Consider the following 57671-nt stretch of genomic DNA (forward strand, 5'->3'; position numbering starts at 1 on the left):
GGAGGCCGCCTACCAAGCCGTCGTCCGGACAGAGGATGAGCTCGCACAACTCCATGAAGCACATGTTGTGGATGCAGGGGGTGTGGGGATGCTGCTGGTGCTGGATTGCCTCCGGGCCGCCGTCCTGGGTGAGGAACTCCAGGAGGAGCTGCTTGATGGCCTCCACGGTTACAAATTGCAGGATCCCCACATCCATGAGCACATGCCGGCAGATGACGGCGTGGAAGTCATGTGCACCATCAACTTGTCGCCCCTGAACGCGGCCATCCTTCGGCAACGCCTGGACGAGATGGGCGATTCCGTCATCATGAGCCAAGTTGGCGGTGCCCAAGGCGCAGATGATGACGACGAATCCAGTGTGGAAGTCAGCTACCGTTGGCGCGTCCATGTCCACGTCGCCGACCCGGAGCCGGCCGTTGCCTTCATTCGTTCGCTGGGAGAACCGACTGATATAGCAGTAAGCCAGTTGGCAATTCCCCGTGATGACGTGCAGGACCCGGCTGCCACACAAGAACCCGCCGGCAGCGAATCCGCCAGCATCAGTGAAGCTCTCAATGTCTCAGGCCAGTCACGGCATGAATACTGAGCTGGACCTGCTCCTCGAACGCAGGATCGGCAAGCGGTCCGCGGCCGTCATAGACAAGCACTTAGGCTTAAAAACGGCCGGAGCCTTGCTGAACTACTTTCCTCGCAGGTACTTGAACCGCGGTGAGTTGACGCCCATCAGTAAGCTTCCGCTGGATGAAGAGGTCACGCTGATTGCCCGGGTGCTGTCCAACAGCACCCGCCAGATGAGGGCCCGCCGTGGTTCGATCACCGATGTGGTGGTGACGGACGAGGCTGGAGGTAGCGGTGTCCCAGGTACGTTGAAGGTCAGCTTCTTCAACGGGTTCCGGGCAAAGGCAGAACTCCTGGCCGGTCGTCGGGCCATGTTTTCAGGCAAGGTGACCCGCTACGGCGGAGCCCTCGGCTTGACCAACCCGGACTTTCTGCTGCTGGACGAGGACCCTGAGGCTGAGGGTTCCGTGGATCCCGAAAAGCTCGCAGCCATGCCCATCCCCGTCTACCCGGCGACGGCCAAGCTGACCAGTTGGTCTATCCACAAAGTGATCACTTCCTTGATCCAAACCATGGACCTTGATTCTTTGGAAGACCCGCTTCCGGCAAGCATCGTCCGAAGGGACGGCCTGCTCAGTGTCGCTGAGGCCTACCGCTTGATCCACTCACCCGGGGTTGCCAAGGATTGGCAACGAGCTCAGGAACGTTTCCGGTATCAGGAAGCCCTGGTGCTGCAAACGGCCCTGGCACGCCGGCGCGCGCAGCTTGCTGCAGAAGAAGCCACCGCGCGCCGCCCGCGCGTGGGAGGTTTGCTCACTAAGTTTGATCAAAACCTGCCCTTTACCCTGACTGCCGGCCAATCCGCCGTCGGAAAGACGCTGGCTGAAGAGCTCGGGCGCGACACTCCCATGAACCGGCTGCTGCAGGGTGAAGTGGGCTCGGGAAAGACGATCGTCGCCCTGCGGGCCATGTTGCAGGTAGTGGACGCAGGTGGCCAGGCAGCACTCCTGGCGCCCACGGAGGTGCTGGCGGCCCAGCACTTCCACTCCATCCGCAAGACGTTGGGTGCGCTCGCTCGCGACCACATCTTTGGCGGTGCCGGCATGCTTGGCGGCGACTCTACTCAGGAAGCCGTTCAAGTGACGCTCCTGACAGGTTCCATGCCCACTGCTGCGCGGAAGCAAGCAATGCTGGACGCGGCCTCCGGAAATGCGGGAATTGTCATTGGCACGCACGCCTTGCTGAGCGACAAAACCAGCTTCCAAGACCTCGGGCTGATCGTGGTTGATGAGCAGCACCGCTTTGGCGTGGAGCAGCGCGATGCGCTCCGGGCCAAGGCGCAGCGGCCTCCGCACTTGTTGGTTATGACAGCCACACCGATTCCCCGCACGGTTGCCATGACGGTATTCGGTGACCTTGAGACCTCCATCCTTGATGAGCTTCCGGCCGGGCGTGCGCCTATTTCAACCCACGTGGTGGGGCTCGCGGAGAATCCCGGCTGGGTGGACCGTATTTGGAAACGTTCCCGCGAAGAAGTCGATTCGGGACACCAGGTTTATGTGGTGTGCCCCAAGATCGGCTCGGACGACGACGGTGACTTCAGTCCGGGCGAAGCGGAACCCAGCGAAGCCGACCTGGCGGACGAAGGCCCGGCGCGGGAACTCGCCTCGGTGACCGCCGTCGTCGAAAGCCTCCTGCAGGAGCCGGCCCTGGCTGGCGTCCCGGTGGCGCCGCTCCATGGGCGGCAGGATCCGCAGGTGAAGTCAGAGACGATGGCTTCGTTCGCCTCCAACAACACCAAAGTGCTGGTGTCCACCACCGTCATTGAGGTGGGCGTCGATGTCCACAACGCCACCCTCATGGTGATTCTCGATGCCGACCGCTTTGGAATCTCACAGCTCCACCAGTTGCGTGGGCGGGTAGGCCGTGGAGGTTTGCCCGGCACTTGCCTGCTTGTGACCACGCTGGAACCCGGTCACCCGAGTCGTCGCCGGCTTGATGCCGTTGCCTCAACGACCGATGGTTTTGAGCTGTCCCAGGAAGACTTGAAACTCCGCCGTGAAGGCGACATTCTTGGTGCTTCGCAATCCGGTGGACGCTCCACCCTGAAGTTGCTCCGTGTACTTGAACACGAAGACGTCATTGCCCGCGCACGTACCGACGCCCAAGGCCTGGTGTCGGAAGACCCTGCCCTGCAACAACAGCCGGCACTTGCCGCCGCAATAGATGAATATTTGAACCCGGAGAAGGAGGCGTTCCTTGAACGCGGTTAGAGATCCATTGAAGCGCGTTCAGGGGGAATCCCTGTGAGCCGGATCATCGCCGGGGTTGGTGGCGGGAACCCGCTGGCCAGCGTCCCCGGAACAGCCACACGTCCCACCACGGACAGGGTCAAGGAGGCGCTCTTTTCCCGTTTGGAATCCTTGGCGGTCATTGACGATGCCCGGGTACTGGACCTTTATGCAGGCTCTGGATCCCTGGGCATCGAAAGTGCCAGCCGAGGGGCCCGGACTGTGGATCTGGTGGAGTTCGATGCCAAGGCAAGCGATGTCTGCCAGCGCAATGCGGATTTGGTGAACCAACTCCTGGGGGGGAAAAGGGTCTCAGTCCATCGATCCAAGGTGGAGTCATTCCTGGAGCGTGCGGGTGAAGGGGATCTGTGGGATCTCGTCTTCCTTGATCCGCCCTATCCATTGGACGAGCCTGCCTTAAGTGCTGTGCTGACAAAGTTGGGGCCGCATTTGGACGATGCGGCCGTTGTTGTGGTGGAGCGGAGTTCGCGGAGCCCTGAGCCTGAGTGGCCCGATGCCTTGGAATGTTTCGCCGACAAGAAGTATGGCGAGACCAAGCTGTGGTTCGCTGAGCCGGCCTAGCGGACCGACTCGTCAGCCCGTAATACTGTCCAGCTCCACGCCCGTGAGGACGGTGGCGGGATGGGGACCGCGCGCCAGCAGTTGCGCTGTCCAGTCCGGAGACCACGGTTTGCATGTGCCTACAAGGACGATGTTGCCCGGGTAGCGGCCAGCGAACATTCCCGTCTCAGCGAAGGCGGCGACGTCCGGCATGGCCTGGCGCAGCGCTGCCACTTGGCTACGGACGAGCGTCAGCGCAGGTTCGTCGCCCACATTGACGATCAACACCCCATCCGGCCGAAGCCTACCTGCTGCTTCCTCATAGAATTCCCGGCAGGCAATATGGGCAGGGGCCTCCGGCCCGGAGAAGATATCGAGAATCACGACGTCGAACATCACCTCCGCGGGAAGCTCCGCCAGCGCGTCGCGGGCGTCGCCGATGTGAGTGGTCAACGTGGCGCCGTCAGGCATAGGCAGCTTCTGAAGTACGAAGTCCAAGAGCTCACGCTCAAGCTCAACAGCGTATTGCTCCGAGCCCGGACGGGTGGCTTGGATGTACCGCGCCAAGGTGAGGGCGCCGGCGCCCAAATGCAGGGCGCTGATGGGTTTTCCGGGTTCTGCAGCCAAGTCCACCACGTGCCCGATCCTGCGAAGGTACTCGTAGAAGATCTCCGTGGGATCGGCCAGGTTCACGTGCGATTGTTCGGCGCCGCCAATGCTGAGGATGAAGCCGCCCTCAACGAGGGTGTCTTTCCCGATGGTGGCGTGCTGACCCGTGGTTCGGAGGAAGCGTGTTGCCTGGTGCTGGCCGGAGCCTCTGGCGTTCAGAGCCGGTCCTTCAGGGTGGCGAGGCGTTCGGCGGCTTCCTGCAGGACGCCGGTCTTCTTGCAGAAGGCGAAACGCAGCAGGCTTCGCGTACGCTCGGCTCCCTCCGGATGGCAGAACACCGGGACCGGGATGGCTGCCACGCCTACAAGCCCTGGCAGGCGCCTCGCGAGGTCAACGGAGTCGCGGATGCCCAGCGGTGCTGTGTCCACGTTGATGAAGTAGGTGCCGCTTGGGTTGTAGACGCCGAAGCCGGCGGCCCGGAGGCCTTGGGCGAGAATGTCCCGTTTGCGGCGCAGTTGATCGGCGATGCCTGTATAGAACTCATCGGGGAGGCCAAGGCCCACTGCGATGGCGCTCTGGAACGGGGTGCCTGAACTATAGGTCAGGAACTGCTTCACCGTTCGCACTGCCGCCACCAGGTGTGCCGGACCAGTGAGCCAGCCGATTTTCCAGCCGGTGAAGGAAAACGTCTTTCCGGCGGAGGAAATGGTGATGGTGCGTTCGGCAGCGCCAGGGAGCGACGTAATCGGTAGGTGCGGTACGCCGAATGTGAGGTGCTCGTAGACTTCATCGCTGACGATGATGGCGCCGTACTTCGCGGCCAGTTCAACAATCACGCTCAAGACGGATTCCGGAAAGACGGCGCCTGTGGGATTGTGTGGGTTGTTCAGGAGGACAACTCTGGTGCGGGTGCTGAAGGAGTTTTCCAACGTCGCGAGGTCGGGAAGGAAATCGGGGGCCAGCAGGGGAGCGGTGACGTGTTTGGCTCCGGCCATGCTGATAATGGCCCCGTACGAGTCGTAAAAGGGTTCTAAGGTCAGCACTTCGTCGCCGGGCTGGATGAAGGCGAGCAGCGTCGCTGCGATCGCCTCTGTTGCGCCGGTTGTGACAAGGACTTCAGTATCGGGATCCGGGTTCAGCCCGTAAAAGCGCTGCTGGTGCTCGGCAATGGCTTCCCTCAACGCCGGAACGCCTTTGCCGGGCGCATATTGGTTGGCTCCCGCGGCGATGGCGGACTGGGCTGCCGCTTTGATTTCCGCGGGGCCGTCTTCATCGGGAAAACCCTGTCCGAGGTTGATGGCACCAGTGGACAGTGCCAGGGTGGTCATCTCCTCGAAAATGGTCACTCCCAGCGTTCCTTCGGGGGAGAGCAGGTTGGCTCCCATGGCCGCCCGCTGCCATGGTGTTAAGTTGGTACCTGCGCTGGTGCCCGCGCTCATATCTAGGGAAGAATTGCTGCCTGCGGATGCCATGTCAGACATGGTATCCCGGCAAAGCCATGGGGTAGGTTCGTCTCATGAGACGCGCGGTATGCCCTGGATCCTTTGACCCCATCCACAATGGACATCTCGAAGTCATCGCCCGGGCCGCCGGCCTGTTCGACGAAGTCATCGTGGCAGTGTCCACCAACTACGCCAAGAAGTACAGGTTCAGTCTTGAGGACCGAATGGAGATGGCGCGGGAAACATTGGCCTCTTTGCGCGGCATCATCGTTGAGCCGATGGGTGAAGGCCTGCTGGCGGAGTACTGCCGCCACCGCGGTATCTCAGCCATAGTCAAAGGCCTTCGTTCATCGTCGGACTTTGACTACGAGTTGCCCATGGCCACCATGAACCGCCAGTTGGCCGGTATCGAAACGGTCTTCCTGCCTGCGGAAGCGCATTACGTGCACCTTTCCTCCACCTTGATAAAAGAGGTCAACGTCCTCGGTGGAGATATCTCCGATTTCGTCCCCAAATCGGTGCTGAAGAGGCTCCTTGCTGGCGAGCCGCCAACAGAACCGCCGCGCAAGGGGTAGGCTTGTCGGGTACCTTGCGCCTTCGCGTAGAGTTCCCCAAGCTGAAACCACCGCGCATTCACGCGCGCCCGGCGTCGGTTTGAGTCCTCAAGCGTGATCAGGCTAAGATGGTACGTCGGTCATATGTTCTACAGGAGTTCTCATTAAGCGAGATGCAAGTTCGCCCTTGGCGCTGGTAGTCAAGGACCTTGGACGTAGTCCAGGGACCATGCGGACACTCAACGAGCATGTACCTGCGCCAAGTGACCTTGGTGTGGCGCTCATTGGCGTAAAGGAAGGCTCGGATATCGAGCTGGATCTTCGTCTTGAGGCCGTACACGAAGGAATTCTGGTATCCGGAACCGTAGTCGTCGAAGTAACCGGCGAATGCGGTCGATGCCTGGATCCCCTTGCGTATGACCTTGAGGTCAATGTGCAAGAACTTTTCTTCTATGAAGGTGTTGAGCTTTCAGGTGAAGAAGACGATGAAGAGCAACGTCGAGTCGAGTACGATCTAATCGATCTTGAGCCGGTGTTGCGGGACGCAGTTGTCACTATGCTGCCGTTCCAGCCGGTGTGCCGGGAAGACTGCCAGGGCCTGTGTTCCGAATGTGGAGCGCGCCTGGAAGACGAGCCGGGGCACCACCACGAGGTCATTGACCCTCGCTGGGCTGCCCTAGCTGATCTGGCTAAGACTGACCGGCAAACCGATTAGTAAGTGTTCGTCTAAGAGAGAAATGAGATAGCCGTGGCTGTTCCCAAGCGGAAAATGTCTCGCGCAAATACACGCGCCCGCCGTGCCCAGTGGAAGGCAACTGCCCCCAACTTGGTCAAGACCATCGAAAACGGTCAGGTTACCTACAGCCTGCCGCACCAGGCAAAGGTCGTCACTGACTCTGCTGGCACCGCGCTGTTCCTTGAATACAAGGGCCGCAAGGTCGCAGACGCCTAATCTGCCGTACAGGCTGACTAAGGATGTCTTCAACTGAAGAGCTTCTGAAGCGTCTCGGTGTCTCGATTGACACCGAGACGCTTCGTCTTGCTCTGACACATCGCTCATACGCGTATGAGAACGGCGGGATTCCCACCAACGAGCGCCTCGAGTTCCTTGGCGACTCCATCCTGGGATTCTCCGTGACTGATTCTCTTTACCGTGAGAACCCCTCGCTGCCGGAAGGTGAGCTCGCAAAGCGACGCTCCGCCGTCGTCAGTACGCGCGCGCTGGCCGGGATTGGCCGGCAAATCGGCGTGGGCGAGTTTATTTACCTCGGGCAAGGCGAGAAGCTAACCGATGGCAAGAACAAGGCCTCCATCCTGGCTGACACCATGGAAGCCCTGATCGGGGCCACGTATCTCTCGAACGATATCGAGACCGCACGCCAACTGGTCATGCGCCTGGTAGGACCGCTCCTCAAGGATGCAGGCGCACTTGGGGCGGGAACTGACTGGAAGACGAGCATCCAGGAACTTACGGCCAGCCGGCAGCTGGGCGCCATTCACTATGCTGTTGAAGGTTCAGGGCCGGACCATGCCCGGACGTTCGAGGCAGTACTGAACATCGGCGGAACTCCCTACGGTCGGGGCTCGGGCCACTCCAAGAAAGAAGCGGAGCAGGAAGCCGCCGCTGATGCCTGGCGTGCTCTGACCGCCCTGGATTCCACTACTGCCGGTCCTGCCTCCTCCTGAACCCGGATGCCTGAACTTCCCGAAGTAGAGGTAGTCCGCCGCGGCTTGGCCCGTTGGGTCCGTGGCCGGACAATCACCGGCGTGGACGTCGTCGATCCGCGCTCGATCCGACGACACATACTCGGAACCGAAGACTTCATCGGGAATCTTGAGCAAGCCACTGTGATGGACGTCGTGCGGCGGGGGAAATTCCTTTGGATGCCCCTGGCCATGTCCGGCTCGCCCGAAACCGACCCCGGAATAGCGCCGGACCACAGGGAAGATCTCCCGAAAGTGGCGCTGATGGCGCATCTGGGAATGAGTGGCCAACTGCTGATGCAGGACCCTGAAGTGCCGGATGAAAAGCACCTCAAAGTCAGGATCAGGCTCAGTCACGTTGATGGCATGCCTGAGCAGCTGCGGTTCGTGGACCAAAGAATTTTCGGCGGCCTGTTCGTGACGTCCCTGGTGCCAACTGTCGACGGCGGCCTTGGCGGCTTGGGTGAAACACCCCTGCCGGAGATCGCGGAAGAAGCATCGCACATTGCCAGGGATCCGCTTGACCCCCACTTCTCGTTCGACGCGTTCTACCGCAAGCTCCGGGGCCGTAAAACCGGCCTTAAGCGGGCTCTGCTGGACCAGTCGGTCATATCCGGCATCGGCAACATCTATGCAGACGAAGCCTTGTGGCGCGCCCGGCTCCATTACGCCAGAGCCACGGATACACTTCGCCGCGCGGATGCTGAACGGCTGGTAGAAGCCGTAAAAGACGTCATGAACGCTGCCCTTGCAGCGGGAGGGACTAGTTTCGACTCGCTTTATGTCAATGTCAACGGCGATTCCGGGTACTTCGCCCGGTCGCTCAACGCCTACGGACGCGCTGGTGAATTGTGCGTTCGCTGCGAGGCGATAGGCCTGCACAGCATCATGAAACGGGAACAGTTCATGAACCGCTCCTCCTATACCTGCCCTGTATGCCAACCGCGGCCACGGAATGGACGTTGGTAGCCCCGAAACTGTTCCGGAATCGGGATCGCAATGGCAGACTGTCCCCATGAACAGCTTGGCGCTTCGGATCGCCATCGCAAAGATCAACGCCACCACGATGCGGGTGGCGTCAGTTCTATCCGCTCTCCTTCGTGAAAGTGCCTCCCAACCTTTCGGCAACCCAGTCACCCCGGGTATGCCATGATGGCGCGGCGGTTGGTCATCGCGGGCATTTGCCTTGCTGTGCTGATCGCCGCCGTCGCCATAGTTTTGGACCAGATGGCCGGGAAGCCAGGGCCGTCTGCTGCCCAAAGCACTTCCACTTCCGCTCCGAGCGCTGGCTCCAGCATCACTCCGTCCGGGGGAGCGACCCCTGGCGGCGCGGGAGATCCAAACGGCGATCCTCAGCCCGGCAGCCCGGCGTCGGGGACTGAAGGAAGCGGCAATGGTGACGGCAGCGCAGGCAACAGTGGGGAGGGTGATGGTGGCCCGTCCACTGCCAAGCCGCTCGAAGTTCTGCCGCCGGTGACTGCCACCCCAACAGGGCTGCCTCAACCATCTGCCCCCGCACCATTGGTCACCACCTTGCCTGAGCCCGGCAGCGCAGCCGGTGGAGTGGTTGACGGGTGGCCTGCCGACATTCTGACGTTGCCCGAGGGAACAACGATCGGTTCCACGTCAGTGTCGACGTCGGGTGATGTCCTCCAGGTGGCTGCTGATGGCATCATTGCCAAGCCACAAGCAGAGGTCTTGGCGTCCTTCCGTCAGTCGTTGGTTGCCCACGGGTTCTGGTCCGAGGCTGCGCCGGCCGCTGACGACGCGCTGGCCGAACGATTCGTGCGAGGCACGGACACTGTCACGGTTTCAGTCTCGACGACAGGTACAGGAAACTCACGCTTCCAGCTTTTGGGCAGCCTGCACACGGCGGCGGACTAGGGGCAGCGATGTACATTTCACTCTCGGACCGCGGCAAACGGGACAAGCCGGAGGGAACACGAACGGCACTATCGAGCGAAGTGCCGTTCCGTTTGTCTCCGGTCATTCTGTGGCTGGGCATTGTGAGTATGGTGACCGATGTTTCCTCGGAATCGGTCACCGCGATCCTCCCGTTGTACGTGACTGGTTTCCTGGGTCTGTCCACCATTGCCTTCGGGTTCATCGACGGCATCAACCAAGGGGCCAGTGCAATCGTCAGGATCGCGGCCGGCTGGGCTGCCGATCGCAGCGGCCACCCCAAACGGATAGCTTTGGCCGGCTACGGCTTATCAATGCTTGCCCGGATCGGTTTCCTCTTCGCGGGCGGGTTCTGGGCAATTGCGGCAATAGTTACCGGGGACAGGATCGGCAAAGGCATCCGCACGGCACCGCGGGACGCCCTCATTTCAGTTTCAGCACAGCCTGAACACCTGGCCCGTTCGTTTGGCGTGCATCGCATGCTCGACAACATCGGCGCCGCAGCCGGGCCGTTGATCGCCTTCTTTGTGTTGTTGATGATTCCCAACGGTTTCAGCACAGTATTTGTGGTGTCGCTGGCGTTCGCCGTCATCGGTGTTGCCGTCCTCGCCTTGGTGGTGCCTGACATTAAGGCACATGGCCTTAAGGGCACGGGGGAACGTGAAGGTCGCCGTCTTTTCGCTTTCTCCTGGTCTCACCTGAAGGAACCCGGGCTGGGTAAGCTCCTGATCGCAGCCGGGTTGCTGGGCCTGGTGACCATTGGCGACGGCTTCATCTATCTCGTGCTGCAGGCGCGGGATTCCTTCGCGGTCCAGTGGTTTCCGCTGTTGTTCGTAGGCACAAACGTGGTGTTTCTGGCGTTCGCCATTCCGCTGGGACGGCTGGCTGACCGGGTGGGAAAAATCCCGGTGTTCGTTGGTGGGCATATTGCACTGCTGGCAACGTACCTTCTCGCGGCGGCACCTTTTGGAGGGCTGTGGGCGACCGTGGGTTGCCTGATCCTCCTGGGGGCGTTCTACGCAGCCACCGACGGTGTGCTGGCGGCCTTGGCCAGTCAGCTGACACCTCCGGGAAAACTTGCTACGGGCATCGCGTCCGCGCAGACAGTAGTGGCACTAACCCGGATGTTGGCATCGGCAGGTTTTGGTTTTCTCTGGTATGCGGTGGGTGCCCCAACGGCCATGCTGGTGGCGGGTGGATTGCTCGCTGGTGCTGTCCTGGCTGTGGCCTTCATCCTGCGTGGCGCACGGGTTGCACCGGCAGGGGACCCGGATAACTCGAGCAACGCGGTATGAGCGGCGCGCTCGCTGAAGGCAAGCTGCGGTGGGGTGCCCTCCTCGCCGTCACGGCACTCGTCTTGGTGGCGGCCGGTATATATGCGGTGGGAGCCTACCAGCGTTTTGAAGAAAGCCGCACTGCGGCTTCCTCCGTGGGCATCATGGCGAGCCAGCCGCTTCCAGCGGGCCCCTTCGTCCTGTTTCGCAACACAGCATCGGGCCAAGGCTACGGAAACGCCGCCACTGTTCCGTTGGCATCTCCCGATGGCGCCCGGGCTGTCAGCGGGCAGGAGTGCGACCGAGTGTACGGAACGTCCGAGAAGGTGGTCTGCCTGAAGACAAACCGTGGACTGGTGACGGCGTTTGAAGCTGCTGTCCTGGACCGCAACTGGGAGCAGCAAAGGGCATGGCCGGTCCCGGGAATACCCAGCAGGACCCGCATCAGCCCGGATGGATCCATGATTGCCACCACTGTGTTCGTCTCGGGCCACTCCTACGCCACGGCAGGCTTCTCCACCGCCACCGAGATCAGCCTTCCGGAAGGCACATCGGGTAACCTCGAGGACTTCGCCCTGATGGTGAACGGCGAGCGGCTTCTTGCCACGGACAGGAATATTTGGGGTGTGACATTCGCACCTGGCCAGAGCGATGTTTTCTACGCAACGGCCGCTTCTTCCGGACGTATCTGGCTGGTTCGGGGGAGCCTGTCCGCGAAGACCCTGACCGCCATTCACGACAATGTTGAGTGTCCGTCCATCTCGCCTGACGGCACGCGGATCGCGTTTAAGAAGAACGACGGCGGTGCGCTGGCCGCGCACTGGAAGGTCGCAGTGCTTGAGCTCGCTACGGGACAACAAACCGTGCTCTCCGAGAAGCGCAGCGTTGATGACCAGATCGAATGGCTGGATAACCAGAACCTGCTCTATGGCTTGGCGGCCGATGGCGGCAATGGTGACAGCAACATATGGAAACTCGGAACGGACCCGACCTCCCAGCCGAGCCTGTTTATCTCCCATGGGTGGTCGCCCAGCGTCGTCCGCTGATTGTGGTGGTCCGCTGAATGCAGTCCGCAGCTGAATGTACTGGACTCGAAATCGGCTGCTACGTGGAACCGCTGGCACGTGGAACCGCTGGCGTCCGGCCCGGAGTTCGGGGGTCGGACACCAGCGGAAGTAGCCGCTAGCAGCTGGCCGTCAGCAGGCCCGTAGCAGCCCGCAGAGAAGCCCGCCGGTTTGGGTGGGACTAGGCGTGGGACTTGGGGTCGGGCTGGGGGTGGCAGTCGCCGTCGGAGTCGCCGTCGGAGTCGCCGTCGCTGTTGGTGACGGCGCCACGGTTGCGGTCGGAGTAGCTGTGGCTGAAGGTGCAGCCTGCTGCTGGGCCGGCGCCGCCGTGGAGTACACCACGTCAACAAAGTAGTTCGTGGCGTTCCAGGAGTTGGTTGGCATCACACCGCCGGATCCGTACCGGTAACGGCCATTGTTCGGCCCAGTAGCCGTAAAGACCCCGCTCGTCCACGTCTGGTTGAAGAATCCCTGCGTTGAGGAGTAGCGGCCGTTCGGTGCCCGGTAGGACACCACGTACGTTTGGCCTGTCGCCAGTGCCACTGGTGTGGCCAAGGTGGCGGTTTGCCAGCCCGTTGCCGTCTCGTTGGTGAAGGTTACCTGAGCCAGACGGGTGCCGGCCGCATTCCAGAGTGAGCCCACATGGGTTCCAGTGTTACCGGTCCCCTTGTAGAAGCGGATACCGGTCACATTTCCCGCTTGGGAGACTGTGAAGGCAGTACCGAGTTCCACAGCTAGGAAGTCGGAGTTTGCGGCCACCTGTGGCACCAGCGATCCAAAGATCGTGGATTGTTGCATGGTCGGGGCGGCCGTGGTGAATTGCCAATTGCTCGGGGGCAGCGTCTGCCCTTGTGGAGTTGCCACACCTGAGACGCTGGCGGAAATCACCGTGTTGCCTGGCAGGGCAGCCGTCGGCGTGAAGGTGATGGTCTTGGCGTCGGCGGACAAGGCAGCCGTCCCGGCCACGGATGAGCCGTTCGCGGTCAAGGTGAACGAGGCACCGGGTTTTATCGCAGTGGAGAACGTGATTGACGGTTTCACGTCAGTCGGAATGGCCGTTGCACCGGGAGCCGGCACCTGCGCCACCATGCTCAATGGCGGTGCCGCAACGGTGAATACCAAATCCACGAGGTAGCTTGCCGTGGAAGCGGTGTTCGGGAAGTCGCCGCTGTAGGAGTAAGACCCGGAATCCGGTTCCGTCTTCAGTGGCCCCCTGGTGAAGCCTTCTCCGAATCCTCCGGCCGTGTATGAGTACTTACCTGTCGGCGTCTTGTAAGCGGCTACGTACTCCGTGTCAGCCTGGATGTTCACCGGTTGGCTGAAGGTGGCCGTCTGCCAGCCGGTGCTGGATTCATTGGTGAAAGTGACGGTAGCCAAAACCTGGCCGGCCGCCGTGTAGAGGTATCCGGTGTGTGTTCCGGTGTTCCCCGCTGACTTGTAGAAGCGCACGCCGGTTACTTGGCCGGCGGTGTCACTGGTGAACCGGACACCCAACGTCAAAGGCACTCCATCATTGACTTCAACGGTGGTCGGCGTCACTGTGTCCTCGAACAAGGTACAGGGGCACGAACCAGGCGTGCTGGCTGGCGGGACAGTGGTGAACTGCCAGGTACCACCGGCCGACATCGGTTGTCCGGACGCCGCCGTCGCAGTCACTGTTGCCGTGTATGTTGTACCGGCCGCCAAGGGGGCCGCCGGAGTGAACGTGACCTTGCGCGTTGCCGTGTCGTAGGCGGCGGTTCCCGAAACCGCGACGCCGGCGGCAGTCTTGACGGACAGGCCGACGCTTGAAGCAACTGCGGCCTCGGAAAGGACTGCGCTCACAGTCGAGTTCAGTGGGACGCTGGAGGCGTTAGGGATGGGGTTATGTCCGCCTACGGTGAACGGCGGTGCTGAAACCATGACCACCACGTCCACCAAGTAGCTCGCGGACGACCTCGAACCAGGGAAATCACCACTGTATGTGTACGCACCCGCGTCCGGGACGGTCCTCAGGGGGCCAACGCTCATACCTGACCCAAAGCCGTTTGACGTGGCCGAGTAGGCGCCCGTGGGTGACTTGTAGGACGCAATGTATTCAGTGTTCGCAGCAATCTGGACGGGCTGGCTGAACATTGCTGTCTGCCATCCGGAGCTGCTCTCATTGGCGAAGGTAACTGTTGCCAATTGCTGGCCTGTGGCCGTGTAGAGGGCGCCCGTGTGCGTGCCGGTGTTGCCGGCTGACTTGTAGAAGCGGATGCCCGTGACCTCGCCTGCCGAAACACTCGAGAACCGCACACCCAAGGTCAGCGGAACGCCATCACGGATCTCGGCAATCCCTGGGGTCACGCTGTCGTCGTAAAGACTGCAGGGGCAGGAACCGGGTACGGGCACAGTGGATGCCGTGGTGAACGTCCAGGTTCCGCCTGAGGTTACCTGGCCGCCTACCGTGTCGGTACCAGCGAGAGTCGCCGTGTATTGCGTACTGAACGCCAGCTGCGACGACGGCGTGAACGTGGCGCGACGGGTAGCAGCGTCGTAGGTTGTGGTTCCGGCCACGGGGCCGGCGGCAGACCGCAACGTCAACTGAACGCTCGCGGCGGTGACGGGCTTGGAGAACACCGCGCTGACCTTCGTGGCGACCGCGACGCTTGACGACGACGGGATCGGGGAGTGCCCGGACACCGTCATTGGGGAATTGTCAACGGTGCTGAAGATGGCGTCAGCGAAGTAGTTGCCCCCGTTGAAGCTGGTGGTCGGGAAACTCTGGGAGGTGCTGTACACCCCCGCCGGTTCAGCACCGAAGCCACCCGCCACCGTCAGTGGGGCCGCAGTGGACCCGAAGCTGGCCCATTGGAAGTCCTTGGTGGCATAGTGCCCCCGTGGAGCCCAATACGAGACCGTGTACTTCTGTCCGGCGGCGACCGCTACGGGCTGGCTGAACAGCGTGCTCTGCCAGCCGCTGGCAGTCTCGTTGGTAAATGTGGCCGTGGCAAGGCGCTCGCCGGAGGAGCTCCAGAGTGAGCCCGTATGCGTTCCTGTGTTTGCCGTGCTCTTGTAGAAGCGGACGCCGGTGATGAATCCGTCCACTGAGGGAGTGAAGCGTAGCCCCATTTCGTAGGCGCCACCGTCGCCGGAGTCCTGGATCGCAGGAACCGTCTGGCCGAACACGCTGTACGGTCCGCTCAATACGAGGTTACGGGTGGTCGGAGTTCCAATGTTGGCGCTGTCGTCAACCGCCCGGACTTGGATGGAGGCAGTTGCCAGACCTTGCTGTATGTAACTGTAGGTCCAGTTCTGCTTTCCCACGGCAGGGTGCCAGGTGCTGCCGCCGTCCGTGGAAACCTCGACGCCGGCAACCACGCCGCCAGTGTCGGCGGCGGTACCGCTGACGGTGACCTTGGTGCCGTGGGGGATGGTGGCCCCATTCGCCGGGGCGGTAACAGCAACAGTTGGCGCTGTCCGGTCGCTGCTGGCGGCAGCGGCCACGAGGCCTGCTGCCCGCGAAGCCGGCTGTGCCCCCATGTCGGCAAGAAGGTTGACTTGGGCTTGGCGCATCCTCGGATCCGCCGGAGCCCCGTTGCCGTCGTGTTCCTGGTCCAGACCCCAGGTCCATTGCACGCTGCCGGCTGAGAACACCAAAGCCCCGCTGGCAGCGCGATACAGCGTGACGTTATGGGTGGTGGTTCCCGGCTTCACGGTGTTCCCGTAGTCCTGAAGATATTCGGCTACGCTGCCTACCGTTGTGGACAGGCGGATGAGGCCCGCCGGACGGAAGCCGTTATCGATGTCCTCGTTTGACTCATAGCCCACCGTGTGGGGAGCCAGCGCCGCCGACGAGCCTGCCGGCAGGGAAGCCAGGGTGGTATTGCGCCATAGCCGGGTCTTGCCTTCCTCGGAGCTGACGGTCACGGGAAGGTCGGAGTAGTTGGACATGTACAGGGTTCCAGTCAGCCCGTTCTCCGGGAGTCCGCCGCCGTTGGCCTGTGATGCGAAACGCGGGTCCCGCCAAGTGCCTGTCCACTGTGGACTGGGGTCGATCTTGCCGTTGGACCAAGTCTCCTTGTAGGAGGTCAGCGTGCGCCCGGCAGCGCCATCCACGATTGAGGGTTCGAAACGGGTCCTCCAGTACATCTCGTTGCCGGACAGGAACTGCAGGTTGACGCCCGCATCGCGGGCCGCTGCCACGTTGGCGCGCTGCGGGCCGGACCAGTATTCATCGTGTCCCACGGACAGGAACACCTTGTGATTGAGCAGCAAACTCCCGCTGCGGTCGGTATCGAGCCCGCTGATGTAGCTGACGTCGTAGCCGTTTTGCTCCAGGAAACGGACCATCGGGTATTCGTTGGCGAAGTAAAAGTCCCTGCCGTCTGGCCCGCCGCGGCTGTTCATGGGCCGGTTATAGCTGATCTTGTAGGCCCTGCCGTTGTCACCGCCCTCATAGAAGCTGGAGCCTCCATACGTGTTGTAGGCCTGCCATGTGGTGTCACTGGTTTGGAAGACCACGTCCGAGCGGCTGGCGTCCTGGCGTACCACAAACGTTATGTGGCTTTGGCCGCCAGTATCAGGCCTTGTCAGCAGGGCGACATAAACACCTGATACTGCTGTTGCCGGTACTTGCCACGTTGCCGACACACCCCATGTGCCGCAGTCGTACAGCTCAGTGGCGAGGTCGCTCCGGCAGGCAGGTTGGTTCTGGCGCAGGACCGACGGCACTACGTCCGCGATCTTGCGCGCTCCGTTGCCGCCGTACCAGCCGGTGCGATAGATACCTATGGTGTAGCTCGGCGCATTCGTGGCCACCTTGAAGCGGATGGGCTGGCCGGCATTGACGCTGATCTCGGTGGAGAAGCCTTGAATACTGTCATCCCCGGCTCCAAGGATGTCCCACTCCGATGGTGGACTGCCCGGTTTGGAGTTCTCGCAGACCACAGGGTTTACCACAGGGTCGCAGGGCCCTGCCGCAACGGCTGCTGGTGCTGTAAGGGGCAGCAGGGCTGCCACCATGGCAAGCACCAAGGGCACAAGAAACCCTTTGAAGACCCGCTGTGGTTGGGTAGCTGAAGGACCGGGCATGAGAACTCCTGGAGTGGTACGCCGATTGCTAAGACGGGGCCACGCATTAAGCGCAGCCCCTGCTTGCCGCTCCCCAGCCAGGGTCAAACCAAGATCTTCAGTTATAAAGCTCAGGATTGCCACGGATGGATGTTCCGAAGATCGGGACCGGATCCGGCAATGACCGAACAGAAGTTCAAGCCGAAGCCGGATCACAGGAACGAATCCGCCAAGTAACCCTTGGCAGGAGTGTAGGGGGGTGGCTTGCCGCCCGCAAGGGCTTACGCCTTCAGATCCGCGGATTTCGCACAAACCACAGTAGATTTAGTGGATACAGACACCCGGGCCACCCAGGAGAACCGAAGCGCCTTGCACCTGAAAAGTTTGACTGTCCGAGGATTCAAGTCGTTTGCGTCGGCCACGACCTTCGACTTTGAGCCGGGCGTCACTGCCGTCGTCGGTCCCAACGGATCAGGCAAATCCAATGTGGTGGACGCCCTGGCCTGGGTCATGGGAGAGCAGGGCGCCAAAACCCTCCGCGGCGGCAAGATGGAAGACGTCATCTTCGCAGGTACCTCAGGCCGGCCACCACTCGGCCGAGCCCATGTAGCCCTGACAATCGACAATGCAGACAACGCGCTCCCCATCGAGTACAGCGAAGTCACCATCTCCCGGACCCTCTTCCGTACGGGTGGGTCCGAGTACGCCATCAACGGCGCACCCTGCAGGCTCCTGGACATCCAGGAACTCCTCTCCGATTCCGGCCTCGGCCGTGAAATGCACGTCATCGTGGGACAAGGCCAGCTGGACCGCGTACTCCACGCCACCCCGGAGGACCGCCGAGGCTTCATCGAAGAAGCCGCAGGAATCCTTAAGCACCGCCGCCGCAAGGAGAAGACCGTCCGCAAGCTCGAAGCCATGCAGGCCAACCTCGCACGGCTCGGTGACCTCACTGCAGAGATACGGCGGCAATTAACCCCCTTGGGCAAGCAGGCGGAAATTGCCCGCCGTGCCCAAACAGTCCAGTTCGATGTCCGTGATGCCCGCGCCCGACTCCTGGCGGACGACCTCGTGCAACTGAGCACAACCCTTGAAAAGGACGTCGCCGACGAAGCAGCGCTCAAGGAGCGCCGTCAGGTGGTTGAGGCGGAGCTGGGTGCGGGGAGGCGACGCCAAGCTGCCTTGGAGCAGCAGGCCGCTGAAGCCACACCGCGGCTTAACGCCGCACGCGATCATTGGTACCAGCTTTCAGCAAACAGGGAACGACTTCGTTCACTGGGGTCTCTGGCCGCCGAGCGCAGGAGGCTCCTGGGTTCCTCAGAGACCTCCCCGGACACCGGACGCGACCCCGAGCAACTCGAACGCCAGGCCGCCCGGGTCCGGGAGGAACAAGCTGCGCTCGAGCACGACATCCTTGCAAAGCAAGCGGCGCTCCTGGAAGCCACAGTTGCCAAGGACTCGGCCGAAGCGCTCGCAGCTGCGGAGGACAAGCGCTTGACGGCCATGCTGAGGGCAGCAGCCGATCGTCGGGAGGGGCTGGCCAGACTGGCAGGGCAGGTGGCCGCGGCCAGGTCCAGGGCTGAGGCTGCCGAGGCCGAACGAGGTCGCCTCAGGGAATCCCTCGCTGCCGGTGACGAACGGCGCCGCAAAGCCCAAAGCGAGTTCACGGCCCTCGAGTCGCAAGTGGCGGGCGTTGAAGACGGCGAAGAGAGCCTCGACGCTGAATACGAGGACGCCAACGACGTCCTGGATGCAGTCCTCGAGGAGATTGAAGAACTAAAAGCTTCTGAGCGGGAAGCTGTCCGTGAGCGGGACGCCTTGACGGCACGGCGCGATGCCCTTCAGCTTGGGCTGAACCGCAAGGACGGGTCCGGAAGTCTGCTCACGGCCGACGGCGTACTTGGACCTTTGGCCACGCTGGTCTCCATCGAGCCGGGGTATGAGGCCGCTATAGCTGCCGCCTTGGGGAGTGCCTCCGATGCCTTGGTGGTTGCCGATACGGATAGTGCCGTAGCAGCCATTCGATTGTTGAAGGATGACGACGGCGGGCGGGCAGCACTGCTTCTCGACGCTGGTGACGCCGCCGTTGAAGATGCCCGCGCCAACCCCCCGCTTCCCCGAGGTAGCCGCTGGGCAGCGGCTGTTGTCAAGATTGCTGATCCCGCTGCCCAAGGCGCGCTCGGGCTCCTTGCCGGGACCGCCGTCGTCGATGATCTGGAGGCGGCCGCAGCCTTCGTCGCGGAACATCCTGACCTCAGGGCTGTCACCCGTGAAGGTGACGTCCTGACCTCCCTGACCATTACAGGAGGATCGGCCAACGCACCGTCGTTGCTTGAGGTCCAGGCAGCAGTTGACGACGCCGTTGCCCGGCTTCAGGAGGTCACGGCCCGTCTGGAACGTGGACGCTTCGCCCTGGCCGGGGCTCAATCGCGCCGCGCTGAAGCGCAGGACCGCGCCGACGCCGCATTGGACAGGCTCCACGAATCGGACGCCCGGCTTGCAGCGGTAGCCGAGCGCTTGGGTCACCTTAATTCGGTTCTTCGCAGTGCTGTTGGCGAAAGCGAACGTCTCGCTGCTTCCATGGCCAAGGCTGAAGCCAACATCGCTGAATCTCAACTGGACCTTGAAGTTGCGGCAGAGCGCCTCGCCGCGGCCCAGGAAGCTCCGGACGAGGAACCGTCCACGGACCAACGGGATGAACTCTCTGCCAACGCCAGAACTGCCCGGGCACAAGAAACGGAGGCCCGCCTCGCCCTCCGCACGTCCGAGGAGCAGCTGGGGGCCATCAGCAACAGGGCCGCATCGCTTGAGCGGGCAGCAGCGACCGAACGCCGTGCCCGTGAAGAAGCCGCGCGGCGGGCTCAACGCCGACGCGCCCAGGCTCAGCGTGCCGCGGCAGTCGCGTCAGCAGTGGAGCAGACCCTCCGGTTCATCGATATTTCGGTGGATTTGGCCGGTTATGATCGTGACCTTGCCGAGCAAAAGCGGGAGCAACTGGAGAAGGAACTCAGCGAGGTCCGCACGGGTAACGATGCCCTGGCCCGGGAACTTGCCCAACTTACCGACTCAGTTCACCGGGACGAGATGGCCCGGACACAGCAGCGACTCCGCATCGAGGCCCTGGAGACGCGGTCCATCGAAGAACTGGGCCTCTCGGCTGAGCAGCTCATCGCAGATTATGGTCCAGATCAACCGGTTCCCTTGCCTCCTGGAACCATCACCGATAAGTGGGCTGAACTGCGGGCACCCGTTGATGAGAATGGCGAGGCCATCGTTGAGGGAGTTCCGTTCGTCCGGGCGGAACAGGAGAAGAGGCTCAAGAAGGCTGAGCGGGAACTCGCGGCGCTGGGCAAAGTGAACCCACTCGCGTTGGAAGAGTTCGCCGCCTTGGAAGAACGGCATCAGTTCCTTAGCTCGCAACTCGAGGACCTCAAGTCCAGCCGCAAAGACCTGCTGGACATCATCAAAGAGGTGGACAACCGTGTGCAGCAGGTATTCACTGAGGCTTTTGCCGATACGTCAGCGCAGTTCGACCACGTCTTTGCCCGGCTCTTTCCCGGTGGTGAGGGCAGGCTGGTACTTACGGATCCTGACGACATGCTCACCACCGGGATTGAAGTCGAGGCCCGGCCTGCGGGCAAGAAAATCAAGAGGCTCTCCCTGCTTTCCGGCGGAGAGCGTTCACTCACGGCAGTGGCGCTGCTGGTGGCCATCTTTAAAGCACGGCCCTCACCGTTCTATGTCATGGACGAAGTGGAGGCCGCGCTGGACGATACGAACCTGGGCAGGCTCATCACCATCTTCGAGGAACTGCGCGAGTCCAGCCAGTTGATTGTGATCACCCACCAGAAGCGCACCATGGAAGTGGCGGACGCGCTTTACGGAGTCACTATGAGGGGCGACGGTGTCTCTACGGTCATCAGCCAGAGGCTCGGTGCCGGGGCATAGCTTTATGAGAAGGTAGGGGAGTGAACGATTTCCTACCCATAATTCTGTCCATTCTCGCTGCGCTCGTAGTGGTCGGCGGACTCGTGCCGGTACTGATGAAAGCCCGGAAGACCGGCGCCAAGTACCCCGGAACACGCGACGCGAACGACCCCCTTCAGTCATCGGCAGCAGGCGGCGGAACCCTTGTGGAGGACCGCCCGGATTCGGTGCAGGCCCCGGCTCCGACCTTCGACGGGTCAGTGGAGGATACAGATGTCCCTGATGATGCGGCCGGGCTCGAAACCATCGCCATTGATACTCCGGCACCGGTGGAAGGCAGGCTCACCCGCCTCCGCGCCCGCTTGATCAAGTCCAACAACATCCTGGGCAAGGGCCTCCTGGCTCTGCTGTCGGGCGACAAGATCGATGAAAACGTCTGGGATGAGGTGGAGGAGACCCTCCTCCTTGCCGATCTGGGCACCGAACCCACTATGCAGCTGGTCGATGCCCTGCGTGAGCGCGTCAAGGTGCTGGGCACGCGTAGCCCCGAGGACGTCAAGGCGATGCTCCGTGAGGAGCTCATCAAGCTGGTCGATCCCTCCATGGACCGCTCCTTGAACGTCGAGCGCAAAGCTGACCGTCCCGCCGTCGTGCTTGTTGTCGGTGTGAACGGCGTTGGCAAGACCACCACGGTGGGCAAGCTCGCACGTGTTCTGGTGGCCGAAGACAAGGACGTCCTGTTGGGTGCCGCTGATACATTCCGCGCAGCTGCTGCGGAGCAATTGGCCACGTGGGGACAGCGCGTGGGCGTGCCCACCGTCAAGTCCGACATCGACGGCGCCGATCCCGCGTCCGTGGCCTACGAAGCCGTGAAGGCCGGCATCGATCAGGAAGTCGATGTGGTCATGGTCGACACCGCAGGACGCTTGCAGAACAAGACCGGCCTGATGGATGAGCTTGGCAAGGTCAAGCGCGTTATTGAGAAGCTGGCCGAAGTTGATGAAGTCCTGCTGGTCCTGGACGCCACCACCGGACAGAACGGCCTCAACCAGGCACGCGTCTTCGCGGAGGTGGTGAACATCACGGGCATCGTTCTGACCAAGCTGGATGGAACCGCCAAGGGTGGCATCGTCGTGGCCATCCAAAAGTCACTGGGCGTCCCGGTGAAGCTCATTGGCTTGGGTGAAGGCCCGGACGACCTCGCACCATTTGACGCCGAAAGCTTCGTGGACGCACTGCTCAACTAGCGTCGTCGCCGGAGGGGGAGTGCTTCGATGGTTCGCGTGCCGGCAGCCATGCCACTGCGGTGAGGAGGAGCACCCCTCCGGTGATGCCGAACGCCCACCCGTAGCCGAGGCGGTCAGCGAGCAAGCCGGCAACAATCGGACCGATAATCGCCCCGGTGTCTGCCGCCATTTGGAAGATGGCTAGTACTTTCCCTCCCGAGCGTCCGCGGCCGATGACATCAGCGACGGCGGCTTGTTGCGCCGGGCCCAGCAACCCTGAGCCGAAACCCGCCACCGCCGACGCGATGAGGAATGCCGTCAGGTCGGTGGTGAGTCCGATGACGCCGGTGGCCGCGCCCGTGATGAGCAAGCCGGGGATGAGCAGGGGCTTACGTCCCCAAGCGTCGGCGAGCCGCCCGCTGAAGGTCAGCGCCAAAGCGTTGCCCACGGCAAAGATAGCCAGCGCCCAAGCGGCGGTCTCGGGCGCTGACTGGAGGACGGCAACGGCGAACAGCGGGATGGTGGCCATTCGGACGCCGAAGGTCACCCAGCCGTTGCCAAAGCTCGAAAATATCGCGGCCCGGTAAGCGGAGTCCGCCAATGCTTCCTTGAGCGTCATGGCCGGCGCAGGCGTAGCGTCCTCGGCCGCGTTGCCTTCCCCGGTCAGCATGGTGCGCACCACCAGGGCGGCCACCAACAATGCTCCTGCGTAGGCAAGGAACGGTACCCGGAGACCGAAGCCTGCCAGCAAACCTCCCACGACTGGACCCAACACGCTTCCGATCAGGAATGCGGAGGCGTAGGCCCCGGACACGCGGCCCCGCCGCTCGGGCGGTGCGAGGCGGATGAGCAGTCCCATGGCGGCAACGGTAAACATCACCGAGCCGGCCCCGCCGAGGCCCCGGAAGATCAGTAGTTGCCAATAGTCGTGTGCGAAGGCGCATGCCGCGGTGGAGACGGCCACGATCAGCAACCCCGTGACATAGACGTTCCGCTCACCGAACCGTCCGATCAAGGCGCCGCCAGCAGGGGCGAAGACCAACCGCATGAACGCGAAGATGCTGACAATCACCGCGGCGGCCGTGGCGCCAACATCGAACGTCGTAGCGAACTGCGGCAGAACCGGCGCCACTAAGCCAAAGCCCAGCGCGATCAGGAATGCCGCGACCAACATCACCTTGATATCGCGCGGAAGGGGAGCTTTCTCCGGCCTGATCCTTGGGGCTTTGACGGATCTGGGCGACTCGGTCATACGGTGCTGGTCCTTCTGGTGGGGTCTGTGGGGCTGCTGAGGTGTATGTGGTCGAAAACCGGGTATTTCCTGTGAAGTCCGACGCCTGAAACATATCCGTAACATCAGGGATATGCACCATTTACGTTGGGGAGGTTGTTGTAACGAGCCCGCAATGTAAAACCTGCGCAGGTGAAACACGGCGGCACAAAACTCTTAAGCAGGACGCAAACGGCGTCAGGACAGCGGTTGAACCGCAGATCTAGCAAGAGAGGAACGTGCACCATGGAACTTACCGCAGGTCACGTATGGGTCATGGTGGCGGCGGCGCTTGTGCTGTTCATGACACCTGGTCTGGCATTTTTCTACGGCGGCATGACACGCGCCAAGGCAGCCCTGAATATGATGATGATGAGCTTCATCTCCATCGGCATCGTGGGCGTCGTCTGGGTGCTGTGGGGCGCTTCGATGAGCTCCGGCGAAGGTTTCATGCAGATTGTGGGTAACCCGTTTGCTACCTTCGGCCTCGAAGGCATTGACACCCCGGATGGCTTGATCAAGGTAGGTTACGCCTCCACCTTCGCCATCATCACCGTCGCCCTCATCAGTGGTGCGATCGCTGACCGCGCCAAGTTCGGTGCCTGGAGCATCTTCGTCCCCGTCTGGGTCACCCTGGTTTACTGCCCGCTCGCCTACATGGTCTGGGGCGGCGGACTTTTTGGTCCGGAAGGCGCGATCGGCAAGGCCCTCGGCCCAGCCATCGACTTCGCAGGGGGCACCGTAGTACACATCAACGCAGGCGTTGCAGCCCTGGTTCTGGTCCTCATCATTGGTAACCGCCGCGGTTTCGGCAAGGACCCGAATCACCGCCCCCACAACATCCCGTTCGTGATGCTCGGTGCTGCAATCCTTTGGTTCGGCTGGTTCGGCTTCAATGGCGGTGCAGCAACTACCGCGGAACAGGGTGGCCTGATCTGGATCAACACCCTCGCAGCCCCCGCAGCCGCCATGATCGGCTGGCTCATTACCGAGCGCATTCGTGACGGTCACCCGACCTCACTTGGTGCAGCCTCCGGCGTGGTTGCCGGTTTGGTAGCCATCACCCCGGCTTGTGCAAACGTCAGCCCCGTTGGCGCCCTCGGCCTTGGCGTAGTTGCTGGTGTAGCTTCCGCTTTGGCAGTAGGACTCAAGTTCCGCTGGGGATTCGATGACTCGCTGGACGTTGTAGGTGTCCACCTGGTCTCCGGCATCATCGGTACCGTGGCACTGGGCTTCATCGCCCTCCCCACCGATGGCGTCGGTGGTGGCCTCTTCTACGGTGGCGGCATGGCCCAGATGTGGGCACAGCTCGCGGCAGCCGGTATCGCCATCGCTTTCTCGGCCATCATGACGGCCATCATCGCCTTCGCCATCCACAAGACCATGGGCTTCCGCGTCTCCACTGAGCAGGAGAACGTTGGCGTCGACCTCAGCCTCCACGCTGAGACTGCCTACGAGTTCGGCGTCAACGGCCACGGTGGCAGCTTCCAGCCGCTGCACGAGGCCATGACAGGAAAGTCAGATTCCGCAGCCAAGACCCCCGCAGAAGGCAAGGAGAGTGTCCAGGCATGAAGCTCATCACAGCGATCGTCCGTCCCGAAAAGCTTGAAGCAGTCCGGGAAGGCCTCGAAGCATACGGGGTCCAGGGCCTGACGGTCAGCGCGGCCAGTGGCTACGGCCGTCAGCGCGGCTACACCGAGGTGTATCGCGGAGCCGAGTACAACGTGGACTTGCTGCCCAAGATCCGCATTGAGGTCCTCGCCACGGACGAGCAGGCAGACGACATCCTGGATGTCCTCATCGCCAGCTCCAACACAGGCCGCGCCGGTGACGGCAAGGTGTGGACCGTGGACGTCTACGAAGCAGTACGGGTCAGGACCGGGGAGCGCGGCGCAGCCGCAATCTAGATCCTTCACTCAACATAAAGCGGGCCGGGTACCAGTCAAGGTACCCGGCCCGCTTGCGCGGTGGCGGTGTCTTTAGTTCACACCTTCTCTAGTCCTCGACGACGGTGGGCCAGTCCGCCGGCCCTTCGCTGCCGGCGTCGTACTCCTGAAGCGGGACGCCGCCGCCCTCCCAGGTGCGAAGAACCGGCTCGATGATCCGCCAGCAGTCTTCGGCTGTATCGCCCCTGACGGACAACAAAGGGTCGCCATTGAGGATGCCTTCCAGCACTTCTCCGTAAGGCAGCATTCCGGCTGCATTGAGCTGGGCCACCAAGCTAGCGCGGTCCAGTGTGAAGATGTCGCCTGGGCCGTTCACGTCTACGTCGAGTTGGAGCACGTCCGGACCGAAGCCGATCCGCAGCTGGTTGGGGGAATCTACGCCCGAAAATCCCTTGGGCAGGTGGGGGACAGGGCGGAAAGTGATCACGGCTTCCTTGCGCCGGCGTCCCATGGCCTTTCCTGAGCGGAGGATGAACGGCACGCCCTTCCAACGCCAGTTATCGATGTCCACCCGGACTTCTGCAAGGGTTTCAGTATTGCGGGCCGGGTCCACACCTTCCTCCGCCGCGTAATCCGGCACCGCTCGTTCTCCGAGGGTTCCTGCGGTGTAGCGGGCCCGGCGTGTGGAATCGGTGTACGGGGCTTTGATGCTGCTGGCCCGCAGGACCGTCGCCACGGCGTCCCGCAGGTCCCTTTCCTCGATGGTGGCCGGTGCGTCGATGGCCAGGAAAGCCATGATGTGAAGGAGGTGGCTCTGGATCATGTCGCGGAGCGCCCCGGCGGTGTCGTAGTACCGGGCACGGCCCTCGAGTGCCAGGTCCTCGTCAAAGATGACCTCTACTTTTTCAATGTGATCGCGGTTCCACACCGGTTCCAGGAACCTGTTGGCAAAACGAAGACCCAGGATATTCAACACCGTGGCTTTGCCCAGGAAATGGTCCACGCGATGGATGTGGTCCTCGGGCACCAGTGCGGCGAGCGTCTTGTTCAGCTCATGGGCAGATTCTGTTCCCGAACCGAATGGCTTCTCCATCACCAAGCGTGTTCCCGCGGGCAGCTGATCCTTGTGGAGAACCTCGCAGGCCTTCTGGCTGATGTGCGGCGGAAGGGCGAAGTAGATGGCAACCGGGCCTTCCAACCTGGCCAGCAGCTCCGCCAAAGGCCCGTCTGCCGTGACATCGAGCTGATGGTATTCGGTTCCTGCGGCTACAGCGGCGAGAGCAGCGCGGCCTTCTGCGTCGGCTGCATCCAACGCCGCAGCAAAGGCGCCATGGACCCGTTCCTGCCACTGTTCAGGGGACCAAGGGTCAGAACCCGCCCCCACCAGTCGAAGCCCGGGTGCCCGACCGGAAGCCAGGAGTCCGGCAAGTCCGGGCAGCAGCAGCCTGCCTGTCAGGTCCCCGGACGCGCCGAGGATGAGCAACGTTTTTACAGTTGTTTTGCTGGTCACTGTGCCAGCATGCCATCTTGCAGGTGCGACTTGGTACCCTAGATAGTCGAGTCCCGTACTTGAGACATATTTGCCGGGGCAAGAATCGTCAAGACTATGGCGTGCCGCATTGGCCGCCATTCGTAGACCATCGAAAGAAGTGCACGGCGCGTGTTCAATTCACTCTCTGACCGGTTGACAGCAACCTTCAAGAACCTTCGTGGCAAGGGCCGCCTCACCGAGGCTGATGTCGACGCCACCGTTCGCGAGATTCGCCGTGCCTTGTTGGATGCGGACGTTGCCGTATCCGTGGTCCGCGAGTTCACTGGCCGTATCCGCGAACGTGCCTTGGGCGCCGAAGTCTCGGGAGCACTGAACCCGAGCCAACAGATCGTGAAGATCGTCAACGAGGAACTCAAGGAGATCCTTGGTGGCGAAACCCGCCGCATCCGCCTGGCCAAGACCGGCCCCACCATCATCATGCTTGCCGGCCTCCAAGGTGCCGGTAAGACCACCCTCGCCGGCAAACTGTCCAAGTGGCTCAAGGCCCAGGGTCACAGCCCCATGCTGGTGGCCTGTGACCTTCAGCGTCCCAATGCAGTCACCCAGCTTCAGGTTGTTGGTCAGCGCGCGGGTGTCCCCGTGTTCGCTCCGCACCCTGGTGCTACGTCCGAGCTCGAGCACCCTGCCGGTGACCCGGTAGCCGTAGCCAAGGCCGGCGTCGAGGAAGCGCGCCAAAAGCTCCATGACGTTGTGATCGTTGACACCGCCGGCCGCCTCGGCGTCGACGCCGAGATGATGGATCAGGCCCGACGCATCCGTCAGGCGATCATCCCCAATGAAGTCCTTTTCGTCATCGACTCAATGATCGGCCAGGATGCCGTCAACACTGCGATGGCCTTCGATGAGGGCGTCAACTTCACGGGTATCGTGCTCTCCAAGCTCGACGGCGACGCCCGCGGTGGTGCCGCGCTTTCGGTGGCGTCCGTGACCGGTAAGCCGGTCATGTTCGCGTCCACCGGTGAAGGCCTGGACGACTTCGAACTGTTCCACCCTGACCGTATGGCCTCCCGCATCCTGGATATGGGTGACGTCCTCACCCTGATCGAACAGGCTGAGAAGGCGTGGGACAAGGACGAAGCTGCCCGGATGGCGAAGAAGTTCGCTGACCAGGAAGACTTCACCCTGGACGACTTCCTCGCCCAGATGCAGCAAATCCGCAACATGGGCTCCATGAAGAAGATGCTCATGATGATGCCCGGTGCGCAAAACATCCGGCAGCAACTGGAGAACTTCGACGAAAAAGAGATCGACCGCGTCGAGGCGATTGTCCGCTCCATGACTCCGCACGAGCGTGTGGCTCCGAAGATCATCAACGGTTCACGCCGCGCCCGTATCGCCAGGGGTTCCGGTGTGCACGTGTCCGAGGTCAATGGCCTGTTGGAGCGGTTCGCCCAGGCCCAAAAGATGATGAAGAAGCTCGCTCAAGGTGGTGGCATGCCGGGTATGCCCGGGATGCCTGGCCTTGGAGGCCCCGGCGGCGGACGCAAGGGAGGCAAGAACGCCCCGAAGAAGAAGGCTCGCTCGGGAAACCCTGCCAAGGCAGCCCAGGAGCTGCGGGATGCCGAAGCCAAGCGGGCAAACGCAGCCTCGGCAGCCCCCACGGGCGCAGCTTTCGGCCAGGGCGCAGCAGACTTTGACCCGTCATCGCTCAACCTCCCCAAGGGCTTCGACAAGTTCCTGGGCAAATAGTCCGTGGCTGACATCCCGACCGCGTCGCAGTTGGGATGTCAGAGCCGTGGAATAGGCTGAACCAATGCATAAGCAGCGCGTAGTCTTCGTCCACGGCCTGGGAAGTTTCGGTGCTGCGGCATGGCCGAAGCAGCATGGCATGGCCCTTGCTTATGATGCACTCTTCCTTCGGCGGCACGGCTTTGACGCTATGGCCGAACCGATGGAATCCAACGTGGCGGCAGACGTCGCAATATTGATCAATGCGCTGGTCGATTCCCGCGGCGGTCACATCGTTGCCCATGAACAAGGTGCAATTTCCGCCATGCTGGCAGCCGTCGAGCGCCCTGATCTGGTGCACTCGCTTTGTTTGGTAGAGCCTTCTTGCTTGTCCCTGACTGCTGAGCTTCCGGCGACTGCCTCCTACCGGGCCCTGATGGAACCGCTGTTCGATGTGCGAAACCAGCTAAACGACGCCGACTACCAGCGTGAGTTTTACCGGCGTGCTTTCTCTGCCGAGACCGGCGGACTGGACACCCTGGAGGCGCGGCGGTCAGCCCGCAGGCTCCGGCTTCAAGCACCTCCATGGGAGGCCCCGCTTCACATTGTGCCGGGCGTTCCCACACTGGTTCTCACCGGCGGTTGGGAGCCCTTGTATGAGGAAATCGCTGGCTATCTCCAGGAGACCGGCGCCCTCCGCCGCGTGGCAGCGGGGGGACACCGGCCCCAGGATTCTGTTGATGGTGATCAGGCAATCCGCTCGTTCATCGCGGACGTCGGACGAGCCATGTCAGCTCAGGCTTCCTGAACTGCTTCCACTTCCACCCTGATTCGCCGGGACCTGAAGTTCGGGCAGGTAGACCTTTCCACCTGAGGCAAGGAACTCCTCGCTCTTTTCCCGCATCCCGCTGTACATCCCGGCGATTGCGGCCTGCGATTCTGCCGAACCGTACTCGTCACGGATGTCCTGGCTGATGCGCATCGAACAGAACTTAGGGCCGCACATGGAGCAGAAATGGGCGGTCTTCGCGGGTTCGGCGGGCAGGGTCTCGTCGTGGAAGGCTTCTGCGGTGACCGGGTCAAGGGACAAAGCGAATTGATCCCTCCAGCGGAACTCGAACCGTGCCTTGGAAAGCGCATCATCACGCTCATGAGCCCCCGGATGTCCTTTGGCGAGGTCAGCTGCGTGAGCTGCGATCTTATAGGTGATGACACCAGTCTTGACGTCGTCCTTGTTGGGAAGCCCCAGATGCTCCTTGGGGGTCACGTAGCAGAGCATCGCGGTGCCGTAACGGGCAATTTCCGTGGCGCCGATTGCTGAAGTGATGTGGTCATAGCCGGGGGCGATATCGGTAACCAGCGGACCCAGCGTGTAGAACGGCGCGCCCTTGCACAGTTCCTGCTGGCGCTCGACATTTTCGCGCACCAGGTGGAAGGGAATGTGGCCTGGGCCCTCCACCATGACCTGGACATCGAACTTCCACGCCCGCTGCGTCAGCTCCGCGAGTGTATCCAGCTCCGCGAACTGCGCGGCGTCGTTCGCGTCGGCGATGGAACCGGGGCGAAGCCCGTCACCCAGGGAGAACGCGACATCGTATTTGGCGAAGATTTCGCACAACTCGTCAAAGTGCGTGTAGAGGAAGTTCTCCTGGTGGTGTGCCAGGCACCATCCGGCCATAATCGAACCGCCCCGGGAAACGATGCCCGTGACGCGGTTGGCAGTCAAGGGCACGTACCTCAGCAGAACGCCAGCGTGGATGGTCATATAGTCCACACCCTGCTCGCATTGCTCCATCACGGTATCGCGGAAGATCTCCCACGTCAGCTGGTTGGCCTCCCCATTCACCTTTTCCAGTGCCTGGTAAATGGGCACTGTTCCGATCGGAACGGGCGAGTTGCGGATGATCCACTCGCGCGTGGTGTGGATGTCATCGCCCGTAGAGAGGTCCATTACCGTGTCAGCGCCCCACTGAGCTGCCCACTGCAGTTTGTCCACTTCCTCTGCAATGGAGCTTGTGACTGCCGAGTTGCCAATGTTGGCGTTGATCTTGACCAAGAATGCCTTGCCAATGATCATTGGCTCGGATTCGGGATGGTTGATGTTGTTCGGAATAATTGCCCTCCCCGCGGCGACCTCGCTGCGGACCAGCTCAACGTCACAGTTCTCCCGCAAAGCGACGAACTGCATTTCCGGAGTCACGACGCCGTGTTTTGCGTAGTGCATCTGCGTGACGGTCCTACCCGCGACGGCGCGGCGCGGCACCGGTTGCGCGCCCTTCCACTCCGCTGACGCTGCTCCACGCCGAACGGCGGACTTGCCGTCGTCGAGCAGGTTCCGTTCCCGCCCGGAATACGCCTCTGTGTCTCCGCGTGCTTCGATCCATGGTGCACGGAAAGGCTCCAGCCCCATCACGGGATCGCTTCCGGGGCCCGCTGTTCGGTAAACCTGCAGAGGTTGGTTGGCCTGCCCATTGGGGGAGGGCTCCAAGGCGATCTCCGTCACGGGGACCCTTATGCCGTTCTTTGGATCCTCCAACCAAGCCAACGAATGGGACTTCAGCGATTGCGTTACGGTTTCCGCCGCATTTTGGCCCGCGTTGATCTGGTTTTTGCCCGTGACGGCCTGGTTTTGGGCAGGGCTGTGCTGTGTTTCGGTGGTGCTCAAGGGAATACTCACTTCCTTCGCCGGCATTACCCGGACAGGTTCAACGGTCGCAGACTGCGTCAGTCCGATCTCAGCCCCTGCAGGGGCCCCCGTGTGGTCGTAGACGAAGCTACCACAGCTCCCCACGGGCTCCCAGTCACATGCAGGCAGCAAGCTCCAATGCATAGCCCCGGCTACGCTTTTGCCATGGCCAACATCATCGAATTCAGCGGACCTGTGCTCTTGTCGGCAGACGAAGAGCGCCACGGGCTTTGGTCCGTGGACGGCAAACTGACGTTTGAGCGTCCTGTCGCGGCGCCGGACAGGGTGTTGGCTGGCTGGGTCTTGCCGGGTTTCGTTGACGCTCATTGCCACATCGGACTCGGCGTTGGAGGAGCGGTAGACGAGCAGGCCACGCGTGCCCAGGCCCAAGCAGACCTTGACGCCGGGTCGCTGCTGATCCGCGATTGCGGTTCGCCCGCCGACACCCGCTGGGTGCAGCAGCGAACCGACCTGCCCCGACTGATCAGGTCGGGTCGGCATATCGCCCGGAGCAGGCGATATCTCCGCGGTTTGGGTCATGAAATCGAGCCCGCGGAACTCGTGGAAACGGTCCGAAAGGAAGCCCGGGACGGCGACGGCTGGGTAAAACTTGTGGGCGACTGGATCGATCGCGGCGTTGGAGACCTCGCTGCCTCGTTCCCCGCAAAGACCGTCAAGGAAGCCATTTCCGCGGCCCACGATGAAGGTGCCCGGGTGACCGCGCACTGTTTCGGCGAGGACACCATCGATGACCTGCTCGACGCCAATATCGACTGCATAGAGCACGCCACCGGACTCCTTCCGCGCCACCTGCCGCGTTTGGTGGAACAGTCAGTTCCTATCGTCCCCACCTTGGTCAACATCGCTACCTTCCCGGACATCGCAGCGCAGGCAGGGCCGAAGTTTCCGGAGTACGCGGCCCACATGATCCGTCTCTGGGAGCGTCGTCGGGAGCGGGTGCTGGAGGCCTTCGAAGCGGGGGTTTCCGTCCATGCTGGTACTGACGCCGGCAGCGTGATCAAACACGGCAGGATTGCGGACGAAATGATGGAACTGCACGACGCCGGCCTTCCGCCGGTGGCGGTCCTGCAGGCCGCCGCCTGGGGCGCCCGTGAGTGGCTGGGAGTCGAGGGCATCAGCGAAGGCGCAAGCACCGACGTCGTGCTGTGCAGTGACGATCCGCGTCGTCATTTGGGTACCATCGCGGCCCTCAAGCACGTCGTGCTCAGGGGTAATGTCGTTCGTTAGGAATAAATTGAAGCTTCAAGTAATTTAGATAGGTAAGAAGGTGCCGATGCGCGGCCACCTCAGAACCGGGAGCTTCACATGACCTCATCATTCAGCCAGGATCTTCTGCCTGCCAAACTCACCATGGGCACTGTCATGCTCAAGGTGGGCGACATGAAGGTCATGAGCGACTACTATCAGCGAGCACTTGGCTTGGAAGTCGTGGCGGAGCAGGATGGCGGGCTCTACCTGGGGCGCGTGGGAAAGCCCGTGGTTCACCTTGCCCGCGCTTCCGGGCTGCAGATTCCCGGGCGGGGAGAGGCTGGTCTGTTCCACACGGCAATCCTGTTCCAGGATCAACCGTCGCTGGCCGCGACTATAGCTACGGCCGCGGAGTACGAGCCTCGTGCTTTCGCAGGCAGCGCCGACCACCTCGTGAGTGAAGCGTTCTACTTCACTGATCCCGAAGGCAACGGAATTGAGCTGTACTACGACAAGCCGCGTGAGCTCTGGCAGTGGGACGGCAAGAACGTTGTGATGGACAATGTGGCTTTGCCTCCGCAGCGATTCCTCCAGCAGCACCTGAGTGAGGCTGCCGTGACGGGGCAACGCGAGGCTGCTGCCGGGATCGGACACGTGCACCTGCAAGTGGGCGACGTTGATACTGCGCAAAAGTTTTACGTGGAGACCCTCGGCTTCGAGCGCACCGCAGGCTGGCATGGCCAGGCACTGTTCGTATCCGCTGGCGGCTACCACCATCACATGGCCATGAACGTCTGGAACAGCCGTGGGGCCGGCCCCCGAAAGGACACGCTCGGCCTAGGAGAGGTTCTGATCGAAGTCCCCGGCAGTGACGACGTCGCAGCGCTGGCCGATCGCCTGAAGGTTGCAGGAGTGCAGAATCATCACACCGGAGCTGAGCTTCAGTTTGAAGACCCGTGGCGGAACAAGCTGCGGGTTGCCGTCCGCTAGCAGGTTGCCGCTTCTCCTGCACTAGGCTGGGCGTTGACGGCACGGAGCCATTCGGATTCGTGCCGCCGCCCCGTCAGCACGAAGGAATGAGAGTACTTTCCATGGGCTTTGCCGAAATTTTTGTAGCCACCCACGATGAAGCACTCAAGCGGGCAGCTGCCCTTGAAAAGGGGGCGGAGGTAACCGGCCCCGCCGTGAGGATTGACGGCATTACCGACTTCGAGGTGGAACAGTTGGGCGACCTCGCGGGACAAGCTGTCCACGCCGCCGGAGCTGACTACGAGCTTGCTTTGGTTGATGTCACCAGCGATGCCCTCCTGGGCGTCCCTGAAGCCATGGTGCGGGCACTGGCCGAACTGCTCACCTATGAAAGCGAAGGTGACGCGAACGTCCTCGATGACGTTGCTGCCGCCTGGGCCGCGCAGGACGATATGCCGTTCGATGCAGCCCAGTCGCGGCAGTATGTCCAGCAGTTGGCCGCCCTCGCCACGGACGTTGAGAAGGCGGAACGTTCCGGACTCTTCGTCTGGTCTGAATGAGGCATTGACCCAGAGAATCGCTGCACGTTTTAACCGGGGGAGTGGGCAAGAACACACCGCTCGACGTGGGCAAAGTCGTATTTGCTCCGGGCATCTGGCACAATAGACAGGTACTCGATCGGTGCGGCCCCTCTCTCCGTGCTCGTATCTTGTCCTTCGAACCGTCAAGTATGGCCCGCCCCACGGGTGCAAAACGTCGGGTTCACCTCGTTTCAGAAACAGGAGTGACCACAAAAGTGGCCGTAAAGATTCGCCTTAAGCGCTTCGGTAAGATGCGCGCACCGTACTACCGCATCGTCGTCATGGATGCCCGCGCCAAGCGCGATGGCCGTGCCATTGAAGAAATCGGCAAGTACCACCCCACCGAAGAGCCGTCGTACATCGAGGTCGCTTCCGAGCGCGCCCAGTACTGGCTTTCCGTTGGCGCCCAGCCCACCGAGCAGGTTGCCGCGATCCTCAAGATCACCGGTGACTGGCAGAAGTTCAAGGGCCTGCCGGGCCAGGAAGGCACCCTGAAGACCAAAGCTCCGAAGGAAGCCTTCGTAGCCCCGGAGAAGGGTTCCGTCATCATTCCGGAAGCCATCACCAAGAAGGCCAAGAAGGACGAAGCCGAAGCTCCGGCCGAGGCTGAAGCAGAGACCACCGAGGCTGAGTAAGTTGCTGGCAGAAGCGCTCGAGCACTTGGTCCGTGGGATCGTTGACAGCCCTGAGGATGTCAAGGTCAGTGCCAAGAACAACCGCCGCGGGGAATCCCTCGAGGTGCGCGTTCACCAGGAGGACCTCGGACGGGTGATCGGCCGTCAGGGACGCACCGCACGCGCATTGCGCACTGTGGTTGCAGCTTTGGCTGGTGGCGAGCAGGTCAGGGTCGACGTCGTCGACACCGACCGTCGCCGGTAACGCGCTCAGCACTACTTGTCTTAGATCCGGCCCCTTCACCGAATATGGTGGAGGGGCCGGATTGCTTTATCCACATTTCCTGTCCGTTGCCGCCCGGTGGCACGGGCACTACAAGAATTCAGAGGAACCCATGCAGCTCCAGGTGGCCCGGATCGGCAAACCCCATGGCATCCGCGGCGAGGTTACGGTGCAGGTACTCACCGATGCCCCCTCCGAGCGTTTCGTCGCCGGAACCGAGTTCGTGGTGGAGCCCGCCTCCGCAGGTCCTTTAACCATCCGCAGTGCCAGGTGGAACAAGGACATCCTCCTGCTTGGCTTCGAAGAAATCGCCGACCGCAATGCCGCCGAGGTCATCCGCGGAGCGAAGCTCTTCATCGAAACCGAGGAACTCGACGACGAAGATGATGATGAGGGCTGGTACGAGCACGAGCTCGTTGGCCTGGAGGCCCGGGTAGGTTCGCAAGTGGTGGGCAAGGTTGCCGCCCTCACCACGCTGCCCGTTCAGGATCTGTTGACGGTCAAGGCCGACAACGGCAAGGAAATCCTGGTTCCCTTCGTCGAGGAAATTGTGCCGGAGGTCAACGTCGAGGGTGGGTACATCCTTATCACCCCGCCCACGGGGCTCTTTGAGATCAACGACGAGAACCCCAAGGAGCCCAAGGACGACGCCGGGGATGATGCTGAATGAGGATCGACGTCGTCAGCATTTTTCCTGAGTACCTCGCACCGCTGGAGCTCTCACTCATAGGCAAGGCCCGCCAGGACGGCTTGTTGGAGCTCAACGTCCTCGATCTACGCACGTTCACCACGGACAAGCATCGGACTGTAGATGACACGCCGTATGGTGGCGGCGCTGGAATGGTCATGAAGCCGGAGCCATGGGCGCAGGCCCTCGAATCGGTTGCCACCGCCCGCGAAGGCTCCAAGCCGGTGCTGATTGTTCCTTCGCCGGCAGGGGAGAAGTTCAATCAATCCTTGGCCTATGAGCTGGCTGAAGAAGAACAGTTGGTCTTCGCCTGCGGGCGCTACGAAGGCATCGACGAGCGCGTCATCGATTGGGCGCAGGAACACTTCACAGTCCGGCCCGTAAGTCTCGGTGATTACGTCCTCAATGGCGGAGAAGTGGCCGTGTTGGCCATGGTCGAGGCCATTGGCCGCCTCCTTCCCGGCGTAGTTGGCAACCCGGAGTCCTTGGTTGAGGAGTCCCACTCCGATGGCCTTCTGGAGTATCCCGTGTACACCAAGCCGTCGGCGTGGCGGGAACACGACGTCCCTCCGATCCTCCTCAGCGGTAACCACGGCAAGATTGCACAGTGGCGGCGTCACCAGCAGTTCCGCCGGACGGCTGAGCGCAGGCCTGATCTTATGGAGGGGTTCGACGCAGGTGTGTTGAGTCGCGCGGACCGTATGGCCCTCGCGGACCTTGGGTACGACGTCGTTGATGGCCGCCTCCGTGCCAGGCCGGTCGGCGACGCCGAAAACTAAGTCCACTTTTCGCCGTCGATCGTTGCGCGAGTCATGGCAGTTGGCCGGATGATGGCGACTATGGCAGAATTAACCCTTGTGTCTGCTGGGCTGACACCTGCCACAGGGGGAGTTCAGCCAACAGTCGGACAACCCGGCGACGCCAATCAGTGGCGGAGCTGGACACTAAGAAACTTCGGCGGAGATTTCCGGTTGCTTTCATGCCCGGGCTTGTCTGCCGTAACCCAAAGTGAATGACCTGTGGCGTTCACCAGGAGTGGATTAATGCATATCCTCGATAGCGTAGATGCAGCCTCGCTGCGTAACGATGTTCCGGAGTTCCGCGCGGGCGACACCCTCAAGGTTCACGTCAACATCATCGAAGGCAAGAACTCCCGTGTCCAGGTATTCCAGGGCTTCGTCCTGGGTCGCCAGGGTGACGGCGTTCGCGAAACCTTCACTGTGCGCAAGGTTTCCTTCGGTGTCGGCGTAGAGCGTACCTTCCCGGTACACTCCCCGATCATCGACAAGATCGAGGTCGTCACCAAGGGTGACGTCCGCCGCGCGAAGCTTTACTACATGCGCGCACTGCGCGGTAAGGCTGCGAAGATCAAGGAAAAGCGCGACTTCGCCAAGTAAGTCCTGCGACTTACGCAACGGGTCCAGGATTCGTGCCCGGTAGTTCCGGAGCAATCCGCAACGCAACAGGGATACGAGTCATGGACACAACAGAACGCCAGCCCCGTAAACAGGGCTGGCGTTTTGTTTTGCTCGCACTGGTGCTGGCCGTCGCGATCAGCGGCTTGGTCCGGTCCTTGTGGCTGGATGTCTACTACATTCCGTCCGAGTCCATGGAGCCCCTCCTCGTTGAAGGGGACAGGATCCTGGTTTCGCGGACGGCCTTCAGCGCCGAGCCGATCCGCCGCGGGGACGTTGTGGTCTTCGACGGCCGCGGTTCCTTCGCACCCTTGTCCAGCGGTCAGAGCCCATTCGTTGACGCGGTGTCGGCTGCAAGCCAATGGTTCGGGCTGACCGGCAGTGACACGACATACGTCAAGCGGGTCATTGGGGTCGGGGGCGACCACGTCCAGTGCTGTGAAGCAGCAGGGCATCTCACGGTCAATGGTCAGATTCTTGAGGAACCATATTTGTACTCGGGGGATGAGCCCAGCACGCAGAAATTCGACGTCGTAGTTCCTGATGGCCGACTATGGCTCATGGGTGACCACCGTTCGCGTTCTGCTGACTCCCGTGGACTACTGGGAGCGCCGGGTGGCGGCATGGTCCCGGTCGAACGTGTTATCGGGCGACCGGTCCGAATTGTTTGGCCACTTGATAGATTTGCAGAGATGCCTCGCTCAGCGCAGGCCGAAACATCATCGAAGAACGGACAGTAAATGCCGGACAAAGCTCCTGAGAATCCCGAGCGGTACGACGACGACGCCCGGCTCTCGGACGGAACGGCAAATGCCGCCGCCGGTGTGGCTGAGCCGCGCCAGGTCGACGGCGTCACATCCGGCTCGCGCCATGCCGCGGACGAGCCCCGTTCCCGTGATTCTGAAGGCGGCTCCCACGCTGCAGAGAAGCCGCGCAAAAATCCGGTGCTCGTGTGGGTCAAGGAGATCGTCACAGTGGTGGCGATTGCGCTGGTGTTGTCCTTCCTTCTCAAAACTTTCCTGTTCAGGGCGTTCTACATTCCTTCCGAGTCCATGGAAAGCACCTTGGACGTCAACGATCGCATCTTCATCAATCTCTTGGTTCCCGGGCCATTCGATCTTGAGCGCGGGGATGTTGTGGTCTTCAAGGATGCACAGGCTTGGTTGCCGCCCGTGGCCAAGAAGCCGGCCGGACCCATGGACTGGGTGGGAGACGGTCTGGAGTTCGTAGGTTTGGCTCCTGATGACAATGAGCAACACCTTGTTAAGCGCATCATCGGACTCCCGGGTGACAGAGTTTCCTGCTGCGATGCAGGGGGCCGTCTTTCGATCAACGGTGTGCCTGTCAACGAGACCTACATCAACCCTGCAGAAGTGCCTGCGCCGACGCCATTCGACATCATTGTTCCGGAAGGAAAGGTGTGGGTGATGGGCGATAACCGAAACCACTCCGAGGACTCCCGGGCGCACCAGGAAGTCAATGGTGGTTTCATTAACATTGAGGATGTTGAAGGCAAGGCCACCGTCATCGCCTGGCCGATCAACCGCTGGACCATCCTCGATAACTATCAGGACGTTTTCCGTGACGTCCCTGAAGGCACCTCGTCAAAGTAAGGCATCCAGGTAAAGTAATGGCAACAACGGCTACCGGATCCAAGGGCAAGACGAAGGTCAAGACCGCGTCCAAGACAAAGGCGAAATCAACCACCAAAGCCAGGAACCCGGTGGGTTTCCCTACCCTTGACGTGGAACGATCCTTCTTGTCCTCCGGGGTGCGCTTGTTGGCCGGCGTGGATGAGGTTGGGCGGGGAGCATTGGCAGGTCCCGTGAGTGTGGGAATTGCCGTGGTCAACCTCGAGAACCACGGCTTGTTGGCAGACGTCCGGGACAGCAAACTGCTCAAGCCTGAGGATCGCGACAGGCTGGAACCACTGGTTCGGGAGTGGGCCGTGGCCTCCGCCGTCGGGCACGCATCGTCCCGGGAGATTGACCAGATCGGCATCATCGCGGCGCTCCGGTTGGCCGGAACCCGCGCCTGGTTCGAGATCCTGGCTGGTGGCGTTACGCCTGATGCGGTGCTGCTTGATGGCAGCCACAACTGGTTGTCGCCCGAGGTTCAGACCTCTCTTTTCGACACAATCGACTCGGGACCGTGGTGCGAAGCGCCTGTCCATACCAAGGTCAAGGCCGATATGAGTTGCCTCAGTGTTGCCGCCGCCAGTGTTCTGGCCAAAGTTGCCCGGGACCGCATCATGGTGGATCTGCATTCGGAAATTCCTGCCTACGGTTGGAACGAGAACAAGGGCTACGCCACCTCTGCCCACCGGGACGTGATCCGGCTGCAGGGCCCAAGCGCGCACCACCGGACAAGCTGGAACCTTACTGGGCCCGAACCCCTCTGACGTCACCCGGGGGCGGCGCTGCCGGCTTCCATGGCGCAGGCCGCCCGGCTGATAGTGCAAGATGGAACTATGAGCGCCGAGGACCTTGAGAACTATGAAACCGACATGGAGCTTCAGCTCTACCGCGAGTACCGGGATGTTGTCGGTCTGTTCAGTTATGTAGTGGAAACCGAGCGGCGGTTTTACTTGGCTAACCACGTGGACCTGCAGGCGCGCAGCGCGGACGGTGAAGTCTATTTTGACCTGACCCTGCAGGATGCCTGGGTTTGGGACGTTTACCGCTCGGCCCGCTTCGTGAAGAACGTCCGGGTGATCACGTTCAAGGACGTCAACGTAGAGGAACTGCCTCGAAATGAGGAGCTGGCCCTGCCGAAGGATGGCGGACTTGGGGATTTGGGAGATCTCGGTAACTAGCGCCTGCTTCTGCCGGGAGTAGTCCTCCACAGCATCCCTTTGGCCACGTTTACCCACATAGCTTCGTAAGCCACTGCCGCTGCTCTCCGCCAGCCTGAAAGCTGGTGAGCGGAGGTGGTGGTCATGAGAGCAAAAGACCTGCTTGGTCGAAACGGCGAAGCACTGGCGGCCGATTTTCTGGAAAACCAGGGAATGCGGATCGTCGATCGCAATTGGCGGTGCCCGGACGGCGAGATCGACATCGTGGCAATCGAGGGTGACACCCTGGTTGTTGCCGAAGTGAAGACCCGGAAGAGCCTGGATTACGGACATCCTTTTGAGGCGGTGGACGCGGCCAAGCTGGCCCGTCTCCACCGGCTCTCCTCGGCATGGTGCCGGGAGCACGACCTCCATGCCCCGCGGAGGCGCATTGATGTCGTCTCCGTGATTGATAGCGGCATCGGTGAGCCGCAGCTGGAGCATCTGCGGGGTGTCGGCTGATGGGGGTCGGACGCAGCTACTGCGTTGCCCTGGTAGGGCTCAACGGCTACATCGTGGAGGTCGAGGCTGACATCGGCCAAACTCTTCCGAACTTCGTGATCCTGGGGCTCCCTGATGCTTCCTTGAATGAGGCGAAGGAACGCATTCGATCTGCGGCGCAAAATTCCGGGATTCCCCTAAGCAGGCGGAAGATCACAGCCAACCTGATTCCGGCATCCCTGCCCAAGCGGGGCTCGGGATTTGATCTCGCCATCACCATGGCTGTGCTGCGCGCCGCCAACGACATCCGTGAAATTGGCGGAACGGTCTTCATCGCGGAGCTCGGCTTGGACGGCAGGTTGAGGCCCGTACGGGGCATACTTCCTGCCGTGATGGCTGCTGTTCAAGCTGGCTATCCGGATATTGTGGTGGCCCACGCCAACGCCGTGGAGGCCGCCTTGGTTCCCGGGGCAAAGGTTCGCGGTTATAAAACACTGGCTCGGCTTGCCTTCGACTTTGGCGCCGATCCCAGAGACCTCGCCCTCGATTACAATCCCTTGGACGCTGATGTTCCGGACGAAGACGACGATGTTGCACCCACGGTGCCGGACCTTTGCGATGTGTCGGGGCAGGGCGAGGCGCGACGTGCCCTGGAGGTAGCTGCCGCCGGGGGTCACCACATGTTGCTGACCGGGCCCCCTGGGGCGGGCAAGACCATGCTGGCTGAACGCTTGCCGGGGTTGCTCCCGGATTTAGCCGATACAGCGGCAATGGAAGTTACGGCCATTCGATCGTTGGCCGCTGTCCAGTCGTCTACGGTGCGGCTCGTCCGCAGGCCGCCTTTTGAAAATCCCCACCACAGTGCCACCGCCGCGGCCATCATCGGTGGAGGCTCGGGGCTTCCCCGGCCCGGTGCGGCCTCGCGTGCACATCGGGGCGTGTTGTTCCTGGACGAGGCTCCGGAGTATGAGCGCCGGGTGCTGGATGCCCTCCGTCAACCGTTGGAGAGCGGAGAGCTGGTCATACACCGCTCAGCGGGAACTGCGGCATACCCGGCACGGTTTCAGCTCATCCTTGCCGCAAATCCCTGCCCATGCGGAAAAGCCTCCGGCAAAGGCATGGACTGCACGTGCACGGCCATGATGCGGCGGAGGTATTTTGGACGAATCTCAGGGCCGCTGTTGGACCGCGTGGATATTCAATTGCAGGTTGAGCGGGTGTCCTTGGCCGATTTCGGCCATGCGGGTGAAGAGGAAGATACCCACATCGTCGCGGAACGTGTACTGGCGGCCAGGGAACGCCAACTTGAGCGTCTGCTCGGCATGGGGCTTGAAACGAATTCCCAAGTGCCGGGGCGAACCTTGCGGGGGGAATTGCGGCTGCCTCCCGGGACCACCCGGATTCTGGACACTGCGCTGGAACGGGGCACCCTCACTGCCCGCGGCTACGACCGCGTCCTCCGGCTGGCATGGACGCTGGCAGATCTCGCGCACAGCGATGCGCCGGACATGGATCACATAGGCCAAGCGCTGGGCCTGCGCCAAGCTGCAGCTGCAACATGAGAAGCACCGACACGAAGGGATTCACAGCAGTGGCCGAATTGGGGAAGCAAGACAAAGAACGCATAGCCAGGGCAGCATTGGCCCGGCTCATGGAACCTCAGGACTCCGTAGGCCTCGCATTGGTGAGGGCTGTAGGCGCCGTGGAGGCTTTGGGTGTTGCAAGCGGCGAGCTCAGAACGGGTCCAACCCTGGAACAGGAGATCTCTTCTTTGCTTGTTGACGGAGGAGGAGCATCGTCGTGGCCAGGGCTTCCGGCCAGCCTTCGGCGATGGGCGCCGCGTGTTGCCGACCTTGCGCCCGACCGCGACTTGGAGACCATGCGTCGATTGGGTGGGAGATTGATCATCCCCGGTGATGACTTGTGGCCCGAGCAGTTGGAAGACCTGGGACTCCAGGAGCCGCTTTGTTTATGGTGGCGGGGACAGGAGCAGCAGTTGCCCTCTGCCCGCCAAACCATCGCACTCGTGGGTTCCAGGGACAGCACCAACTATGGAGCATCCGTCACAGGTGATCTCGCTTACGGCTTGGCGCAGCGCGGTTATACCGTGGTATCCGGTGGAGCCTATGGCATCGACGCTCATGCACATCGCGGAGCCTTGAGCGGCGGAGTCGCCAGCGTGCCCACCATCGCCGTCATGGCAGGAGGCGTAGACCGTTTCTACCCATCGGGTAACGAGGACCTTCTTCGCGCAGTGTCCGTTCAAGGCGCTGTCATCTCTGAGGTACCACCTGGATCCGCTCCCACCCGTTACAGGTTCCTTCAACGGAACCGGATCATTGCCGCCTTGGCATCTGTGACGGTGGTGGTGGAGGCACGCTGGAGATCGGGTGCCCTCAACACAGCCCACCACGCTGAAACCATTGGAAGGGTTGTTGCTGCTGTCCCGGGTTCCATCCACAGTGCCAACTCGGCGGGCTGTCACCGCCTACTACGGGATGGGGGAGCGGTCTGTGTTACGGACGTTGGCGAAATTGCCGAGCTTGCCGGTGCCATGGGAGAAGCCACAAGCGAGGAAAAGGACTCCGGGGCAGCGGTGCACGATGGCCTGTCCTTGGAGGATCTCATTCTTCTGGACGCACTGCCTCTCCGGTCCACCAGCTCGGTGGAGAAGCTGACTGTGGTGGCAGGACTGAGCGCGGATTCCGTGCGGGCTGGCCTGGGCCGGCTGGGGTTGCTGGGTTTGGCCGGCTCGGAGCGGGGAGGGTGGAAACGGGTCAAGAATGCTTAGTCCGTTGGGCAAGCATGTTGATACACCTTCTTTGTACTGGCAACTGGCACAGTGGGAAGGGTGGACGGACAATCACTACCAGCACCCCTTAAAGATGCAGTCGATGGCTTTCGGCGGTATTTGGAGGGGGAACGTGCCAGGTCTGCGCACACAGTCCGTGCCTACCTTGCCGATGTCGAGAGTCTCCTTGGCTTCGCCGTGCAGGAAGGAGTCAAGGAACTTGGGGAATTGGAGTTAGGCTCCCTGAGGCGCTGGCTGGGCGCCCAGAGTGAGGCCGGCATGGCCCGTGCCACGCTGGCGCGTCGGGCCGCAACCGCCAGATCGTTCACGGGCTGGGCACTCAGGGAAGAACTTATCCAGACGGACCCTGCGGTCCGTCTGCAGGCGCCCAAGCGGGACAAGTCCCTGCCCGGAGTCCTCCAGCAACAGCAGGTCTCCCGGATGGTGGACGACCTGAACACTGCAGCCGCCGACGGGGGCGCCATGGCTTTGCGGAACAGGGCCATGGTGGAACTCTTGTATGCGACCGGAATTCGCGTTGGGGAACTAGCGGGGCTCGATATAGATGACCTTGATCCCGATCGTCGTACCCTTCGCGTGCTGGGTAAGGGCAATAAGGAGCGCACTGTTCCGTTCGGCGTACCGGCGGCTGTGGCTGTGGACGATTGGCTCAGGCGGGGCCGACCGGCAGTGGTAACGGCAATGAGCGGTCCTGCCTTGTTCCTGGGCGTGCGTGGCAACCGCGTTGATCCCCGTCAAATCCGGTCGGTGGTCAGCGAACTGCTGCAGGCGCTGGGGGACACCTCCGCCACAGGGCCGCACGCACTCAGGCACAGCGCGGCCACCCATCTGCTCGATGGGGGAGCAGACTTGAGGGCAGTTCAGGAAATCCTGGGCCACAGCAGCCTGGCAACCACACAGATCTATACACACGTGTCCGTGGACCGGCTCCGGAAAAGCTATCAACAAGCACACCCCAGGGCCTGAGTATGACCCATCAAGGCTGCCACTGGCGGAAACGGGCAGCGTACGGCAAAATGAAAGCACCACGGGGGAACCTTCAATTCACAGTTGAGGGTTATATCTGTGCCAATATCGTCTGTAGTACCAAAACTTAATAGCCTGTCAGGGCACGCTTGAGTTTCATGGCATCCGGCAGCAACAGCAAAACATCCAGGCAGAGGTCGTTGGGGAAGACGTACCTACAGCTATGGAGGATGGAATGTCTGTTGCAACAACCCGCGGTGTCTTGTTCGTGCACTCGGCCCCAACGGCGCTTTGCCCGCATGTTGAATGGGCCATCGGATCGGTCGTGGATAAGCGAACCGATCTTGAGTGGACCCCTCAACCGGCCGCGCCAGGAATGTTCCGGGCAGAGTTGTCGTGGACCGGGACGCCCGGTACCGGTGCGCAATTGGCATCAGCCCTGAGGGGTTGGGCTCACTTGCGCTACGAGGTGACCGAAGAACCCAGCCAGGGGGTAGATGGAGCGCGTTGGTCGCACACTCCCGAGCTGGGCATTTTCCATGCCGTCACTGACGTGCACGGCAATATCATGGTCACGGAGGACCGCATCCGCTACGCCTATGAGTCCGGTGCAGGGGATCCCTCGGCCGTTTATCACGAGCTCTCATTGGCGCTCGGTGAAGCGTGGGATGAGGAACTCGAGCCGTTCCGCCATGCAGCTGAAGGAGCTCCCGTGCGCTGGTTGCACCAAGTCGGTTAAGTTGCAGCAAGTCGGTTGAACAGCAATCGATTTACAGCACTGACTCAAAAGCGTCTCCCATAGCAATGAGAAGGGCCCCACCTGTTGGTGGGGCCCTTCTCATGTCTCATTGGGACAGCTTAGAAAAACGGGACTTAGACGTTCCGGACTGCGATGACGGCGTTGTGGCCACCGAAGCCGAAGGAATTGCTCAGTGCCACGATGTCGCCGCTGGGCAAGTCACGGACGGACGTCACAACGTCCAGGGGAATCTCGGGATCTTGGTTTTCGAGGTTGATGGTGACCGGTGCTTTGCGCTCGTAGACGGCCAGTACGGTCAGTACAGCTTCAACGGCCCCTGAAGCGCCCAAGAGGTGGCCCATTTGCGACTTCGTAGCGGAGACCGCCACGTTGTCCACATGAGTCCCTAGGGCGGCGCGCAGGGCTGTGTACTCGGGCTTGTCGCCCACAGGAGTCGAGGTGGCGTGCGCGTTAACGTGGACCACGTCCTCCGCTTGGATCCGCCCATCGAACATGGCGGCCTTCAGTGCACGGGTAGCGCCAAGACCCTCAGGGTCAGGTGCTGTGATGTGGTAAGCGTCCGCTGTCACGGACGTTCCGGCGAGCTCGGCGTAAATGCGCGCGCCACGGGCGATGGCGTGCTCCTCGGCTTCCAGTACCAGCGCACCGGCACCTTCACCCATGACGAAACCGTCGCGATCGATGTCGTACGGGCGCGAGGCGCGCTCCGGCTCGTCATTGCGACGGGACAAGGCCTGCATGGAGGAGAAGGCGGCCAAAGGCATCGGGTGGATTGCAGCTTCAGCGCCACCGCAAACCACAACGTCTGCCTTGCCGGACCGGATCAGTTCCAAGCCGAGGTGGAGGGCCTCGGTACCGGAAGCGCAGGCCGAAACGGGAGTGTGGGCTCCGGCGCGGGCACCGAGGTCGAGGCTGACCGCCGCTGCCACGCCGTTGGGCATGAGCATGGGAACAGTCATGGGCAGGACCCTGCGGGGGCCCTTGTCCCTGAGCGTGTCCCAGGCATCAAGGAGCGTCCAGACGCCGCCGATGCCGGTGGCGAAGGCCACCGCGAGCCGGTCGTGGTCGATTTCTTCAATTCCGGCGTCAGACCAAGCTTCACGGGCTGCGATGACACCAAACTGCGTGGAGGGGTCCATGCGCTTTGCCTCAACGCGGCTCAGGACCTCAAGTGCCGGCGTCGAGCACCGGGCAGCAAAGTGGACGGGGAGGTCGTACTTGGCCACCCACTCGTCGCCGAGCGTGCGGGCGCCGGAGACCCCTTTCAGCGCGTTCTGCCACATTGTGGGTACGTCGCCGCCGATGGGAGTGGTGGCCCCCAGACCGGTTATGACTACTTTGCGTGCCATGCGATCACTCTCTGTCGGATAGCCGTCCCGCATGCGCGGTTCACAAGGGGAGGCAAGAAAATCTATGGGTGTTTCTGCGGCTGTGCCGGGCGCAAGGATAGGAATCCTGGCCCGGCACAGCTGGTGTCAGGACTAGGCCTGTGCGTTGGCGATGAAGCTGACGGCGTCGCCGACGGTCTTGAGGTTCTTGACCTCTTCGTCCGGGATGCGAACGCCGAACTTCTCTTCAGCGTTGACGACGATGGTCATCATCGAGATGGAGTCGATGTCCAGGTCCTCGGTGAAGGACTTGTCCAGCTCAACGGCTTCGGTTGCAAGGCCCGTTTCTTCGTTGACGATTTCAGCCAGGCCGGCCAGGATCTCTTCGTTGCTAGCCATTGTTGGCTCCTTTTCTTGTTGTACCGGCTATTGCCGGAAAGGGGGCAAACCGCGGGTTGCGGCTTGGGTTTGTAAGTCGTATTCAGTTGGCTGGTGGTAGCCGGGACGAGGCCCGATCTACGGCAGAACCACTACTTGGGCGCCGAAGACCAGTCCGGCGCCGAAACCGATCTGCAGTGCCAGGCCGCCGCTCAGCTCAGGGTTCTCCTGAAGCAAGCGGTGCGTTGCCAAGGGGATGGATGCCGCCGACGTGTTTCCCGCCTGGGCGATGTCGCGGCCGATGACAACAGATTCGGGAAGCTTGAGCTTCTTGACCATCTCGTCGATGATGCGCATGTTGGCCTGGTGGGGAACGAAAGCAGCGAGGTCGCTGGCTTCGATGCCGGCGGCATCCAAAGCCTGCTGGGCTACCTTGGCCATTTCCCAGACTGCCCAGCGGAAAACGGTCTGGCCGTCCTGGCGCAGGGTGGGCCAAACGTCCTGAGTCGCCGAGAGGATGGCGGGGTCGTCGATTTCGTCCGAGTGGCGGGCAGATTCGCCGAGTTTCTTGACATCTTCCAAGGAGTGGGTCATCCCGATCGCGTCCCACTTGCTGCCATCGGAGCCCCAGACCGAAGGTCCGATGCCAGGGGTATCGGACGGGCCGACCACCACAGCGCCGGCGCCGTCGCCGAGGAGGAACGAGATGGTCCGTTCGTGGTTGTCGATGACGTCTGAGAGTTTCTCGGCGCCGACCACGAGTACGTACTCGGCAGCGCCGGAACGGACAAGGGCATCAGCCTGGGCCACGCCGTAGCAGTAGCCTGCGCAGGCGGCCGAGATGTCGAAGGCCGGTGCCGGCGTCGCGCCCAATCGGTCAGTAAGTGCAGCGGCAGCGGAAGGAGTTGCGTAGGGGTGTGTCACGGTGGACACGATGACGGCTCCCAGCTGGGACGGTTCAATTCCCGCCTGCTTGAGGGCCTCGCGTGCGGCGCCTTCAGCCATGTCGATCACGCTGACATCCGCGGCTGCACGATGACGGGTGATGATGCCGGTGCGCTGGCGGATCCACTCGTCTGAGGAGTCAATCCACTGGCACACGTCGTCGTTGGTGACGATGACGTCGGGGCGGTAGGCACCGATGCCCAGGATGCGGGCGTTCTCGTTGACAGCAGCCTTGTTGAGTACTGGAGTGCTCATGCCTGCCCCTCCAATTCAGCAAAGAGCGCGAGAGCCGCGGAGAGATCCTCCGGGGTTTTGACAGCAACCGTCTTGACACCGGGCATGCCGCGCTTGGCGAGCCCTGCGAGCGTGCCGGCAGGGGCAAGTTCGATCACACCGGTGACGCCGCGTTCAACGAGGGTTTCCATGCACTGATCCCAGCGGACCGGGCGTGAGACTTGCGCAATCAAGCTTTCGACGGCGGCAGGCCCTGCTGTGACTTCCTTTCCGTCGTAGTTCGACAACAGCGGAACTGCCGGGTTTTGCGGTGACAGGGACGGCTTGAGGGCCTCAAGGGCGCTGACTGCCGGTGCCATGTGGGAAGTATGGAAAGCGCCGGCCACCTTGAGGGGGATGACGCGGGCCTTCGCTGGCGGGTTGTCCGCCAAGGCCTTGAGTTGCTCAAAGGTACCTGCAGCTACTGTTTGTCCCGCGCCGTTGACATTGGCTGGTGTGGCGCCCGCGGCAGTAATTGCCGACAGGACCTCGGCCGGGTCTCCGCCCACAACAGCGCTCATGCCCGTAGGGGTCACTGCGGCTGCTGCAGCCATGCTGTTGGCACGCTCCCGAACGAAGCTCATGGCCTCGGCCTCGGTGAGGACGCCCGCGAGGGCTGAGGCCGTGATTTCGCCCACCGAGTGCCCGGCGAGGATGACGGGAAGCGTGCTGAGTTCCACATCGAACAATGACTTGGCAGCAACCAGGCCGGCGGCGACGATCAGTGGCTGCGCTACGGCAGTGTCCTTGATGGTCTCTTCATCCGAGGTGGTTCCGTGGGCCTTGAGGTCAATGCCTGCGATTTCGCTCAGTGCGGCCAATTGGCCTTCGACGGAGGGGAGTTCCAGCCAAGGGGCCAAAAATCCGGGGGTCTGGGAGCCCTGTCCAGGGCAGACGATTGCAAGCACGTATCCAGCTTTCCAAATTGCCACGTGATCCACTGGTGTTTTGGTACACCAAGCTCACTGGGTCAGTTTGTAGGAAGTCTACAACGGTTCAGTTCTGTGAACGTGACGCGTGACGTTCGGCAGCAGCTTTCGGTTGGGCTGAAAGGCGGCCCACCACCAACGCCGTTTGCAGCACAAACGCCTCCCTGGGGAGGAGCGGATCCCAGCCTGTCACATCGCAGACACGCTTCAAACGGTAGCGCACGGTGTTGGCATGGACGAATAGTTCGCGCGCCGTGGCTTCCAGTGAGTGGCCGAGCTCCAAGTACGTGCCCAAGGTCTCCACGAGCCCGTTTGAAGCCGCGAGCAGGGGCCTGTAAATGTTCTTGATCAGTGACCTGCGCGCGGCGTCATCACCGGAAACGACGCGCTCGGGGAGGAGGTCGTCTGCAGCAACAGGCCGTGGCGCGGAGGGCCATGCACGGGCTGCGGTCAGCCCTGCGAACGCCGCTTGGGCGGAACTGCTCGCCTCAAGCAACGAGCCTGCTTCCGGGCCGTAAACCACAGCCCCCGGCGCAAAGAGCTCACTGAGCTTGACATAGGCTGTGTCGCGGTCCTGCACCCCGCCAAGGATCAAAATGAGCCGGTCGCCCTGGATTCCTACCAGCGCGTCCTCGGCGAAGCGCCCGGCGGTGCGGCGTAGTTCGCTGACATAGCTGGCGCTAGGCTCCGACGGCGAATTTCCCACCATCACGGTGAATCGCTCCTGCGCTTTCCAACCAAGGGCAGCGATCCTGGACCTTAACGCATCAGTGTTCTCGCCTCGCAAAATGGCGTCAACGATCAACGCTTCCAGGCGCGTATCCCAGGAGCCGCGGGACTCCGCAGCCCGTGCATAAACATCAGCGGCTGCGAAAGCTACTTCCCGTGAATAGCGCAGTACGGCTTCCCGGAGTGAGGGCTGGTCCGACTCCGGGGCGATTACAGGCACCTGGTCCTCCACGACTTCCACCACAATGCGGATTAGTTGCAGGGCCTTTTGCAGGCTGATGGAACGAGTCAATTCCGTAGGGGCGTTGCCAAAGACGTCCGTGAGGATCCACGACGGCGAACTGGGCCGCTCGTACCACGTTACGAAGGCGGCGATGCCGTTCTGGGCCACTAATCCCAAGGCCGAGCGTTCATCGGAGCTCAGGCGGCCATACCAAGGCAGTGATTTCTCGAGCTGCCGCATGGTGCTGGTGGACAGCTGGCCCACGTTGGCGCGGAGTTGCCGCAGGGTTTCAGCCTTTTCGGGTGACAAAGCCTGGGGTGCTGCCTTGCGCTTGGTGGTTGTTTTGCTTGGCTCTGCCATGGAATGAGCATACGGCCCATCGCGGGCAAGCTCCATTTGTGAGAAGGCTACAACTCGTGTTGTTGCTGGTCACGTCCTCGGGAGGTATGTCCCAGCCCGCTTAACGCCCGACGGCGGCCCCCACCTTTCGGTGAAAGCCGCCGTCGCGGATGTTGCTGTTATTGCTTTTGCCGCGGGTTACCCGACGAACCGTCAGGCGTCGCCGCCTGCTCCGCCGGTGGTGCCGGCGTTCACGTCCAGAAGCCGGTACTTTTCGATCGCCTTTTCCAGCGCACCTGCTTCAACTTCTCCCTTGGCGGCGAGGAGTTGGAGGGTTTTGGCGACGATGGAGTGGGTGTCGTTTTTGAAGTAGCGGCGTGCGGCTTGGCGGGTGTCGGAGAAGCCGAAGCCGTCTGCTCCGAGGGAGGCGAAGTCGTTGGGGATGAATTGGCGGATTTGGTCGGGGACGGCTTTCATGTAGTCGGACACGGCGATGACGGGTCCGGTGGTGCCGGCGAGTTGTTCGGTGATGAACGGGGTGCGGGCGGGTTGGCCGGGGTTGAGGAAGGCGTGTTCTTCGGCGGCGAGTCCGTCGCGTCGGAGTTCGTTCCAGGAGGTTACGGAGTAGATGTCGGCGGCGACGTTCCAGTCTTCGGCGAGGATCCGTTGGGCTTCGAGGGCCCAGGGTACGGACACGCCGGAGGCGAGGATGGTCGCGGTGGGCCGGTTCCCGGTGGTGCTGTCCGCTGCGGGGGCGGGGGAGAGGCGGTAGATGCCTTTGAGGAGTCCGTCGATGTCGAGGTTTTCGGGTTCGGCGGGTTGGGTGATGGGTTCGTTGTAGACGGTGAGGTAGTACATCACGTTTTTGTCATCACCGGCGTCGCCGTACATTTCTTCGAGGCCGTGGCGGATGATGTGGCCGATTTCGTAGCCGTAGGCGGGGTCGTAGGTTTTCACGGCGGGGTTGGTGGAGGCCAGGATGGGGGAGTGCCCGTCGGCGTGTTGGAGTCCTTCGCCGGTGAGGGTGGTTCGTCCTGCGGTGGCGCCGATGATGAAGCCGCGGGTCATTTGGTCCGCGGCGGCCCAGAACGAGTCGCCGGTGCGTTGGAAGCCGAACATGGAGTAGAACACGTAGATCGGGACCAGGGGTTCGCCGTGGGTGGCGTACGCGGTGCCGGCGGCGGTGAACGCTGCGACGGCGCCGGCTTCGTTGATGCCGGGGTGGATGAGTTGGCCTGCGGGTGATTCTTTGTAGGCCAGGACGAGGTCGCGGTCCACGGAGAGGTAGTTCTGGCCTTTGGGGTTGTAGATTTTCGCGGTCGGGAAGAACGCGTCCATGCCGAAGGTCCGGGATTCGTCGGGGACGACGGGCACGAACCGGGCCCCGAAGTTTTTGTCCCGCATCAGGTCTTTGAGGAGCCGGACGAAGGCCATGGTGGTGGCGGCTTGTTGTTTCCCGGATCCTCGTTTGGCCACGTCGTAGGATTTCGCGTCGGGCAGGGTCACGGGGGTGTGGGTGCGGCGGCGTTCGGGGACGAAGCCGCCGAGTTCGGCGCGGCGTTCCATCAGGTATTTGATTTCCGGGGCGTCCATGCCGGGGTGGTAGTACGGGGGTCGGTAGAGGTCAGCGTCGAGTTGGTCATCGCTGATGGGGATGCGGAGGTGGTCACGGAAGGCTTTGAGGTCTTCCATGGTCAGTTTCTTCATCTGGTGGGTGGCGTTGCGGCCTTCGAAGTGCGGGCCCAGGCCGTAGCCCTTGACCGTTTTGGCCAGGATCACGGTGGGTTTGCCCTTGAACTCGGTCGCTGCCTTGTACGCGGCGTAGACCTTGCGGTAGTCGTGACCGCCGCGTTTGAGGCCCCAGATCTGCTCGTCGTCCAGGTCCGCGACCATGTCCTTGGTCTGCGGGGACTTGCCGAAGAAGTGTTCCCGCACGAACCCGCCGGACTCGGCCTTGTAGGTCTGGTAGTCACCATCGGGGGTTTCGTTCATGATCTTCACCAACGCCCCGTCCCGGTCCGCTTCCAGGAGGGAATCCCACTCGCGGCCCCAAACGACCTTGATCACGTTCCAGCCCGCACCGCGGAAGAACGCTTCAAGTTCCTGCATGATCTTGCCGTTACCGCGGACCGGTCCGTCCAGGCGCTGGAGGTTGCAGTTGATCACGAAGTTCAGGTTGTCCAGGTTCTCGTTCGCGGCGAGCTGGAGCAGGCCACGGGACTCGGGCTCGTCCATTTCCCCGTCGCCCAGGAACGCCCAGACCTGCTGGTCGGAGGTGTCCTTGATGCCACGGTTCTGCAGGTACCGGTTGGACTGGGCCTGGTAGATCGCGTTCATCGGGCCGATACCCATCGACACGGTCGGGAACTCCCAGAAATCCGGCATCAAGCGCGGGTGCGGATACGAAGACAAGGCATGACCGGCCTTGGACTTTTCCTGACGGAACCCGTCCAAATCCTCTTCCGTGAGGCGGCCCTCCATGAACGCCCTCGCGTACATGCCCGGCGAAGCGTGGCCCTGGAAGAACACCTGATCCCCACCCGAGGGGTGGTCCTTGCCGCGGAAGAAGTGGTTGAAACCCACCTCGTACAACGTCGCAGCACCGGCATAAGTGGAAATATGCCCGCCGACACCAATATCCGAACGCTGCGCACGGTGGACCATCACCGCGGCGTTCCACCGCATGTACGCCCGGTACCGGCGCTCGAACTCCTCGTTCCCCGGGAACGCAGCTTCCTGGTCCACCGGAATCGTGTTCACATAATCAGTGGTCGTCACCATCGGCACACCCACCGACCGGGCACCAGCACGCTGCAACAACGAACGCATAATGTACTGGGCACGCTCGGTACCCTGCTCCGCGATCAACGCATCAAGGGACTCAATCCACTCCGCGGTCTCTTCCGGATCACGATCAGGCAGCTGGGCAGTCAACCCGCTGAGGATGTGTGAGGTCTCTTCTCCTGCAGCCACGTCCAACCTTCCTTTAGGCGCATGCATCGGCGCCTCAAGTCCGGCAGGGTAACTGCCCGTCGTGAACGCGTCGTGTGCGACATCTCTGTTTCAACAGCCCGGTCGGATGCGCCGGGCAGGTCTTGTGAGCACTTGGCTGCTTATGAACTTCTCGGGGCGGTCGCCCTGCAGCCGTAGCGCTCATGGCCACTCTAGCTTTCGAGGCGTCGCGATGCGTAGCCGTGGGCACCTGGGGGCGTTGTATGTCACACTCCCGCAGCCTCCGTGACGCAAAGCACGCAATCCTCGTGGCGTCGAAACACCGTGTGGAATGCGGAATATGGCCGCTGGCTGGGACAATAGCTTGAAGCACACGCCCAAAGGGTGTTGGCTGTTAGTAATGGAAGTCACTGCAAAAGGAGGAAACGTGAGCGAGGCCGACGCCGCCACATCGGTAAATGTGGCGGAAAGAATGGGTTTCAAAGATGGGGATCTGATTCAGGAACGCGGCTACGACGACGACGTCGATTTCGACTTGCGTGACGACATCGAAGATGTCACAGGCTCCGAGTTGTTGGATGAAGATGATCATGACGTCGTGGATGCTGTTGTTTTCTGGTGGCGGGATGGCGACGGTGACCTTGTTGATGCCCTGATGGATTCGCTCACCAACCTGAAGGAAGGCGGGGTTGTTTGGGTACTGACGCCAAAGTCAGGCCGTGACAACTACGTTTCTCCTGCAGACATCCAGGATGCCGCCCCCACTTCAGGACTGCACCTGACTACATCGGCGGGGGTCTCAAAGGACTGGAGCGCCACGCGTTTGGTGCCCAAGAAGAACAAGTGACGGCAGTCCCACAGGCTCCGGCCCGGGTGCTCGTTCCGGCAACGGGGCAGCCCGCACCGGATTTTGAACTGCTGAATCAGTACGGCGAGCCTGTCCGTTTGGCGGACTACCGGGGCCGCAATGTTGTCCTCGTGTTCTTTCCCTTTGCTTTCTCCGGCATTTGCACCGGCGAACTCTGTGAGATTCGCGACAACATCGCGGACTTCAAGGATTCGAATGCCACGGTACTGGCGTTGTCCGTAGATAGTAAGTTCGCTCAACGGGCCTACGCGGAGCATGAGAACTTTGGCTTCGACCTCTTGGCGGACTTCTGGCCGCATGGGGCCGTGGCGCGGGACTATGGCGTCTTCGATGAAGCGAGTGGAATGGCCTTAAGGGGGACGTTTATCATCGACGCTGCAGGCGTCATCCGCTATGTCGTTGTCAATCCCCGCGGCCAAGCGAGGGACTTTGCCGAGTATCGCCGGGCGTTGTCGTCTTTGGCGGACCAGCAGTCATGAACCATCCCAGGCCCGGAGTTGGCATGACTGGATTTGCCAGCATGCCATCCGCGCCCGTAGGGCAACTGGACCCCGAAGAGTTGCAGGCACTCGAGGTTGCCGGGGATCTCCTAAGCGGGAAGCGCTTAGCTGTACTTACCGGAGCCGGGTTGAGCACCGATTCAGGGATTCCTGACTACCGTGGGCCCGGTTCTGCGCCCCGGAATCCCATGACCTACCAGGAGTTCGTGGGAAGTGAGGCAAACCGGCGGCGCTATTGGGCGCGGAACCACATCGGGTGGTCCCACCTCAGGCATGCCGATCCTAATGCCGGCCATAAGGCAGTCGCGGTTCTGGAACGTCGCGGCCTGCTGTCCGGTCTCATTACACAAAATGTTGACAGGCTCCATGAGGACGCCGGAAGCATCAACGTGGTGGACTTGCACGGCCGCTTCGACCAAGTGGTTTGCCTCAGCAATGGGCACACCTTCACCCGGCGCTTGATCGCAGCGATACTTGAAGAAATCAATCCTGGTTTCTTGGAGGCGGCACTGGAGTCCGGTGTAGTAGAGATGGCTCCGGACGCCGACGCAACAGTTGAGGACCACGAGCTCATCACCTCGTTCGTGATGGCGGTCTGTCCCATGTGCGGTGGGACGTTGAAGCCGGACTTTGTCTACTTCGGTGAGAACGTCCCCAAGGATAGGGTGGCCCGCGCCTACGAGATGGTGGATAACGCGGACGCCCTCTTGGTGGCGGGATCGTCGCTGACGGTTCAGAGCGGACTGCGGTTCGTGCGCCACGCTGCAAAATCGGGAAAGCCAGTGGTCATCATCAACCGGGGAACCACCCGCGGCGACGACTTTGCTCAAGTGAAATTGGAACTGGGAGTCAGCGGCGCATTGGACTACCTTGCGCGCTCTTTGCCTGATCTTCCACAGGCTCCTGCCCCGATTGGTGTTTCGGGCGGTTGATCATGTAGAGTCATTGTTCGTTGGTTGAAGCGCGGAGGAAGTTACGAAGCGAGGAAGCCGCGGTTTGGGTCTTTAGCTCAGCTGGTAGAGCGCCACGTTTACACCGTGGATGTCATCGGTTCGATCCCGGTAGGACCCACCAAGGAAACCCCGTCATTCAAGTCGAAAGGCTTGGAGGACGGGGTTTTTGTTTCCCTCCTTCCAGCCGCCCACGATCTTGAATGTCAGACCCGTCTCCTACGGTTTCTTCCATGGAGCACGTACACATCCTCACAGTTGAGCCAGGCGCCCTGGCGGTCATCGTAAGGGGCGGCCGGGAGTGGCGCATGGTGGTGGAACCAGTCCGATGGTTTGAGCGCGTGGCATGGTGGGAGCAGGCCCGGCGGATGCCCAGGGGGCAAGGGCGGGTTGATATTGAAGTCTGGCAGGTCCAGGTCCGTTTAGGGAACAACCCACGATCCGGCATCGCTACCTGGGAATTGGTGAGGGACGGAACTGGCGGCGGCTGGCGCCTCCGGGGCGAGGAACTCGCTGCTGCGTAGGTTGGCCCCGGAAATGGATGAGCTCTCCACCACGACTATTGGGGGATGCCGCGGTGGAGAGCTCGAAGATGAATATACAGAGAACTTTTGGGTTTGGAAAGTACGGTCTCACCGAAGACGCAGCGGGGGGCGGAACTCGCCCCGCTGAGACATCCCCGTTCCACTATGATGAGTATTGTTCAGCAGAATGAACGCCCGAATTGCGATGTCGAAGGAGAATCATGGCCGATTCCCGCACCTCCCGTTCCGAAGGGCTGGGCGCTTCGTCGCCGGCGCCTGCCGTCACCCGCGCTGCAGCCGTGTTGGAGGTGCTGGCCGAGTCCCCCACAGGCCGATTGACTCTGAGCGATCTCTCGCGTGAACTCGGAATTCCCAAGTCCTCCACGTCCAACCTGCTATTGGCGCTGGAAGAAGCGCGGCTCATTACCCGCCAAGGGGCCGACTTTGCCTTGGGAAGGAAGCTTGTGGAACTGGGAGCTGCGTACCTCAGTCGCCTGGACGAGGTGCAGGAGTTCTACAAGTATTGCGAGCAAGCGCCCACGCTCTCCGGAGAGACTGTGAGAATCGCGATGCTCGACGGCGACCACGTCATCTATTTGGCGCGGTACGAGGGCCATCCAGCGGTCAGGCTAACGTCCAACATCGGCGACAAGATGCCCGTCTCGCTCTGCAGCGTCGGCAAGGCCCTGATTGCCCAGCTGCACGATCACGATATCGACGCAATGTTCCCGGATGGCATGGAGTTGCCCACCATGACCCCAAACTCCCTCAGGACTGCCGAGGAACTCAAGTCCCAGATTTCCACCATCCGCAAGCAGGGGTACGCCTTCGAGGACGAAGAATCCACGGTTGGTGTGGTCTGCCTGGCCGTGTCGGTCCCTACCCACGGAGCCCACGGCCCAAGCCTGGGCCTATCTGTTACGGCCCTCAAGGCTACCTACTCGGAGGAGCAGGGCGCCCTTATGGTCAAGGAACTCAAGGAGCTGGCGCGTTCCTTGGGTAACCCCATGGGCTAGGACTTCTCACTCACAATAAATAAATCTGATTACAACCTTGGCAGTGCGTTCAACAAGCTGTACGCTGTTCATCATAGTGATCTTGGCGGTGATGCCATCGCTATCTCGCTGGGCCAACGGGGGCCCGGGGTGATTTTGAGGGAGTGCTTGTGATAACTCGTGCAAATGAAAAGCTCGCGGCCGAGGCTGAGGACGCTGTAGTTGAGCCGGAACAACTCCGGCGGGCTACGCTGGCCAGCTCTGTAGGTTCTGCGCTGGAGTACTACGACTTCTATATTTATGGCTTGGCTTCGGCGCTGATCTTCGGTCCGCTGTTCTTTTCGCCCCTGGGCCCTGACGGTGCGTTGATTGCGTCCTTCGCCACCTATGGCGTGGGCTTTGCTGCGCGGCCTTTCGGCGGTTTGATCTTCGGCTACATCGGGGACAGGTTCGGACGGAAGATGGTCCTCATCCTCACCATCGCGCTGATGGGAACTGCAAGCTTCGCCATTGGCCTTCTTCCCACCTTCGAGCAAGCAGGAATGCTCGGCGCTGTACTGCTGGTCACGCTGCGAATCATCCAGGGGCTGGGGGCCGGAGCCGAGCAGGCGGGCGCCACGACCTTGATATCGGAAGTGGCTCCGCGCCGCCGTCGTGGGTTCTTTGCTTCATTGCCGTTTGTCGGCATTCAGTTGGGCACGCTCCTCGGCGCCGGAACCTTCGCGCTCATCGCCATGGCGGACAAGTCCGTCCTTCAGGGGTGGCTGTGGCGCGTGCCTTTCCTGGCCAGTTTCATTCTGATCGCCGTGGCCATTTTCATCCGCCTCAAGCTCAAGGAAACGCCCGCGTTCCAGGAGTTGGAGAAGCACAAGAACGTGGTTAAGAACCCTATTGGCGCTCTCTGGAAGCATTCCAAGAAGAACGTGTTGCTCGGTATCGGTCTTCGCATGGGCGAGAAC

The 57671-nt window shown here is 61.8% G+C and carries 53 protein-coding genes, 1 tRNA gene and 1 riboswitch (2 of these 55 only partly in view); of the genes, 42 read left to right on the forward strand and 12 right to left on the reverse strand.

From position 1 onward, the window contains the following. The 3 genes in view from M1D89_RS11115 to rsmD are tightly spaced (at most 33 nt apart) and all read left to right on the forward strand, a layout consistent with a single transcriptional unit that may run on beyond the window. A protein-coding gene (locus M1D89_RS11115) for a DAK2 domain-containing protein (RefSeq protein ID WP_498650517.1) crosses the window boundary here: on the forward strand, positions 1-586 show its 3' portion. It extends 491 nt beyond the left edge of the window; 586 of the gene's 1077 nt are visible here — the last part of the coding sequence; its start codon lies off the left edge, out of view; the stop codon is at positions 584-586. Further along, positions 576-2831, forward strand: a complete 2256-nt coding sequence (locus tag M1D89_RS11120) for an ATP-dependent DNA helicase RecG (RefSeq protein ID WP_498650519.1) — start codon at positions 576-578, stop codon at positions 2829-2831. Before M1D89_RS11115 ends, M1D89_RS11120 begins: the two co-directional genes overlap by 11 nt. A 33-nt stretch (positions 2832-2864) precedes the next feature. Then, positions 2865-3431, forward strand: coding sequence for a 16S rRNA (guanine(966)-N(2))-methyltransferase RsmD (rsmD, locus tag M1D89_RS11125; RefSeq protein WP_498650521.1), 567 nt, complete (start codon positions 2865-2867; stop codon positions 3429-3431). 12 nt (positions 3432-3443) lie between these two features. On the opposite strand, the gene M1D89_RS11130 is transcribed toward rsmD, so the two are convergent. Further along, positions 3444-4238: a spermidine synthase gene (locus M1D89_RS11130; protein WP_498650942.1), complete on the reverse strand. Its 795-nt coding sequence runs from the start codon at positions 4236-4238 to the stop codon at positions 3444-3446. After that, positions 4235-5458, reverse strand: a complete 1224-nt coding sequence (locus tag M1D89_RS11135) for an aminotransferase class I/II-fold pyridoxal phosphate-dependent enzyme (RefSeq protein ID WP_498650523.1) — start codon at positions 5456-5458, stop codon at positions 4235-4237. The genes M1D89_RS11130 and M1D89_RS11135 overlap by 4 nt, the downstream gene beginning before the upstream one ends. A 77-nt stretch (positions 5459-5535) precedes the next feature. Here M1D89_RS11135 and coaD point away from each other — a divergent pair, with 77 nt between their 5' ends. The 9 genes from coaD (at position 5536) to M1D89_RS11180 (ending at position 11941) form a co-directional block, all read left to right on the forward strand. Continuing rightward, positions 5536-6036, forward strand: coding sequence for a pantetheine-phosphate adenylyltransferase (gene coaD, locus M1D89_RS11140; RefSeq protein ID WP_498650525.1), 501 nt, complete (start codon positions 5536-5538; stop codon positions 6034-6036). A gap of 166 nt (positions 6037-6202) precedes the next feature. Continuing rightward, the gene (locus tag M1D89_RS11145) at positions 6203-6730 is read left to right on the forward strand and encodes a YceD family protein (protein ID WP_017199628.1); all 528 of its coding nucleotides are present in this window, start codon (positions 6203-6205) and stop codon (positions 6728-6730) included. Positions 6731-6763: 33 nt separating this feature from the next. Continuing rightward, positions 6764-6967: a 50S ribosomal protein L32 gene (gene rpmF / locus M1D89_RS11150; protein WP_011775139.1), complete on the forward strand. Its 204-nt coding sequence runs from the start codon at positions 6764-6766 to the stop codon at positions 6965-6967. A gap of 23 nt (positions 6968-6990) precedes the next feature. Next, positions 6991-7701: a ribonuclease III gene (rnc, locus tag M1D89_RS11155; protein WP_498650528.1), complete on the forward strand. Its 711-nt coding sequence runs from the start codon at positions 6991-6993 to the stop codon at positions 7699-7701. 6 nt (positions 7702-7707) lie between these two features. Next, positions 7708-8688, forward strand: coding sequence for a bifunctional DNA-formamidopyrimidine glycosylase/DNA-(apurinic or apyrimidinic site) lyase (mutM, locus tag M1D89_RS11160; RefSeq protein WP_498650530.1), 981 nt, complete (start codon positions 7708-7710; stop codon positions 8686-8688). Between the two features lie 46 nt (positions 8689-8734). Then, entirely contained in the window at positions 8735-8872 is a 138-nt protein-coding gene (locus M1D89_RS11165; protein WP_498650531.1) for a hypothetical protein, read from the forward strand. Beyond that, entirely contained in the window at positions 8869-9603 is a 735-nt protein-coding gene (locus M1D89_RS11170) for a hypothetical protein (protein WP_498650533.1), read from the forward strand. The genes M1D89_RS11165 and M1D89_RS11170 overlap by 4 nt, the downstream gene beginning before the upstream one ends. 80 nt (positions 9604-9683) lie before the next feature. Then, complete coding sequence (locus M1D89_RS11175; RefSeq protein ID WP_498650943.1) at positions 9684-10916, forward strand: MFS transporter; 1233 nt, start codon at positions 9684-9686, stop codon at positions 10914-10916. Further along, the gene (locus tag M1D89_RS11180) at positions 10913-11941 is read left to right on the forward strand and encodes a TolB family protein (protein ID WP_498650535.1); all 1029 of its coding nucleotides are present in this window, start codon (positions 10913-10915) and stop codon (positions 11939-11941) included. Before M1D89_RS11175 ends, M1D89_RS11180 begins: the two co-directional genes overlap by 4 nt. Positions 11942-12091: 150 nt before the next feature. On the opposite strand, the gene M1D89_RS11185 is transcribed toward M1D89_RS11180, so the two are convergent. Next, positions 12092-17014, reverse strand: a complete 4923-nt coding sequence (locus tag M1D89_RS11185) for a DUF4082 domain-containing protein (RefSeq protein WP_498650537.1) — start codon at positions 17012-17014, stop codon at positions 12092-12094. A gap of 348 nt (positions 17015-17362) precedes the next feature. Between M1D89_RS11185 and smc the strand changes: the two genes are divergently transcribed. Together smc and ftsY are read left to right on the forward strand one after the other, a co-directional pair. After that, a complete protein-coding gene (gene smc, locus M1D89_RS11190) occupies positions 17363-20941 on the forward strand; it encodes a chromosome segregation protein SMC (RefSeq protein ID WP_498650944.1) in 3579 nt (1192 codons plus the stop codon). 20 nt (positions 20942-20961) lie between these two features. After that, positions 20962-22167 (forward strand): signal recognition particle-docking protein FtsY, encoded by a 1206-nt coding sequence (gene ftsY / locus M1D89_RS11195; RefSeq protein WP_498650539.1) that lies wholly within the window; start codon positions 20962-20964, stop codon positions 22165-22167. Here the strand turns inward: ftsY and M1D89_RS11200 are convergent. Beyond that, positions 22160-23398 (reverse strand): MFS transporter, encoded by a 1239-nt coding sequence (locus M1D89_RS11200; protein WP_498650541.1) that lies wholly within the window; start codon positions 23396-23398, stop codon positions 22160-22162. The genes ftsY and M1D89_RS11200 overlap by 8 nt on opposite strands. 264 nt (positions 23399-23662) lie before the next feature. Between M1D89_RS11200 and M1D89_RS11205 the strand changes: the two genes are divergently transcribed. Both M1D89_RS11205 and M1D89_RS11210 read left to right on the forward strand, forming a co-directional pair. After that, positions 23663-24988: an ammonium transporter gene (locus tag M1D89_RS11205; protein WP_498650543.1), complete on the forward strand. Its 1326-nt coding sequence runs from the start codon at positions 23663-23665 to the stop codon at positions 24986-24988. After that, positions 24985-25323, forward strand: a complete 339-nt coding sequence (locus M1D89_RS11210; protein ID WP_017199639.1) for a P-II family nitrogen regulator — start codon at positions 24985-24987, stop codon at positions 25321-25323. The genes M1D89_RS11205 and M1D89_RS11210 overlap by 4 nt, the downstream gene beginning before the upstream one ends. An 88-nt stretch (positions 25324-25411) precedes the next feature. Here M1D89_RS11210 and M1D89_RS11215 read toward each other — a convergent pair whose 3' ends face one another. After that, positions 25412-26932 (reverse strand): glucose-6-phosphate dehydrogenase, encoded by a 1521-nt coding sequence (locus M1D89_RS11215; RefSeq protein ID WP_498650546.1) that lies wholly within the window; start codon positions 26930-26932, stop codon positions 25412-25414. A gap of 30 nt (positions 26933-26962) precedes the next feature. On the opposite strand from M1D89_RS11215, the gene ffh reads away from it, so the two are divergent. Together ffh and M1D89_RS11225 are read left to right on the forward strand one after the other, a co-directional pair. Next, positions 26963-28543, forward strand: coding sequence for a signal recognition particle protein (ffh, locus tag M1D89_RS11220; protein ID WP_011775126.1), 1581 nt, complete (start codon positions 26963-26965; stop codon positions 28541-28543). 64 nt (positions 28544-28607) lie between these two features. After that, the gene (locus M1D89_RS11225; RefSeq protein WP_498650548.1) at positions 28608-29330 is read left to right on the forward strand and encodes an alpha/beta fold hydrolase; all 723 of its coding nucleotides are present in this window, start codon (positions 28608-28610) and stop codon (positions 29328-29330) included. Here M1D89_RS11225 and thiC read toward each other — a convergent pair. Beyond that, a complete protein-coding gene (gene thiC / locus M1D89_RS11230) occupies positions 29313-31187 on the reverse strand; it encodes a phosphomethylpyrimidine synthase ThiC (protein ID WP_498650550.1) in 1875 nt (624 codons plus the stop codon). The genes M1D89_RS11225 and thiC overlap by 18 nt on opposite strands. Beyond that, a riboswitch (TPP riboswitch) is annotated at positions 31183-31290 on the reverse strand. (Overlaps the previous gene by 5 nt.) Positions 31291-31373: 83 nt before the next feature. Between thiC and M1D89_RS11235 the strand changes: the two genes are divergently transcribed. From M1D89_RS11235 to M1D89_RS11315, 17 genes are all read left to right on the forward strand, one after another. Further along, positions 31374-32456 (forward strand): amidohydrolase family protein, encoded by a 1083-nt coding sequence (locus M1D89_RS11235; protein ID WP_498650552.1) that lies wholly within the window; start codon positions 31374-31376, stop codon positions 32454-32456. Positions 32457-32534: 78 nt separating this feature from the next. Further along, positions 32535-33407 carry a VOC family protein gene (locus M1D89_RS11240; protein WP_498650554.1) on the forward strand — a complete coding sequence of 291 codons (873 nt, stop codon included), beginning with the start codon at positions 32535-32537 and terminating at the stop codon, positions 33405-33407. 101 nt (positions 33408-33508) lie between these two features. After that, positions 33509-33946, forward strand: coding sequence for a hypothetical protein (locus M1D89_RS11245; protein WP_498650556.1), 438 nt, complete (start codon positions 33509-33511; stop codon positions 33944-33946). 236 nt (positions 33947-34182) lie between these two features. Next, positions 34183-34602 (forward strand): 30S ribosomal protein S16, encoded by a 420-nt coding sequence (gene rpsP, locus M1D89_RS11250; protein ID WP_017199647.1) that lies wholly within the window; start codon positions 34183-34185, stop codon positions 34600-34602. 1 nt (position 34603) lies between these two features. Next, a complete protein-coding gene (locus tag M1D89_RS11255; RefSeq protein WP_011775119.1) occupies positions 34604-34846 on the forward strand; it encodes an RNA-binding protein in 243 nt (80 codons plus the stop codon). Between the two features lie 130 nt (positions 34847-34976). Beyond that, the gene (rimM, locus tag M1D89_RS11260; protein WP_498650558.1) at positions 34977-35534 is read left to right on the forward strand and encodes a ribosome maturation factor RimM; all 558 of its coding nucleotides are present in this window, start codon (positions 34977-34979) and stop codon (positions 35532-35534) included. Continuing rightward, on the forward strand, positions 35531-36331 hold the full coding sequence (gene trmD / locus M1D89_RS11265; RefSeq protein ID WP_498650560.1) for a tRNA (guanosine(37)-N1)-methyltransferase TrmD: 801 nt from the start codon (positions 35531-35533) through the stop codon (positions 36329-36331). Before rimM ends, trmD begins: the two co-directional genes overlap by 4 nt. A gap of 264 nt (positions 36332-36595) precedes the next feature. Next, positions 36596-36949: a 50S ribosomal protein L19 gene (gene rplS, locus M1D89_RS11270; protein ID WP_014922079.1), complete on the forward strand. Its 354-nt coding sequence runs from the start codon at positions 36596-36598 to the stop codon at positions 36947-36949. Between the two features lie 80 nt (positions 36950-37029). Further along, positions 37030-37707 carry a signal peptidase I gene (gene lepB / locus M1D89_RS11275; protein ID WP_498650562.1) on the forward strand — a complete coding sequence of 226 codons (678 nt, stop codon included), beginning with the start codon at positions 37030-37032 and terminating at the stop codon, positions 37705-37707. Further along, positions 37708-38580 carry a signal peptidase I gene (gene lepB / locus M1D89_RS11280; RefSeq protein ID WP_498650564.1) on the forward strand — a complete coding sequence of 291 codons (873 nt, stop codon included), beginning with the start codon at positions 37708-37710 and terminating at the stop codon, positions 38578-38580. Positions 38581-38597: 17 nt separating this feature from the next. Further along, a complete protein-coding gene (gene rnhB / locus M1D89_RS11285; protein WP_498650566.1) occupies positions 38598-39368 on the forward strand; it encodes a ribonuclease HII in 771 nt (256 codons plus the stop codon). A gap of 69 nt (positions 39369-39437) precedes the next feature. After that, positions 39438-39782: a DUF2469 domain-containing protein gene (locus tag M1D89_RS11290; protein WP_026005632.1), complete on the forward strand. Its 345-nt coding sequence runs from the start codon at positions 39438-39440 to the stop codon at positions 39780-39782. Positions 39783-39896: 114 nt separating this feature from the next. Continuing rightward, positions 39897-40262, forward strand: a complete 366-nt coding sequence (locus tag M1D89_RS11295) for a YraN family protein (RefSeq protein ID WP_498650568.1) — start codon at positions 39897-39899, stop codon at positions 40260-40262. After that, positions 40262-41803, forward strand: a complete 1542-nt coding sequence (locus tag M1D89_RS11300) for a YifB family Mg chelatase-like AAA ATPase (RefSeq protein ID WP_498650570.1) — start codon at positions 40262-40264, stop codon at positions 41801-41803. The genes M1D89_RS11295 and M1D89_RS11300 overlap by 1 nt, the downstream gene beginning before the upstream one ends. After that, positions 41800-43032, forward strand: a complete 1233-nt coding sequence (gene dprA / locus M1D89_RS11305; protein ID WP_498650572.1) for a DNA-processing protein DprA — start codon at positions 41800-41802, stop codon at positions 43030-43032. The genes M1D89_RS11300 and dprA overlap by 4 nt, the downstream gene beginning before the upstream one ends. Positions 43033-43092: 60 nt before the next feature. Next, positions 43093-44019 carry a tyrosine recombinase XerC gene (locus M1D89_RS11310; RefSeq protein ID WP_498650574.1) on the forward strand — a complete coding sequence of 309 codons (927 nt, stop codon included), beginning with the start codon at positions 43093-43095 and terminating at the stop codon, positions 44017-44019. A gap of 235 nt (positions 44020-44254) precedes the next feature. Then, complete coding sequence (locus tag M1D89_RS11315; RefSeq protein WP_026005636.1) at positions 44255-44758, forward strand: DUF3145 domain-containing protein; 504 nt, start codon at positions 44255-44257, stop codon at positions 44756-44758. Between the two features lie 134 nt (positions 44759-44892). Here the strand turns inward: M1D89_RS11315 and M1D89_RS11320 are convergent, their stop codons facing one another. From M1D89_RS11320 to aceE, 6 genes are all read right to left on the reverse strand, one after another. Next, the gene (locus M1D89_RS11320) at positions 44893-46128 is read right to left on the reverse strand and encodes a beta-ketoacyl-[acyl-carrier-protein] synthase family protein (protein WP_498650576.1); all 1236 of its coding nucleotides are present in this window, start codon (positions 46126-46128) and stop codon (positions 44893-44895) included. A 132-nt stretch (positions 46129-46260) separates the two neighbouring features. Further along, positions 46261-46506: an acyl carrier protein gene (locus tag M1D89_RS11325; RefSeq protein ID WP_011692310.1), complete on the reverse strand. Its 246-nt coding sequence runs from the start codon at positions 46504-46506 to the stop codon at positions 46261-46263. Positions 46507-46623: 117 nt separating this feature from the next. Next, on the reverse strand, positions 46624-47685 hold the full coding sequence (locus M1D89_RS11330; protein ID WP_091468082.1) for a beta-ketoacyl-ACP synthase III: 1062 nt from the start codon (positions 47683-47685) through the stop codon (positions 46624-46626). Continuing rightward, the gene (locus tag M1D89_RS11335; protein ID WP_498650579.1) at positions 47682-48611 is read right to left on the reverse strand and encodes an ACP S-malonyltransferase; all 930 of its coding nucleotides are present in this window, start codon (positions 48609-48611) and stop codon (positions 47682-47684) included. The genes M1D89_RS11330 and M1D89_RS11335 overlap by 4 nt, the downstream gene beginning before the upstream one ends. 88 nt (positions 48612-48699) lie before the next feature. Next, complete coding sequence (locus tag M1D89_RS11340) at positions 48700-49944, reverse strand: PucR family transcriptional regulator (RefSeq protein ID WP_017199662.1); 1245 nt, start codon at positions 49942-49944, stop codon at positions 48700-48702. A gap of 192 nt (positions 49945-50136) precedes the next feature. Then, a complete protein-coding gene (aceE, locus tag M1D89_RS11345) occupies positions 50137-52923 on the reverse strand; it encodes a pyruvate dehydrogenase (acetyl-transferring), homodimeric type (protein ID WP_498650582.1) in 2787 nt (928 codons plus the stop codon). A 379-nt stretch (positions 52924-53302) separates the two neighbouring features. On the opposite strand from aceE, the gene M1D89_RS11350 reads away from it, so the two are divergent. The 7 genes from M1D89_RS11350 to M1D89_RS11380 all read left to right on the forward strand — a co-directional run. Continuing rightward, positions 53303-53722 carry a DUF3052 domain-containing protein gene (locus M1D89_RS11350; protein ID WP_026005795.1) on the forward strand — a complete coding sequence of 140 codons (420 nt, stop codon included), beginning with the start codon at positions 53303-53305 and terminating at the stop codon, positions 53720-53722. Continuing rightward, complete coding sequence (locus tag M1D89_RS11355; RefSeq protein WP_498650584.1) at positions 53719-54222, forward strand: peroxiredoxin; 504 nt, start codon at positions 53719-53721, stop codon at positions 54220-54222. Before M1D89_RS11350 ends, M1D89_RS11355 begins: the two co-directional genes overlap by 4 nt. Next, entirely contained in the window at positions 54219-55175 is a 957-nt protein-coding gene (locus M1D89_RS11360) for an NAD-dependent protein deacetylase (RefSeq protein ID WP_498650586.1), read from the forward strand. Before M1D89_RS11355 ends, M1D89_RS11360 begins: the two co-directional genes overlap by 4 nt. A gap of 66 nt (positions 55176-55241) precedes the next feature. After that, positions 55242-55317 (forward strand) — tRNA-Val (locus M1D89_RS11365). 109 nt (positions 55318-55426) lie between these two features. Next, positions 55427-55717, forward strand: a complete 291-nt coding sequence (locus tag M1D89_RS11370; protein WP_498650588.1) for a hypothetical protein — start codon at positions 55427-55429, stop codon at positions 55715-55717. 221 nt (positions 55718-55938) lie between these two features. Next, positions 55939-56733 (forward strand): IclR family transcriptional regulator, encoded by a 795-nt coding sequence (locus tag M1D89_RS11375; protein WP_498650590.1) that lies wholly within the window; start codon positions 55939-55941, stop codon positions 56731-56733. A 143-nt stretch (positions 56734-56876) separates the two neighbouring features. Beyond that, positions 56877-57671 carry the 5' portion of an MFS transporter gene (locus M1D89_RS11380; RefSeq protein ID WP_498650592.1) on the forward strand. The gene runs 564 nt beyond the window's last position, so the window shows 795 of its 1359 coding nt (coding positions 1-795); the start codon lies at positions 56877-56879; its stop codon lies off the right edge, out of view.

This window comes from Arthrobacter sp. D3-18 (assembly GCF_054408525.1).

Coding starts and splice junctions, on each gene's coding strand:
- M1D89_RS11120 (WP_498650519.1), top strand. CDS start 576: ATGAATACTGAGCTGGACCTGCTCCTCGAACGCAGGATCGGCAAGCGG.
- M1D89_RS11135 (WP_498650523.1), bottom strand. CDS start 5,458: ATGAGCGCGGGCACCAGCGCAGGTACCAACTTAACACCATGGCAGCGG.
- coaD (WP_498650525.1), top strand. CDS start 5,536: ATGAGACGCGCGGTATGCCCTGGATCCTTTGACCCCATCCACAATGGA.
- rnc (WP_498650528.1), top strand. CDS start 6,991: ATGTCTTCAACTGAAGAGCTTCTGAAGCGTCTCGGTGTCTCGATTGAC.
- mutM (WP_498650530.1), top strand. CDS start 7,708: ATGCCTGAACTTCCCGAAGTAGAGGTAGTCCGCCGCGGCTTGGCCCGT.
- M1D89_RS11165 (WP_498650531.1), top strand. CDS start 8,735: ATGAACAGCTTGGCGCTTCGGATCGCCATCGCAAAGATCAACGCCACC.
- M1D89_RS11170 (WP_498650533.1), top strand. CDS start 8,869: ATGATGGCGCGGCGGTTGGTCATCGCGGGCATTTGCCTTGCTGTGCTG.
- M1D89_RS11180 (WP_498650535.1), top strand. CDS start 10,913: ATGAGCGGCGCGCTCGCTGAAGGCAAGCTGCGGTGGGGTGCCCTCCTC.
- M1D89_RS11185 (WP_498650537.1), bottom strand. CDS start 17,014: ATGCCCGGTCCTTCAGCTACCCAACCACAGCGGGTCTTCAAAGGGTTT.
- M1D89_RS11200 (WP_498650541.1), bottom strand. CDS start 23,398: ATGACCGAGTCGCCCAGATCCGTCAAAGCCCCAAGGATCAGGCCGGAG.
- M1D89_RS11205 (WP_498650543.1), top strand. CDS start 23,663: ATGGAACTTACCGCAGGTCACGTATGGGTCATGGTGGCGGCGGCGCTT.
- M1D89_RS11210 (WP_017199639.1), top strand. CDS start 24,985: ATGAAGCTCATCACAGCGATCGTCCGTCCCGAAAAGCTTGAAGCAGTC.
- M1D89_RS11215 (WP_498650546.1), bottom strand. CDS start 26,932: ATGGCGGCCAATGCGGCACGCCATAGTCTTGACGATTCTTGCCCCGGC.
- M1D89_RS11225 (WP_498650548.1), top strand. CDS start 28,608: ATGCATAAGCAGCGCGTAGTCTTCGTCCACGGCCTGGGAAGTTTCGGT.
- M1D89_RS11235 (WP_498650552.1), top strand. CDS start 31,374: ATGGCCAACATCATCGAATTCAGCGGACCTGTGCTCTTGTCGGCAGAC.
- M1D89_RS11240 (WP_498650554.1), top strand. CDS start 32,535: ATGACCTCATCATTCAGCCAGGATCTTCTGCCTGCCAAACTCACCATG.
- M1D89_RS11245 (WP_498650556.1), top strand. CDS start 33,509: ATGGGCTTTGCCGAAATTTTTGTAGCCACCCACGATGAAGCACTCAAG.
- rimM (WP_498650558.1), top strand. CDS start 34,977: ATGCAGCTCCAGGTGGCCCGGATCGGCAAACCCCATGGCATCCGCGGC.
- trmD (WP_498650560.1), top strand. CDS start 35,531: ATGAGGATCGACGTCGTCAGCATTTTTCCTGAGTACCTCGCACCGCTG.
- rplS (WP_014922079.1), top strand. CDS start 36,596: ATGCATATCCTCGATAGCGTAGATGCAGCCTCGCTGCGTAACGATGTT.
- lepB (WP_498650562.1), top strand. CDS start 37,030: ATGGACACAACAGAACGCCAGCCCCGTAAACAGGGCTGGCGTTTTGTT.
- lepB (WP_498650564.1), top strand. CDS start 37,708: ATGCCGGACAAAGCTCCTGAGAATCCCGAGCGGTACGACGACGACGCC.
- rnhB (WP_498650566.1), top strand. CDS start 38,598: ATGGCAACAACGGCTACCGGATCCAAGGGCAAGACGAAGGTCAAGACC.
- M1D89_RS11290 (WP_026005632.1), top strand. CDS start 39,438: ATGAGCGCCGAGGACCTTGAGAACTATGAAACCGACATGGAGCTTCAG.
- M1D89_RS11300 (WP_498650570.1), top strand. CDS start 40,262: ATGGGGGTCGGACGCAGCTACTGCGTTGCCCTGGTAGGGCTCAACGGC.
- dprA (WP_498650572.1), top strand. CDS start 41,800: ATGAGAAGCACCGACACGAAGGGATTCACAGCAGTGGCCGAATTGGGG.
- M1D89_RS11315 (WP_026005636.1), top strand. CDS start 44,255: ATGTCTGTTGCAACAACCCGCGGTGTCTTGTTCGTGCACTCGGCCCCA.
- M1D89_RS11320 (WP_498650576.1), bottom strand. CDS start 46,128: ATGGCACGCAAAGTAGTCATAACCGGTCTGGGGGCCACCACTCCCATC.
- M1D89_RS11325 (WP_011692310.1), bottom strand. CDS start 46,506: ATGGCTAGCAACGAAGAGATCCTGGCCGGCCTGGCTGAAATCGTCAAC.
- M1D89_RS11330 (WP_091468082.1), bottom strand. CDS start 47,685: ATGAGCACTCCAGTACTCAACAAGGCTGCTGTCAACGAGAACGCCCGC.
- M1D89_RS11340 (WP_017199662.1), bottom strand. CDS start 49,944: ATGGCAGAGCCAAGCAAAACAACCACCAAGCGCAAGGCAGCACCCCAG.
- aceE (WP_498650582.1), bottom strand. CDS start 52,923: ATGCATGCGCCTAAAGGAAGGTTGGACGTGGCTGCAGGAGAAGAGACC.
- M1D89_RS11360 (WP_498650586.1), top strand. CDS start 54,219: ATGAACCATCCCAGGCCCGGAGTTGGCATGACTGGATTTGCCAGCATG.
- M1D89_RS11370 (WP_498650588.1), top strand. CDS start 55,427: ATGGAGCACGTACACATCCTCACAGTTGAGCCAGGCGCCCTGGCGGTC.
- M1D89_RS11375 (WP_498650590.1), top strand. CDS start 55,939: ATGGCCGATTCCCGCACCTCCCGTTCCGAAGGGCTGGGCGCTTCGTCG.